A 54497-nucleotide genomic window follows, 5' to 3' on the forward strand; every position below is an offset into this window, starting at 1 on the left:
GGTTCTGGAAGGCCGGTGTCTGGTCCGGCGCATTGGCTTGGCCGGTTTCGGCGCTTGTGCCCGACTGGGCGAAGGCGGGGCCGGCAACCGCCAGGGCGAGCAGGCTGGATGTGGCAAGGGCGAGGTTCGATCGTCGCATGTCTGTCTCCTGTCGTCGCGTTGCGCGGGGGACCCGCGTCTTCGCGAGGTGGAGACTGCGGACGGCTCTCGCAACGCATTGCGCGGCCAGTTGAGACGTTTGTGATCTGAAGCCGGCCTTGGCCAGAAGCGGCAGCGACAAACAAAACGGCCGGCGGCGCGTAATCCGCGCCGCCGGCCCGTGTGCCGTTGAAGGCTTCGATCAGAGGATGAAGCGCGACAGGTCGGTATTGCCTGCGATGCCGTCCAGCGCCTTGTGGACGTAGGCCGCGTCCACCTTGTAGCTCTCGCCAGAGCGATCGGGCGCCTCGAAGGAGATGTCGTCGAGGATACGCTCCATCACCGTCTGCAGCCGGCGCGCCCCGATATTCTCGATCGAGCCGTTGAGGCTCACCGCCGTATCGGCGATGGCGTCGATCGCATCTTCGGTGATCTCCAGCCCGACATTCTCCGTCTGCATCAGCGCGACATACTGCTTGATGAGGCTCGCCTCGGTTTCCGTCAGGATGCGGCGGAAATCGTCCTTGGTGAGGGCCCTCAGCTCGACGCGGATCGGCAGGCGGCCCTGCAGCTCCGGCAGGAGGTCGGAGGGCTTGGAGACGTGGAAGGCGCCCGAGGCGATGAAGAGGATGTGGTCCGTCTTCACCGGCCCGTGCTTGGTGGCAACCGTGGTGCCTTCGACGAGCGGCAGGAGGTCACGTTGCACGCCCTCGCGGGAGACACCAGCGCCATGGCCGTCCTTGGTCGCGACCTTGTCGATCTCGTCGATGAAGACGATGCCGTTGTTCTCCACCGCCTTGATGGCTTCCTGCACCACCTGCTCGTTGTCGAGCAGCTTGTCGGATTCCTCCGAGATCAGGAGATCATAGCTCTCCCGCACGGTGGTACGCCGCTGCTTGGTGCGCTTGCCGAGCGCCTTGCCGAACATCTCGGAGATGTTGAGGACGCCGATATTGGCACCGGGCATGCCAGGAATCTCCATGCCTCCGGTCGGCCCGGAATTGTCGGCGACCTCGATGTCGATCTCTTTGTCGTCGAGCTCGCCGGCCCGCAGCTTCTTGCGGAAAGAGTCGCGCGTTGCCGGTGAGGCGGTCTTGCCGACGAGGGCCTCGAGCACGCGGTCCTCGGCGCCCTGATGGGCCTTGGCCTTCACCTCGTCGCGCTTCTTCTCGCGCACAAGGCCGATGCCGACCTCGACGAGGTCGCGCACGATCTGCTCGACGTCGCGGCCGACATAGCCGACTTCGGTGAACTTGGTGGCTTCCACCTTGATGAAGGGCGCGCCGGCGAGCTTGGCGAGGCGGCGGGAGATTTCCGTCTTGCCGACGCCGGTCGGTCCGATCATCAGGATGTTCTTGGGCATCACCTCTTCGCGCAAGGCTCCATCGAGCTGCTGGCGCCGCCAGCGGTTGCGCAATGCGATGGCGACCGCGCGCTTGGCGTCGGTCTGGCCGATGATGTGGCGATCGAGCTCGGAGACGATCTCGCGCGGGGAAAAATCAGTCATGGGGATGGGTCTCGTATGGACGCCGGCCCGAAGCGCCGGCAGTGTTTCCGTGCCAGGCGGCAAAGCACCTGGCTCCTAGATGGTAGCTGGCGTTGCGCCCTGCCAGTCCCGCGTCCAGCACGGCGATGAGCCGCCGCCTCAACCGGCGCTGCGATGCCGGATGACGCCGCGGCACGTTAGTGGCTTAGTGCATCCCACATCGTCGAATAGTGGCAAGAAGTCGTCTTTGATACGGCGGCGATTGGACTATCATCGACGCGAAATTGATTCGCTTGCGGACAGCGGCGATCGGCATGCGTCGGTGGCGTATGCATGAGAACGATGAGCACCATGCAGGATTCCCCCTATTCAGCACGGTCGCAGCGCATGGGTCTGGACGATAGCAGCGTCAGCCTGTGCAACGTTGTGTCAGGCGGCCGGCATGACATCGCATCGGCATTCGGCTGAGTAATGGGGGACATCGGGCAAAACGCGACCTCCATCCTCGCTGGCTGCTGTGGGCCCTGGACGGAAGCCGCCATCATCGACGCGCTGGAGCGTATCGCCGCCGTTTACGGCTTCCGCTGGTTCGCTCTCCACACCATGCCGTCCACCGACGAGGGCGGCTCAGGGCTGAAGGTCATCGCCTGCAATTGGCCGGCCGGCTTTGAGAAGGCCTATGAGCGTACGGGGCTGGCGCGCTTCACCCCGCTGATCCGCGCCTTGCGGGCCGATCCGATGCCGCTGCCATGGGACGTCGACACCTTCTATGGCGGCGACGAGGACGATCCAAGCCCCGGCGCGCGGCTGCTGCTCGAGCACGGCTTTCGCGCCGGCGTGTTCCTGCCGGTGCACGGGCTGACCGCCTTCAATGGGTGCCTGTCCTTTGCCGGAGAGGAGGAGGTGCTCACGCCTGCGGCCATCAATGAGCTGCATCTGGCCGCCTTCGCCGTCTTCGGCATGCTGGCCATGGCGCGTTTTGAGGAGAACCGGCGCAACAACCCCCTGTCCCTGCGCGAGCGCGACTGCCTGAAGCTCGCCATGCTCGGAAAGACCTCGTCCGAGATCGGCACGATCCTGTCGCTCTCCGAGGCGACCGTGTCGCAGTATCTGTCGGCGGCGACGCGCAAGGTCAACGCCTCCAACCGGACCCATGCCGTCGCGCTCGCCGCCCAGCTCGGCTATCTCTCCTGAGCTGGTCAGCCAAGAGCGGAAGGCACGCATGATGAACGTCCTGCCGCGCGGCGTGCGCCACCTGCCCGGCTTCCTCGATCGCACGGCGCAAGGCGCGCTTCTGGAGGAGGTGCGGGCGGTCGTCGCGGCCGCGCCGCTCTACCGGCCGGAGATGCCGCGCACCGGCAAGCCGCTTTCCGTGCGCATGACCAATTGCGGCGCGCTCGGCTGGGTCACCGACAAGGGCGGCTATCGCTACCAGCCGCACCATCCCGTCACCGGCGCGCCGTGGCCGGCGATACCCGCCTCGCTCCTGCAGATCTGGAACGAGGTCTCAGCCTATCCGCACCCGCCTGAAGCCTGCCTCGTCAACTTCTACGAAGAGACGGCGAAGATGGGCCTCCACCAGGACAAGGACGAATCGGATTTCGATGCGCCGGTGGTGTCGATCTCACTTGGCGACGACTGCCTGTTCCGGGTCGGCGAGACGGTGCGCAGCGGTCGTACCACCTCGATCCGACTCCAATCCGGCGATGTCGTGGTGCTCGGCGGTGAAGGGCGGCTCGCCTATCACGGCGTCGACCGGATCTATCCCGCGACCTCGGCGCTCCTGAAGAATGGCGGACGCATCAACCTGACGCTGCGGCGGGTCACCAAGCCGGCCTGACAGGGGCGCGTCTCGCCGGTGGCTCAGGTCACGACAGGCCGGGCCTTGCTGCGTCAGGCGCCGTCGACGACGGGATCCGGACTGCCGTCGGATACGGTGTAGGTGCCGAGCTCGCAGAGGTTGACGCCGCGGTCGACCGTCTCGTCGCCATCGGCATAGACGGTGCGGATGTCGTACTCGCAGACCGCGCGCCCGTCGGCGATCGTCACCTGGCCGCCCTCGCCGGGCTGCAGACCGCCGGTGACCAGATTCTCCTCCCAGTCCTCCACCGAGACAGGCGAGACGTAGAACTCCGTCACCGCGACCGAGGAATGGTTTTCGAGCGTGAAAGTCAGGTCCTCGGCCAGCGCGGGGGCGGACGGGATCATCAGGCCTGCGGCGATGAGAACGGGGCGAATCATGGCGGCAGCCTTCCACGGCAGGAGAAGCCTATGGGTACGCCCGGCGCCGTTTCGGCCACAAGCCAGGCAGGCGCAATCGCCGGTGGATGGCGGGAGAAGACGGTGGACGACGCCGGTGAAGCGAGGCCGCCGAGTGATGCGCTTAGAGCTTGCGCAGCGCCACTTGCTCGATCCGGTGGTTGGGGCCCTTGCGCAGGATCAGGTCGGCCCGCGGGCGGGTCGGCAGGATGTTCTCCGACAGGTTCAGGCCGTTGATGTTGCGCCAGAGACCGTCGGCGATGCCGAGCGCCTCGTCCTCGCTGATCTCGGCATAACGATGGAAGAACGACTTCTGGTCGCGGAACGCCGTCTGGCGCAGCCGCATGAAGCGGTCGACATACCAGCGCCGGATGTCCGCCTCGGCCGCGTCGATATAGATCGAATGGTCGAAGAAGTCCGACACGAAGGGCACCATCTTGCCGTCGCGCGGCAGGTCGCGCACCTGCAGGACGTTCAGCCCCTCGAAGATCAGGATGTCCGGCCGGTCGACGGTGATCCGCTCGCCCGGCACGACGTCGTAGACGAGGTGGGAATAGACCGGCGCCTCGACGCGCGGCGCTCCGGCCTTGATGTCGGACAGGAAGCGCAGGATGGCGGCGACGTCGTAGCTTTCCGGAAAGCCCTTGCGCCCCATCAGCCCTTCGGCCTGCAGCACGGCGTTGGGGTAGAGGAATCCGTCGGTCGTCACCAGCGCGACCTTCGGCGATGTCGACCAGCGGCCGAGCAGCTCCTTCAGGATGCGGGCCGTGGTCGACTTGCCGACCGCGACCGAGCCGGCGATGCCGATGATGAAGGGTGTCTTGGCCGGCTCGGACCCCGACAGGAAAGCCTGGCGCTGCCGGAACAGGAGCTGCGAGGATTCCACATGGGCGTAGAGGAGGCGCGAGATCGGCACGTAGATGCGGGCGACCTCGTCGAGATCGAGCGGATCGCCGAGCGAGCGCAGCCGCCGGACCTCCTCCTCCGTCAACGTCAGCGGCTCGTTGGCGCGGAAGCGTCCCCACTCCTCGGCGCTGAAGAAGCGGTAGGGCGAAAGCGTCGACGGCAGCATCTGGTCCATCAATCCGCAGCCCCTGGCCGGCTGGCCTTCTCCTCAAGGCCCGTCTGCGCCGTGCGCCGGCCGAGCTCGGCCATGACGCGGCTGAGCGGTATGTTCCGGAGCTTCAGCACGATCAGGAGGTGGTAGAGGAGGTCTGCCGCCTCGCCGGCGAGCTTGTCGTCCTCCTCCGCAAGCGCTGCCACGACCAGTTCCACCGCCTCCTCGCCGAGCTTGCGCGCACTGCGCGGCAGCCCGTCCCGGACCAAAGAGGCGGTATAGGACTTCGGATCCTGCGACGTCGCCCTGGCGGCGATGATCGTTTCGAGGTCGGCGAGGGTGAAGTCGGTCATGGACGATCCTTGGCTGAGCGTGTGCAGCAGCGCCACGGGCGCGCCGGCGCCTCAGGCGTCGCGGCGCATCGGGATGCCGGCGGCGGCCATGTGATCCTTGGCCTCGGCGATCGTATGGGTGCCGAAGTGGAAGATCGAGGCGGCGAGCACGGCCGTGGCGTGACCGTCGCGGATGCCGGCCACGAGGTGATCGAGATTGCCGACGCCGCCCGAGGCGATCACCGGCACGCTGACAGCGTCGGCCACCGCGCGGGTCAACTCAATGTCGAAGCCGGCCTTGGTGCCGTCGCGATCCATCGAAGTCAGGAGGATCTCGCCGGCGCCGAGCGACGTGACACGGCGGGCGAAATCGACGGCATCGATGCCGGTGGGGGTGCGGCCGCCATGGGTGAAGATCTCGAAGCGCGCCGGCTCACCGGGTGCTGAGACGCGCTTGGCGTCGATCGCGACGACGATGCACTGGTCCCCGAACTTCTCCGCCGCTTCCGCGACGAACTCAGGCCGCTTCACCGCGGCGGTGTTGATGGACACCTTGTCGGCGCCGGCCAGCAGCAGACGGCGGATATCGGCGACCGTGCGCACGCCGCCGCCGACCGTCACCGGCATGAAGCACTGCTCGGCGGTGCGGGCGACGACGTCGAAGATGGTGTCGCGCTCGTCCGACGAGGCGGTGATGTCGAGAAAGCAGAGCTCGTCGGCGCCGGCGGCGTCGTAGGCTCGCGCGGCCTCGACGGGATCGCCGGCATCCACGAGCCCCTCGAAATTGACGCCTTTGACGACGCGGCCGTCCTTGACGTCGAGGCAGGGGATGATGCGGGCTTTCAGGGTCACCAGGCACCTCCGTGATGCCGCGCAGCCGCGGACATGGCGCGCGCAGCCATCATGCGCGGCGTTCCGTATCGTTCCGCGTTGCCATGGCTGCATTTGTCGCGGCGTCTTATGCGCGGGTCAGCGGGGACTCTGCAAGAGGCGGCGGGATGCAGCGGCATCCGCGGTGCCGGCGCCAAGCTCAAGCGGCTTCGTGCCGGCGCGGCCCTCAGCCCGCCAGGACCCGCAGCGCTTCGGCCGGATCGATGCGGCCGTCATAAAGGGCACGGCCGGAGATCGCACCTTCCAGGTGCCGCGCATCAGCCTCGGTCAGGCGCCGCACGTCATCCATCGAGGCAAGGCCGCCGGAGGCGATCACCGGGATCGATACGGCATCGGCGAGCGCGATCGTCGCCTCCCAGTTGATGCCGGCGAGAACGCCGTCGCGATCGATGTCGGTATAGATGATCGCGGCAACGCCGGCATCCTCGAAGCGGCGGGCAAGATCCACCGCACTCAGCTCGGAGGTCTCGGCCCAGCCCTCCACCGCGACCTTGCCGCCCTTGGCGTCGATGCCGACGGCGATGCGGCCGGGAAAGCGCCGCGCCGCGTCGCGTACCAGATCGGGATCGCGCACCGCGACCGTGCCGAGGATGACGCGGGCAAGGCCGGCGGACAACCAGCGCTCGATGTCGGCCATCGTGCGGATGCCGCCGCCGAGCTGCACCTTCATGCGCGTGCCGACGGCGGCGAGGATGGCGTCGACCGCCGCGGCATTCACCGCGGCGCCGGCAAAGGCGCCGTTGAGATCGACGACATGGAGGTGGCTGAAGCCGGCCTCGGCAAATTGGCGCGCCTGCGCGGCCGGGTCCTCGTTATAGACGGTCGCCTCCTCCATCAGGCCGAGCTTCAGCCGGACGCAGGCGCCGTCCTTGAGGTCGATGGCGGGGAAGAGAATGGGCATCGCAGCTCACGTGGGTGATGGAAGAGGCTGGCGGCCAGCGGCCTTCAGGGCTGCCAGCGCAGGAAGTTGGCGACGAGGGCGAGGCCGAGCGTCTGGCTCTTTTCCGGGTGGAACTGCGTACCCGCCTTGTTGTCTCGCGCCACGATCGCCGTGATCGGCCCGCCATAGTCCGCCGTCGCCAGAACGTCGGCCGGGTCTTCGGCGGCGAGGTGGTAGGAATGGACGAAATAGGCGTGGAGGCCGCGCTCGCCTGTCGGAATGCCGGCGAGGAGGGGATGCTCGCGCCGCGCCTCGATCGTGTTCCAGCCGATCTGCGGGATCTTCAGCTCGGGATCGTCGGGCGTCATCAGCGTGACGTCGCCGGGAATCCAGCCGAGGCCGGGCGTGACGGTCTTTTCGAGGCCTCGGCTCGCCATCAGCTGCATGCCGACGCAGATGCCGAGGAACGGCTTGCCGCGTCCGTCGACCGCCTCGTAGAGCGCCTCCGTCATGCCTTCGACGGCGTCGAGGCCGCGACGACAGTCAGCAAAAGCGCCGACGCCCGGCAGCACCACGCGATCGGCATTCAGCACGACCTCCGGATCGTCGGTCAGGATGATGCGCGTGTCGGAGCCGGCTTCCGTCGCCGCACGCTCGAACGCCTTGGTGGCCGAGCGCAGGTTGCCGGAGCCGTAGTCGATGATGGCGACGGTCTGCATGTCAGCGTCCGAAGTCGAGAAGGGTGGCCGGCGGCTGGCGCCGCAGCAGCGGGGCATTGGCAGGCGATGCCGGCGTGAACGATGGCTGCCCCTGGATCGCGAGAGCTGCATCGGCGGACGGTGCCGCCGGGGCGGAGTTGGCGGCGAAGTAGACGAGTTCCGCCTCGGCGCCATCGGCGGCTTCGAAGGCGGCCGTCTCGCGATAGCCGCGCCGCTGGAGCGCCGCGATCCGCAGGGCCGGTCCTTCCAGCGCGACGAGGAGCCCGAGCAGAGCAACGAGGCCGAAGCCAAGAAGCGGCGCGCCGAGCTGGTTGCCGGTGAGGATGAAGGCGATCGTCAGCGCCAGCGCGACGACGCCCTCAAGCCAGAGTGCGTAGCGCCACAGCCAGATAGCGGGCAGCAGCACGGCCCAGCCGGATAACCGATCGCGCACGAAGACGGCGCGCTCGCTCGGCGCCTCCACATCCGCCGGCTCCAGCACGACGAAGCGCGTCACGGCCGGCGCCTCAAGGAAGGGCCAAGCGCGGGGCTCACGCCAGCGTGCCCTTGGTCGACGGCACCAGATTGGCCTGCCGCGGATCGATGGCAACCGCATCGCCCAGCACCCGCGCCACCGCCTTGAAGCAGGTCTCGGCGATGTGGTGGGCGTTGCCGCCATAGAGGTTCTTGATGTGGAGCGTGATGCCGGCATTGATCGCGAGCGCCTGGAAGAACTCGCGCACCAGCTCGGTGTCGAAGGTGCCGATCTTGTCGCGCGAGAATTTTGCATCGAACACGAGGAACGGCCGTCCCGAGACGTCCACCGCGGCGCGCGTCAGGCATTCGTCCATGGCAAGGTCGAGCGAGGCATAGCGGCGGATGCCGCGTCGCTCGCCGAGCGCTTGCCGGATCGCCTGGCCGAGCGCGATGCCGGTGTCCTCCACCGTGTGGTGGTCATCGATATGGAGATCGCCATTCGCCTCGACGGTGATGTCGATCAGCGAGTGGCGGGCGAGCTGCTCCAGCATGTGGTCGAAGAAGCCGACGCCGGTCCTGACGTTGGCGCGCCCCGTTCCGTCGAGATCCACCCGCACGCGGATCTTCGTCTCGCTGGTGCCGCGCTCGACGCTGGCATCACGCCGCCCCGCCGTTTCGCCCATCAAACCGTCTCCTTGCCGATGTTTCGGGCTCTTAGCACATCCGTGCGGTCGATAAAGCGTGACAGAGCTGTTGGGTCAGGTGTCGGCGCACGTCCTGCGCCGTTGGCATGGTGCGAGCCAAGCCCCACATGTGGGCCGATCGGCCGCGGCCGCTGCTTGGATGAAGGGCGGCGCGGACCGGATGAGAAGGACAGAAGATGAGCATGGAAAAGCACGATCCGGCGCAGATGTACTCCACCACCATCGTTACGGTGCGCAAGGGCGGCAAGGTGGTGATCGCCGGCGACGGCCAGGTTTCCCTCGGCAACACCGTGATGAAGGGCAATGCCCGGAAAGTTCGCCGCATCGGCAAGAACGGCCAGGTGATCGCTGGCTTTGCCGGCGCAACGGCCGACGCCTTCACGCTCCTGGAGCGGCTGGAGGCCAAGCTCGAGCAATATCCCGACCAGCTGATGCGCGCCTGCGTCGAACTCGCCAAGGACTGGCGCACTGACCGCTATCTCCGGCGCCTGGAGGCGATGATGATCGTCGCCGATCCCAAGGTGACGCTGACGCTGACCGGCAATGGCGACGTTCTGGAGCCCGAGGAAGGCATCATGGCGATCGGCTCGGGCGGCAACTATGCGCTCGCCGCCGCGCGGGCGCTGGCCGACACCGACTTCGGCGCCGAGGAGATTGCCCGCCGGGCCATGAAGATCGCCGGCGACATCTGCATCTACACCAACGGTAACGTGGTGATGGAGACGCTCGACGCCGCCTGAGGGTGAGGCGGGCAACGCGGGCATGGTGCACCATGCAGTCTGACGATGATGGGCGGCACGCCTCGCATCGTCAGCCCTGCGTCCGTTCGGCGAGATGCGCCTCTACCGCCAGCGCGTCACCGAGCGCGGCGCCCGCCGCCGTGTTGTCGAGGATGATCCATACGGGCGTGCCGGCCGCAGCGTGGCGGCGCGCCTTCTCGGCGAGACGATCCAGCACCTCCGGCTCATAGGCCGAATAGTAGATGCGCGGCGATCCGTGCAGGCGAAGGTAGACGAGGCCGGGCCAGCCGCCCGGTCCTGCCGCGTCCGGTACCGGTGCAGGGTCGGCTGCAACGCGAGCGACCCTAAACACGGTGAGGAGTTCATCGACGGCGGGCGTAAACCAGCTGCCGTGGCGTGGCTCCAGCGCCACCAGGCCGTCATGGCGCTCTCGCAGAATGCGCAGGAAGGCGCCCGCAGCCGCAGCATCGAAGGCAAGGCTCGGCGGCAGCTGCAGGAGCAGGACCCCGAGCTTGTCGCCAAGGCCGGCGGCCTCGCCGAGGCAGCGCTCCAGCGGCTCTGCAACATCGATCAGCCGCGCCTCGTGCGAGATCGCCTTCGGCAGCTTCACGGCAAAGCGAAAATCATCCGGCACCGAATCGGCCCAGCGCTGATAGGTCGTGCGCCGGTGCGGCCGGTAGAAGGAGGTGTTGATCTCCGCGGTAGCCATATGGCGGGCGTAGCGCTCGAGATGGCTGCCGGCGCCGGGAAAGCGCTCCGCATAGGGAGCCGGGATCGACCAGCCAGCGGTGCCGACGCGGATCAGCCGCATGTCGGCCTCGATGGGGATGACATCGCCGGGCATCCGTCGGGCGAGAGGCGGCTTAGAAAGCGGTCCGAATACATTTCGTCACAAATTCATATGCAACGGTCTGGCTGCCTTACCGCTTTCGATGCCACCAGAACAGCAGCAGGAAATCTCATGACCAAGTTCATGTCCATCGCGCTCGCCGCGGCTCTCCTTGTTCCCTCCATTGCGAGCGCCGAGACCGTGACGCGCATCGTTCGCCACCACAACAGTGCCGGCATCACGCATGTTCGCGATATCAAAGTGAAGCCGAAGGTGGTGAAGCAGCATTGCGAGACGCGGCGGATCAAGGTGCGCAGGCATGGCCGTGTCGTCATCAAGACCGAGCGCGTCTGCAAGCCGGTGTCCCGGCATCATCACCGCTGAGTCGTGGCCGCGTCGCGCCGCATGATCAGCTAAAGCTGCCGAAAACAAAAAGGGGCCGGCGCGAGCCGACCCCTCTGAAGAGAAATGGTGGAGCCAATCGGAATCGAACCGACGACCTCTTGAATGCCATTCAAGCGCTCTCCCAACTGAGCTATGGCCCCACGTGGCCGGCTGAACCGGCCTGCGGTGCGGGCCGTTTGGGGCGGCCTGCTTCGCGGTTGGGCGGGTCTTAATGAAGCCCGCCGGCAAGATCAAGCGAATTTCCGCCGGCGCTGGAGCGAAGCTGTCGCGCCGGTCCATGACAGTGCGGTGAAAGGCCCTTAAGCCTCGTCGTCCTCGTCGCGGCCACCGCCAATGATGTCGGTCATGTCGTCGTCTTCCTCATCCTCTTCCAGGAAGACGTCGTCATCGGCCGCTTCGTCGTCGCCGTCATCGTCGATGTCGCTGATGTCGTCGCCGCCGGCTTCTTCATCGGCCTCGACCTCGGACAGCGAAACCGTGTTCGGCGTCGCCTCAACCTCGACGGTCTCGGTCTCGGCCTCCTCGTCATCGTCGGGAGCCGCGGAACGGCTGGCCGAGACGCCTTCGAAGAAGGAGATCGGATACGACTTGCCGGTATAGGGCGAGACGATCGGGTCCTTGTTCAGGTCGTAGAACTTGCGGCCCGTTTCTGGGTCGACGCGTTTGGTGCCGAGTTCGGTCTTTGCCATGGTTGCCTCGTCTGGATCGGCGGGACGGCGCCTGCCGAAGGCGGCCCCTTGCGCATGCTCGTGTGCCCGAAATGCCGCCGGCGGGGCCGGAACGCGCGGCTGAACGCGCCGCAGGGCCGTGCCGGGAAAAACGGTGGTCCCTTACGGCCTCGTTTACGCCTTGTCAAAGCAGGCTCGGCGGCAGAATCAGTGCGGGTGCACGTGACCGCCGCCGCCTTGCGTGATAACGCGGCGGCACGAGCGGGAACGGCTGCCGGCGAAGACGAACGGCGGCGGGGATGCGGCTCGCGGCCCAGTGCCGCGGCTGTTGGAAGAGGTGATCGGTATGGCTCACGAGGCGACGGCATCGCGGCCGTTGAAGGCGGTCGGCGGCGGCGCGCTCCGCGGCACGGCCAAGGTGCCCGGCGACAAGTCCATTTCGCACCGGGCCTTCCTGTTTGGCGGCATCGCTGCCGGCACGACGCGCGTCACCGGCCTCCTCGAAGGCGAGGACGTGCTGGCCACCGGCCGAGCGATGCAGGCGATGGGTGCCCGTATCCGCCGCGACGGCGCGGCCTGGATCGTTGACGGCGTCGGCAATGGCTGCCTGCTGGAGCCGGAGCAGCCGCTCGATTTCGGCAATGCCGGCACCGGCGCGCGGCTGACCATGGGCCTCGTCGGTCCGTATGATTTCGGCACGACCTTCATCGGCGATGCCTCGTTGTCACGCCGGCCGATGAACCGCGTGCTGGATCCCTTGCGCGAAATGGGCGTCCAGGTCGTCGGCCGCTCCGGCGGCCGCCTGCCGCTGTCGCTGCATGGCCCGAAGGTGGCCGCGCCGATCGAGTACCGCGTGCCGATGGCCTCTGCGCAGGTCAAGTCGGCGGTGCTGCTGGCCGGCCTCAACGCGCCGGGCGTCACCACCGTCCTCGAGCCGGTGATGACGCGCGACCATACGGAAAAGATGTTGGCCGGCTTCGGAGCCGCCATCGAAGTGGTGACGGAATCCGGCGGCGTGCGGCGGATCAGCCTGGAAGGGCAGGGGCGGCTCACCGGCGTCGCCGACTTCCGCGTGCCGGGCGATCCGTCTTCCGCCGCCTTCCCGATCGTTGCGGCAATCATCGTGCCGGGCTCCGACGTCACCGTCGAGAACGTCCTGATGAACCCGACCCGCACCGGCCTCGTCGAGACGCTGATCGAGATGGGCGCCTCCATCGAGATCCTGAACCGCCGCTCGGCCGGCGGCGAGGATGTCGCCGATCTCCGGGTGCGCCACTCGGTACTCTCCGGCGTCACGGTGCCGCCCGAGCGCGCGCCGGCGATGATCGACGAATATCCGGTGCTGGCGATCGCGGCTGCTTTCGCAGAGGGTGAAACGCGTATGCTTGGCCTCGACGAGCTGCGGGTGAAGGAGTCCGACCGTCTCGCTGCCGTCGCGGCGGGTCTCGCCGCCAACGGCATCGCCCATGAGGAGGGCCATGACTGGCTCACCGTCACCGGCAATCCCGATGGGCGCGGCGTCAGCGGCCGGCCCTATGGCGGCGGCACCGTCGCGACCCATCTCGACCACCGCATCGCCATGAGCTTCCTCGTTCTCGGCCTTGCCAGCGGCGAGCCGGTGACGGTCGATGACGCCCGGATGATCGCGACGAGCTTCCCGGAATTCGAGCCGCTGATGAGCGGGCTCGGCGGGCGCTTCGAGGCGGCGGCCATGGGCGGGCCTGCCGCGTGAAAGCGCTGACGATCGCGATCGACGGACCGGCCGCGGCCGGCAAGGGCACGCTCGCCAAGAAGGTCTCGGCCCATTACGGCCTGCCCTATCTCGACACCGGCCTGCTCTATCGGGCGATCGGCCGGCGCGCCTTCGACAAGGGCGTCGACCTCGATGATCCGCAGGCGGCCGGGGAGATCGCAAGGACGCTGAAGCCGACGCATCTCGACGACGGATCGCTGCGCGGACGCGAGGCCGGCGAACTCGCCTCGCGGGTTGCCGTGCATCCGAGCGTGCGCGCGGCGCTGACCGACTTCCAGCGTGCCTTCGCGGCGGGGCCGGAGGGCGCCGTTCTCGATGGGCGCGACATCGGCACGGTGATCCTGCCCGATGCGCAAGTGAAGATCTTCGTCACGGCCAGCCCCGAGGTGCGGGCCCGCCGGCGCACCGACGAACTCTCGGCAAAGGGCCGGGCCGTCGATTACGAGCGCATCCTCGCCGAGGTGCGCGAACGCGATGCCCGCGACGCCGGCCGCAGCACGGCACCGCTCAAGCCGGCACCGGACGCGCACTTGCTGGACACCAGCGAATTGGATATAGAGGCCGCGTTCCGGGCCGCCTGCGAGTGGATCGATCGGCATCGCCTGGACGGAGCTTGAGGGCAGCCTTCACGGAAGGCCTGCCCTTTTCGTCTGTGCGGAAGCGGGCGCCGATCGTGCCTCAATCCCGTGCCTGACCGCTTCGCGCATTGAATGAACTCTGCTTACCGGCCGGTCCGCCGCGCCGAACGCCGTCCGTTTCCGCCCTTGGCGAAGGACGGCGGGTCCATCTGGAGCCTTCGTGCGACCGCTGGACCGGACTGCCGGCAAGCACCCGCAACGCTGACCCAAGGCGCGCCGCCTTCCCAATGTGGAGGGCCTTCAAGGAGAAAGAATGTCTAACGCAAGCCCGTCCCGCGATGATTTCGCGTCGATGCTCGAAGCCTCGTTCCATGACAACGATGTCGCCGAAGGCGCCGTGGTCAAGGGAACCGTCGTCGCGATCGAGAAGGACATGGCCGTCATCGATGCCGGCCTGAAGGTCGAGGGCCGTGTCGCCCTCAAGGAATTCGGCGGCCGCACCGGCGGCGAGCTCAAGGTCGGCGACATCGTCGAGGTCTATGTCGAGCGCATCGAGAATGCCCTCGGCGAGGCCGTCCTGTCGCGCGACAAGGCTCGCCGTGAGGAGAGCTGGGTCCGCCTCGAGGTCAAGTTCAACGCCGGCGAGAAGGTCGAAGGCCAGATCTTCAACCAGGTCAAGGGCGGCTTCACCGTCGACCTCGACGGCGCCGTGGCCTTCCTGCCGCGCTCCCAGGTCGACATCCGTCCGATCCGCGACGTGACGCCGCTGATGAACACGCCGCAGCCGTTCCAGATCCTCAAGATGGACAAGCGCCGCGGCAACATCGTCGTGTCGCGCCGCACCGTGCTCGAGGAGAGCCGTGCCGAGCAGCGCTCCGAGATCGTCCAGAACCTCGAAGAGGGTCAGGTCGTCGAGGGCGTCGTCAAGAACATCACCGACTACGGCGCGTTCGTCGACCTCGGCGGTATCGACGGCCTGCTGCACGTCACCGACATGGCCTGGCGCCGCGTCAACCATCCGACCGAGATCCTGCAGATCGGCCAGACGGTTCGCGTCCAGATCATCCGCATCAACCAGGAAACCCACCGCATCTCGCTCGGCATGAAGCAGCTCGAGGCGGATCCTTGGGAAGGCATCGGCGTCAAGTACCCGATGGGCGTGAAGGTCTCCGGCCGCGTCACCAACATCACCGACTACGGCGCGTTCGTCGAGCTGGAGCCGGGCATCGAAGGCCTGATCCACGTTTCCGAGATGAGCTGGACCAAGAAGAACGTCCATCCGGGCAAGATCCTGTCGACCTCCCAGGAGGTCGAGGTGGTCGTGCTCGAGGTCGATCCGGTCAAGCGCCGCATCTCGCTGGGCCTCAAGCAGACCCTGCAGAACCCGTGGGAAGCCTTCCGCGATCACTTCCCCGTCGGCGCGATCGTCGAGGGCGAGGTCAAGAACAAGACCGAGTTCGGTCTGTTCATCGGTCTCGACGGCGACGTGGACGGCATGGTGCACCTGTCCGACCTCGACTGGAACCGTCCGGGCGAGCAGGTCATCGAGGAGTTCAACAAGGGCGACATGGTCAAGGCGCAGGTTCTCGACGTCGACGTCGAGAAGGAGCGCATCTCGCTCGGCATCAAGCAGGTCGGCGGCGATCCGTTCGTCGATGCGGCTGAAGCCGGTGAGATCCGCCGCGGCGCCATCGTCACCTGCGAGGTCACCGACGTGAAGGACGGCGGTCTCGAGGTGAAGATCGTCGACAGCGACCTGACCTCGTTCATCCGCCGCGCCGATCTCGCCCGCGATCGCGACGAGCAGCGCCCCGAGCGCTTCTCGGTCGGCCAGAAGGTCGATGCACGCGTCACGCAGTTCGACAAGAAGGCCCGCCGCATCGGCGTGTCGATCAAGGCGCTGCAGATCGCGGAAGAGAAGGAAGCGGTCGCCCAGTACGGCTCGTCCGACTCGGGCGCCTCGCTCGGCGACATCCTCGGCGCCGCCCTCAAGGGCCGCGACTCCGAGTAAGAGGCCGGCCGGGCAACCGGCCCCTCAACGCCATAAGAAAGGGCCCGCGGGAGCGATCCCGCGGGCCTTTTGCTGTCGGCATCATGCCGCCTATCGCCGCTCCATAACCTCGGCCATGCGGCAGTCAGAGAGCGATGGACTTGCCGCTGCGACAAGGCGGATCAGCCGCTGACATATGACAGCTCTAAGCCGCTCAGCCGCCGACGTCCGACGGCTTGGAAACGGCCGCTGCGGCCGCGGCGACATCGACGCCCGGATCGGCGGCGCCTGGCTTCTTGCCCGGCTTCTTGCGCGCCATCTCCATGTTCTGCGCCTCCATCGGCGTCACCTGCGTATCGGGTTTCTTCGGAACCTCGCCCATGGCGTCCTCCTGCCGTGCCCTGCCGGAAAGACGCGAGGCGCCCGCGACGGGTTCCGCGATCCACGGTCGAGCTGCCGGCACGCGTCAGACGCGACGCCGCAGCGATGCGTTAACGCCGTGTTGACCATGGCGCGCAATTTGCGCCGTTCCGCCCTGCAACCGCGGTTCTACCGGCCCGTTTCCCGCCGAAGCTTAACCGAGGCTTGAGCCACCCCCGTCAGGATCGCGCTCAAGGCACAACCGGACGGCATGCGCGTGGACACCGCCTCGACCTTCAAGGACGATCTCGACTTCGGCGAGGTACTCGACCAAGTGGCGCGTGCCGCCCGCGACGAGGAACCCGTCATCAATCTCGCCGTGCGGCGCCCATCCGGCGTCTGGCGTATCGTCGGGGCGGCTGCAGGCCTCTTTGCGGTCCGGCGCGAAGCCGCCGATCGGGCCTATTTCGCCGATCGCGAGGTGCCGCCGATCGACGCCGATCCGGTGCCGCTGGACGAAGTGGTCCCGCCGGCAGGCGAGAGTGAGCCGGCCGAGCCTCCGCTTGCGGCTGCGGCCGAGATCGACCCCTCCCGCTTCAGCACCAATGCCGAGGACGTGGCGCGCGAACTGGGCCTGAAGCCGGAGCTGAAGCTGCGCGACCTTCGCCGCATCCGCCGCACCTTTGCGGCGGACAATCACCCGGACCGCGTGCCGGCCGAGTGGCGCGAGGCCGCCAACCGCCGCATGACCATCGCCAATATGATGATCGACGAGGCAATTGGCAGGAAATAGCCGGCCCGCCCCCGCCTGCCGTCGCCGGTCGGGCGGAGCACTCCGAACGCGCTACCCCCCTCAGCTTGGCATCGGCATAGCGCTCAGTCCGGCCAGGCGAGCAATGCGGCGCTGTTTTTGCGCGGCACCATCATGGCATTGGCTGGTCTCGTCGGCGCTTCCAGGAGCGCGACGAGCGCCTCGGCCACCGTGTGTTCCTCGCCGGGATGCAGATTGCACGGATCAAGGAAGAAATGGCCGCGCTCCACCTCGTGGTTGCGCACCATGATCGGCGGCGAGGCGCTCGCGAGCGCCGCCGCCAGGCCGGCGGCGGTGTAGCCGCTGTCCGGACCGACATCGACCTGCAGCCGGTCGAGCGGGTTGTTCGTCGGGTCCGGGATCACATAGGCATCGATGCCCGGTCGTCCGGCGAGAGCGGCCCGCCACACCTCGAGCGCCGCCTCCTCGCGACGGCGGATGCCAGCATGGTCGCGCTTTTCCCAGGCCTCCAGCGCGGCCATCGCGCCGGCGACCGTCTCCTTGCCGACCTTCATCGCCCGCGCCAGCCCGCGGTTCTGCAGATAGGCCGCGCGGACCAGATCCTTGCGGCCCGCGACGATACCGCTGGTGGGTCCCCCCAAGAACTTGTGGCCGCTGTAGATGACGACATCCGCGCCGCGCGCGAGAAAGCCGGTGAGGTCGTATTCCGACGCCGCGTCGACGATCACCGGCACGCCCTTCTCGTGGCAGATGGCCGCAAACTCCTCCAGCGACAGCATGCCGTACTGCACCGAATGATGGGTGACGACATAGAGGCCGGCCGCAGTGCGGTCCCGGATCGCCTCACGCACATGATAGTCCTGCGTGATGCTGACGGTGCCGGCGGGCACCACGGTGGCGCCGGCAAGCCGCGCCGACTGATCGACCGGCGCGCCGTAGTTCACGATGTGGCCGAGCTGGACGATCACCTCGTTCTTCAACCCCTCGATATCGTCCGGCAGACGCTCGATGGCGAGGAGGTTCGTGCCCGTCATCGTGCCGGCGACAGCCATGGAGATGCCGGCCGCGCAGCAGGCGGTGATGAAACCGGCCTCGCCGCCGGTCAGCCGTGCGACGACCGTGTTGGCCTTGCGCTGCAGGTCGTCCATCTCAACCCACTGGCTGGCGATCTCGCTCATTGCCTCGATCGCTTCAGGGACGATGATCGAGGCGCCGAGCGCCGTCATTGTGCCAGAGACGTTGATGATCGGCCTGAGGCCGAGGCGCTGGCGGATCGGTTCGTTCGGGCGGTAGGTCATAGTGGCGGTCCTGGTTCGATGAGGACGGTCGAGCGGGCTCTACGCCGCGATCTCGATCACGGCCTCGATTTCGACGCTGATATTGCCGGGCAGCGAGCCGACGCCGATCGCCGAGCGCGCATGTGCGCCGATCGGGCCGAACACCTCCATGAAAAGGTCCGAGCAGCCGTTGATGACCCGCGGGTGGTCGCCGAAGTCCGGTACGGCATTGACGAAGCCGAGCAGCTTGACGATCCGGGTGACGCGGGAGAGATCGCCGAGCGCGGCATGCATCACGCCGAGGAGGTTCAGCCCGGTCAGACGGGCATGGCCATAGGCCGCCTCGATCGAGACCTCGCCGCCGACCTTGCCGGTTTGGAGAACGCCGCGTGCATCGAGCGGCCCCTGGCCGGAGAGGAACAGCAGCTGCCGGCTTTCCACGAAGGTGACGAAGTTGGCGATCGGGCTCGGGGGCGCCGGAAGGTCGAGCCCGAGGGCGGCGAGCTTGGCGTAGGGCGACGGCGCTGCCGCCGTCTCGGGGGTCGAGGCTTGCAACGGATTTCAGCTTTCAGAAGTGCGAGGCGCGGAAGCGGGCCAGGAAGGCGCCGAGCCGCTGGTTGTGCGAGGCGGCGGCAAGCACCTCGGACGGCGGACCGGCGGCAGCGACCTTGCCATCGGCCATGAAGACGATGCGGTGGCTGGCATCCCGGGCAAAGGCGATCTCGTGCGTCACCATCAGCATGGTCATGCCTTCGGCGGCCAGACTCCTCACCACCTCCAGCACCTCGCCGACGAGCTCGGGATCGAGCGCCGAGGTGATCTCGTCGAGAAGCAGGATCTTCGGCTCCATGGCGACGGCGCGGGCGATGCCGACGCGCTGCTGCTGGCCGCCGGAGAGTTCGCCCGGCAGGCTGTCGGCCTTGTGGCCGAGACCGACGCGCGACAGCCAGTGCTCGGCCGCGGCGCGCGCCTCCGCCTTGCTCTTGCCGCGCACCTTGCGCAGGCCCAGCATGACGTTCTCGGCGGCGGTGAGGTGCGGGAAGAGGTTGAAGCTCTGGAACACCATGCCGGTGTCGGCCCGGATGCCCGCAAGCTCGCGCTCGCCGCGGCGAACGCGGCCTCCGGCGTCCTTGTAGCCGACCTCCCGCCCGTCGATCCGGATGGAGCCGCTGTCGTAGGTCTCTAGGAAGTTGACGCAGCGCAAGAGCGTGGTCTTGCCGCTGCCCGAGGGGCCGATCACGGTGACGACCTCGCCTTTGGCGACGCCGAGATCGACCGAGCGCAGCACCTCCACCTTGCCGAAGGATTTGGTCAGGCCCTCGATGGCGAGAAGCGGAGCATGTGTCGCCGCGCCGCCCTGTGTGGACTGGATCATCGGCTCACTCCCGGATGAAGGCATAGCGTCGCTCCAGCCGCCGGCTGAGCGAGGACAGCGCGTAGTTCACGAGAAAATAGATGACGGCGCCGAGGAGGTAGAGCGGCAGCGCGTCGTAAGTCCGGCCGATCACCTGGTTGATCGCGTGCATCAGGTCGGTGACGCCGAGCAGCGAGACCAGCGCGCTGCCCTTCACCGCGTCAGTGACGCCGTTGACGAAGGGCGGCAGAAAGCGCCGCGTCGCCTGTGGGAAGATGACGTAGCGAAGCCGCGCCGCGAAGGTGAGGCCGATGGCCTTTGCCGCCTCCGCCTGCCCGGCGGGGATCGAGGCGATGGCGCCGCGCACATATTCTACGACTTGCGCCACCTTGAAGAGGGTGAGCGCCAGGACGGCCGCGGCAAAGGCGTCGAGCTGCAGCCCGATTGCCGGCAGGCCGTAATACACGAAGAAGATGAGGACGAGGATCGGGATGCCGCGGATCGTGTCGCTGAAGATGCGCACGGCAAGGCGCAGCGGCAGCGGCCCATAGACGAGGCCGACGCCCAGCGCGACGCCGACGACGAGCGAGATGACGACGACCAAGCCCGACACGGCAAGGGTGATCAGGAAGCCGTGCCAGAGGAAGGGCAGCGCGTAGAGGATCTGGCCGATCATCTCAGCGCACCCTGAACCGGCGCTCGACCAGCCGCAGGGCGAAGAGCAGCCCGTAGCCGGTGACGAGATACATGGCGGTGACGACGAGATAGACCTCGACGATGCGGAACGTGTTGAAGTTGATCCACTGCGCGCCGTAGGTCAGCTCCGGCACGGCGATGACCGAGGCGACGGACGTGTCCTTGAACAGCGAGATGAAGGTGTTGGAGAGCGCCGGCAGGGTGATGCGGATCATCGTCGGCAGCCGGACGTGGAAAAAGCGCTGCCATGGCGTCAGGCCGATGGCCTTGCCGGCGTCAAGCTGGCCGCGCGGCACAGCCTCCAGCCCGGAGCGGAACACCTCGACGAGATAGGCGCCGCTATAGATGGACAGCGTCGCGACGAAGGAGGTCGGCGCGTCATAGGCAAGATTGAGCGCCTTCGGCAGGCCATAGAAGACGAGATAGACGAGCAGGATCAGCGGCACGTTGCGGATGAATTCCACATAGGCGCCGATGACGGCTCGCGCGACGCGGCCGGCCGAGACGTACCAGGTGGCCAGCACCAGCCCGATCACGATGCCGATGGCGATCGACAGCACGGCCAGCTCGAGGCTGAGGATGAGGCCGCCCCACAGCTTGTCGAAATGCCGCCAGATCAGGTTGAAGTTGAGATGGTAGCCCATGCGCCCCCGAGATGAGCCCTAAAGCCGTGCGATCGGCCGGCGCTGCCTGCGCCGGCCGCTGGATGAGCGGGTCGGACCCGCCGTCAGATGGTCGGGAAGCCCGGCACGCGCGCCGGCGCCTCGAGGCCGAAGAAGTCCTTGAAGGCCTTGTCGTAGAGGGCGGTCTCGTGGCCGAACATGCCGACCGTGAAGGCGGTGTTGACGAAGCTCAGCCAGTCGAGATCGCCCTGCCGGAGCGCTGCGCCGTAGAGCATGGTGTTCCACTGCTTGCCGGCGTCGAAGTAGCGGTCGGGGTTGCGGGCGACGAGCCAGCGCACGGTGGACAGGTCGACCGCGGCGGCATCGACGCGCTGCGACTCCAGCGCCTGCAGGACGTTGGCCTGGGTGTCGATCTGCATCACCTGCGCCTCCGGCAGGACGGCGTGGACGGAGTTCTCCGCATCGACGTTCTGGAGGATCGAGATGCGGGCCTCCGCGCCCTTGGCCTTCATCTGGTCGAAGGTCTTCACCTCGGCATCCGGCCGCGACAGGAGGGCGACGCCCTCGACATAGTAGGGCCGGGAGAAATTGATGAGCTGGGCGCGCTGCGAGCTCATGGTCATGAACTGGATGGAGACGTCGACCTTGCCGGTGGTGACGTTCGGGATGCGCTGTGCCGGATCCTGCAGCACGAACTCAACCTTGCTCTCGTCGTCGAACAGCGCCTTGGCGAGGATGCGGCCCATGGTGATGTCCATGCCGACGAGCTCGCCCGCCTCGTTCTCGAAGTGCCAGGGCGCATTGGTGCTGCCCGTGCCGACGAGAATGGAGCCTCGGTCAAGGACGGTGCGAAGGAGACTGTCGGAGGAGGCCTGCGCCGCCGCCTGACGCACGGAGGTCGTCGAGGCCGCCGCAGCAAGGCCCGCCGTCGCGAGGCCGGCCGCACCGAACTTGAGGAATTCCCGTCGCTTCGAGACGTCGTTCATGCCAACCTCCATGCGCCTGAGCAAGCAAGGTCGTTCCGCTCGATGGCGCGATCGAGCCGGCTTGCCGAATGGTGTTGTCTCTTGTAATGGACAAGTGTCCGTTGTTAGGGACAAGCTTACCACTGGGAAAATCCGATGCAAGAGCCTTTGGTGCTGCAGCAGCAGGCAGGGAGCGCCGATCGTGCCCCCGTGCCGGCGGCGTCGAGCCGCGAGCGCAGTCTCGACCGGGTGGTGCAGATGCTGGATTTCCTCCATGCGCACGGCTCGCCCATCGCTGTCGCCGAGCTGTCGCGGCAACTCGGCGCGCCGCGGTCGACGACCTACAACCTGGTGCGCTCGCTGACAGAGGCGGGGCTGCTGGAGGAGACGGACGGCCGCGTCTTCTTCGGTAAGAAGCTCTACCTCTACGGCATGGATTACAGCCGGGAGAACGCTCTGGTTCGGCGCGGGCGCGAGGCGGTGGACCGGCTGTCGCGCGAGACCGGCGAGACCGCCGAGCTCTGCACGCTGCAGAACGGGCGCTATACGATCATCTACATGTGTCCGGGCACACGGCCCTTCCGCATCAGCTCGGCGGTCGGCCTGCAGATTCCGCTGCCCTGGACAGCATCCGGGCGGCTGCTGCTGGCGGGCTCGGACCGCGCGGCGGTGGAGGCGCTGGTGCCGGAGGCCGACCGCTTCCTGCCGGACGGCCGGCGCGTCGAGCTCGACGATTTCATCGCCTCGATCGAGGAGGCCGACCGGCTCGGCTACTGCATCACCTCAGGTCTGGTCGACGCCGTCACCATGTGCCTGGCGGCACCTGTCTATGACGAGAAAAGCCGGGTGGAGGCGACGCTCTGCTTCGTGGTGCCGATCGATACGTCGAAGACGCGCACCGACGAGCTGCTGTCGCGGCTGCTTGCAGAAGCCCGCCAGGTCTCGCTCGGCAGCCGCGAGGCGCAAGGCAGGCGAGGCAGCTGAGAAAGGTCGGTCGGGGTTGCGGGGTCGCCTCAGTCGGTGAACTCGATCCAGGCGACGTCGGCCGGATCCTGCGGCGTCGTCTGCGCCGCGATCGCCTCCAGCGCGAAGTTGGCTTCCACACTTCGCGCCGGTCCCGGCACGGCAACGGCGGAGATCCAGACCGAGGGCGCGGGGTCGCCTGCGGGGCGCCCTGCCAGCGGCTGCCCGTCGACAAGCGCAGTGTCGTCGACGCCGAAATAGCCAAGCGGCCGCATAATTCCGACTGTCTCGCCGGCGAGCACCGCGCCATTCACCGTAGCGGCCGCCGCCGGGAAGAGGCGGAGGTCGACAACCCGCGATGAGCGGGGGAAGGGCGAGCGATAGATCCGCGTGAGCGGGTAGCCGGCGGCGGTGACCACGAATTCGTAGGTCTGCCCCGGCAGCGCGGTGAACGGACCCCATTCGCCGTTCGGGCCGGCCTTCTCGTCCAGCACCGGCTTGCCGATGCGCTCGCCTGTCAGCGGATCGACGGCATGGATGGTCAGCTGCGCACCGGGGAGCCCGAGATTGGTCGGCGCGCCGTTCTCCCATCCGGTGATGGCGCCGCTGAGCACGGGCTGGTCTTCCGGCAGCAGCGCGACCTTGCCGGGCGGCGTGCCGGTCACAGCCTTGTAGATGGCGATGAAGGCTTCGAGCGAGGTTGCGGTCTCGCGGCCATCGGCGCCGGGCAAGACCACCGTCTCCGCACCCTTCAGCTCCTGCCCGTCGAAGGAAAGGCCGGTCGCCGCCCCGGGGCGGCCGGCGAAACGCCCGTCCGGCTGCGCATAGAGATCGGCAGCGTCGGAGCGGATCACCGTCACGGGGATGCCGGCTGGAACTTCCGGCGGTGCGTTCAGCGCGGTGAGGAAGGCGCCGGCACCGTTGTATTCCGAGCCGAGCCTGTCCGCGGGATCGACGAAGAGGCCTTTGTGGGTGCAGCCGGCCAGCACCATGCGCGCGACCTTCGCAGCGCCGCCGCCGTTGCGCACGTAGTTGCGCGCCGTCTGGCAGCCGCGGCCGCTCGCCACGATCACCGCCTTGGCGCCCGGCGCACTGACTGCCAGCGCATCGTCGACCGCGGTCCGCACCGCATCGGCGGCCTCGGCGGTCGAGGAGCGGTTTACCTCCTCGACCGCATCGTCCGTGCGGGCAACGGGGTGCGGGATGGCGACGGAGAACAGCCGGTCACTGGGATAGCCGTTCACCTCGAAGCGCCAGATCTGCGTCATCCAGAAGCCGCGCCCGTCGCCATCACCCGGCACGAAGACGATCGGTGCGGTCGTGTCGCTCGCCGCGGCTACCGGCTGCGTCGGCGCCGCATGGGCGCCGATGCTGAAGGTGAGCCCAAGGGCGCTCGCCAGCCCGATCAGGCAGATCCCGGCCCGCTTCTTCATCGCCTCACATCCGCTTTCCGAAAGCCTCGGGTCTGCAGCGCTGTCGTTGCCTGTGACGCTCAGACCGAGTGGGAGAAGATGTCCTCTTCGCCCCAGCCGAGAAGGTCGAGCCGCACGCGGGTCGGCAGATAGGCAAAGGACGCCTTGGCGAGATCCATGCGGTCCTCGCGATCGAGCCGCTTGTAGAGAACGCCCATGATGTCGTGCAGGTAGAGGACGTCGGAGGCGGCATATTCGAGCTGCGCCGGGGTCAGCGTCTCCGCCGCCCAGTCGGAGGACTGCTGCTGCTTGGAGAGATCGACGCCGATCAGCTCGCGGGCGAGGTCCTTCAGCCCGTGGCGGTCGGTATAGGTGCGGGTCAGCCGCGAGGCGATCTTGGTGCAGAAGATGCCGTCCGTCATGACGCCGAAGGCATGGTAGAGCGCCGCGACGTCGAAGCGGGCATAGTGGAAGATCTTCGTCTTCGAGGCGTCGCGCAGGAGGGCTGCGATATTGGGCGCCTCCCGCTGGCCCTTGGATATCTGGACGATGTCGGCGGTGCCGTCGCCGGGCGAGAGCTGCACCACGCAGAGCCGGTCGCGCCGCGTGTCGAGGCCGAGCGTTTCGGTATCGATGGCAACCGGTCCGGTGTAGCGGGCAAGATCGGGCAGGTCGCCCTTGTGGACACGGATCGTCATCTCGGCAGGCCCTCTGTCTCCAGTCTCGGCGCAGTGCCGAGGCTTGCCCGGGAAAGAGCCTGATCAGCCCGTGGGGTCAAGGCCCAAGGTTTGGAGCGATTGCGGCCAAATGGCTCCGCCCTGTCATGTGGATGCGCAGCCCGATCAGGCGGTCTCCAGGTCGGTGCGGGCAAAGCCGCCGCCCTTGTGCAGCAGCGGCTGGCGATAATAACGCGCGCAGGCATAGGCGAAGCAGTCGGTCATGCTGAGATCGGCCGGATGCCCCTGGCCCTTGCCGAAGCGCCGGAAGGCCTCCAGCGCCAGCGGTGTGATCTGGGCGGGCAGCGACATCACCTTGACGCCGGCAAGCTCCAGGAACTCGTCCATCGCAGCCTCCGCCTCGCCCATCGGCAGCTTCAGCACCAGCGACACGGCGGCGGCAGCATGGCAGACCGCGAGCGGCGAGGTCAGCCGCGTCTTGGTGCGCTGCAGGCGGGATGCGAGGTTGCGCGCCTCGTCCTCGCTCGTCATCATGGCGATCAGCGCCGAGGCGTCGAGGAACATCAGCGCGGCCGGGTGGAACTGCCGGCTTCCGCCCGGGCCTGGGCCTTCTTGCGGAGGTCGCGGCAGAAGGCTGCGACGAGATCCGGCAGCAGCGGCTTTTCGCGTTCGCGGTCGAGCTCGGCCTGAAGCGCGGCGTGCACAGCTTCGGTGAGACCGGTCTTGCGCTTGGCGGCGAGTTCACGCGCCAGTGCGTCGGTCTCGGGGTTCTTGATATGGAAGGCCAAGGCATGCTCCAGCCGCAGCGGGCCGCTGAGGCTAGCCCGGATCGATCTGCAGTGTAGCCGGTAAAGCGCCGTCGTTCTAGACAGCTAGATCGCTATGGATAGACCGGGTGTACACCACTGGAACTCTGCTTCTAGACGGAGTGGACGTCGACGCTCCAACTCAGACTGGGCTGCTCTTAAAGCTCTGAAGACGATGGTGTCTTTCCCAGAGGTGACGAGCGCCTCTTGAGAGGTATGAGCTTTTTGCAAGGCTTCAGCGGCGCCTCCGGAGCTTTTGAAGCGCAGCCGCACACCGGCACAACCCGCACGACTGCCTTCGACCCGCCGCGCAAAAAGCAGAACGGCCGGCGGAGTGCGCCAGCCGTCTATCCTCACCTGAGGAAGAGTCTAGACCGTTAAGGCTCAGTCGTAGACTTCGATGACGTTGTGCGTCTTGGCGTCGACGATGACGCGCTGACCGTTGACCACGGCATAGGCATAACCGTCATTGTCGGGGATGACCTGATAGGTCACCGTGTCCGGCAGCACCTTGCCGACCACGACCGGGCCTTCCAGCGTGACGGACGGGACTTCCTGCTTGGTCACATAGGTGCGGACTTCTGCCGGAACCTCGACCACCGTGGTCGTGGTGGGGGCGGTTTCCTGGATCACCGTGGTGGTGGTGGTCTGCGCCAGGGCGGCGGGCGTGGCGAGGCCGATGGCGGCCACGGCGAGCAACAGACTGCGCATTGCGAACTCCTGTGTTGGTTGGCCGATCAACGCGAGGAGTAGCGATTTCGTTGCACCGCCACAGAATGCGAGTTTACAGGTACCGAGACTCATCCTGCAGTCCAACTGCGCCGGAGCCGTGGACCCCGGACCGTATTGACAACCATTGAGGCTAAGGCCGGGCAGTTCAGTCTCGGATGCTGAGAGGCTGGCCTATTACCGGTTTAAGCACTCTATCGAGATAGATCTCCTCGGAATGCCGCAGGCTAACCGGATGAACCTCGCCCAAGTAGCTCAATGAATGCTCTTCGGCTGTCTTGATCCAGACCGTGAGCAACCGGCCCCTCAGGTTCTTCCTTATCGTCTCCATGTCCTTGATTTCATTCGGACGGATCGGTCGGCGAACACTGTCAAGATCGAGCCACGACAGAGGAGTGCTCCATCGTTCGGCGAAGGTCCGTCCAGTCTGCCCGACGCGCAGGACGGCGCCCACGTCGTCCGCCATGACGTAGACGATCTTGGCCTGCTTTTCCGCAGCGTCTGTCAATTCGATCGCACGGAGTCCGCCCGGAACGATCTGCGCAACAGCTCCGAGAATGAAGCTATCCGGTAGGAGTACGGGACGATAGCGAACGTAATCCTGATGCTGGATCATCGGTTGCCTGGATTGTAGACTGGACGCAGGGTTGCCGTTAATTGCGGCAACCGATCCAGTCTGCTGACGTTGCCATGGACGCTGAGCAGCTCTCCACCTGCCGCAGGCCTTACATACGCCCAAGACGACGTAGGGCTCTCTGTCTATGACACTCGGATGTATCAGCGGGGCAGCCTTCACGGCACGACACCGCGTCGCTGCAGGCCAGCACTCATTATCGCGATGTCGCTGGAGTTTTGGCTTCCTGAACTAAAGGTCCAGGGAATTGGTGCCAGGAAAGGCGTCTCATCTATTTGGTAAGTGGTTGTTAATGTGGAGTTTCTTCTGAGAATAATTTGCAAAGTACCAACGGATATACCAACAAGTGAGTACGCTAGGAACGCTTCCCCCGCATCGCTCGCAAATACGTGGGCAGTTTCGATGGCCAGTCGCTCATAAGAACGAGAGCGCATTCTACAGTCTCTCGCCGTTTGTCATCGCCATCGCCAGAGTGCCGGCCGGCGTGAAAGTATCTCAGGGCGATGTGATCGGAGACGCGACGCTGCGGGCCAAGTAGATGGACGGCATCGTCGAGCACGTCGACACTACCGGCGGAGCTGGTCATCATAGTGTGACGGAACTCTAAGGCATCGGTGTAGTATGGTTACGCCACACCGAGCGAGGAAGCGTGTATTGAAAAACTAGTCGTTTCGTCATCTGTAGATGAGCGGGGTCCTCGACCCACTGGATCGTTGCAGGAAGTGATGGGTCGTAGTGTTCCACGATCGCCAGCACGAAATCATTTCTCACCGCCAGTGCCTGTTGGTATTCCAGATCGGTCAGCGTAGCGGTGCAGATGCCCACCGAACTTTTGACTTCGACCATCTTAACCTGACCGGCCTTGATAATCTTGAAGTCATATCCGACTTTCTTGCCGCTAACGTCGACTACCAACCACCCTGCCGTTTCCAAGGTTGTCCTCACAGCCTGCTGTGCGTTCCACCATCCGCTTGTCGCTGGCGGTGGTGGTGATGTGGTCAACCCGATCGAGCTATGGTGCGGTAAGGCCTTCGCCTTTTTTCCGGCAACCGTTTTCGGAGTTGGTGCCGGAGGGACACCAGGCAACGTCACTGCAGGAACCGCTACCGCGGGACCGGTTGATAGACGCGTCCACGTCACCCCTGCCGCGACCAGCGCCAGAGCCTGATGTGCAGCTGACCCTGGGTCATCGTCGAAATAGGCAGCAGCTTCCGCCGGAGTGAAACCGAAATCCGTCAGGAAATCGGGGACGTCCACATGATTTCGCCCAGCCGCCAGAATGCCGTCATAGTAGATCGCGATGATCAGGGGGGCTATCGGCAGCTTCACGCCGCTGGCTGGCCTGATTATTCCGGAATAGAAGGTCACGTCCTGGGGATCGTGGACCGTGTATTCGCCGGTGACTGGATCCTTCCGGAACATCTTGGGATTATCCTCACCACGATATACCGGCGGCTTCCCCTTGAATTGGCACCATGAATTCGCCAGTGTCTTGGTGCCCACCGGGCGCAGATGCGGACACTCCTTTCGTGAAGCGGCGACGAAACCCCGTGTCTGCATTTCTTGCACCGAAGCGTAGCAGACGAACCCCTTCTGTAGATTGAGATTGTTGCGCCAGATATTCGAGGGGACGGTCAGGATGCCGCCGGTGGTACCGGTGGGAACCTTGTGGTCATCATCGAAGATGATCGCGATCTTATCAGGCGTGCTCCGATTCGGCTTGCTGTATAGATCATCGAGCAGCTGCTGCAGCTGCCTGGAGTCGATACCGATAGCCGAGCCGACCATCGGAATCTGATTTCCATAGTGCTTGCAGGCGAGGAATATCTGCGCGGCGCGTCCGCGGAAGCCACTGCCGCCTGCAGCTTCGAGAATCTCAAGCGCCTTGTCGTAAACTGCTTTGGAATTGATCGGGATCATGCCGCCAACTTCGTGCTGGAACCGCGTGCCTTAGCGAGATAGCTGACTGGCGTTATCTCCCCACGCATCAGCGCCTGGTATGACGATGCAGGTCTTTTCGCATATTCTAGATCAGATCCGTCCTGGCCCGCGGTCAAACGAGGCAGATCCCCAATGGCCTCGTCGACGGTAACGACCGGCTCCGCATCGAGAAGCCCTCCGGCCGAGAGCGAACACCATTCGAGAGGCTTCCGTGGCGGCGCCATGCCTCCCCGTCGAACACCGACGATCACCACCCTAACGCGTCTTTGGGGAACGCCGAACTCGGCGGCGTTCATCTTCCAAACCTGGGCGTCGTATCCAGCCTTCTCGAATCCGGCGAGAATGCGCTGAAGGAATGCACCGCCCGACATGCTGAGCAGCCCAAGGACGTTCTCAAATACGAAAACGTCGGGCTTCATGCGATCCAGGAGGATGGAATAGCGTGCATGAAGATGATTACGCGCATCATCTTCTGACCGCTTCTTGCCGCCAGTCGAGAACCCCTGACAGGGAGGACCGCCAACGAGAGCGAGAGGCCTGACGCGGTCCCGGCCTTCCGTCGCCGCCACCAGATGCTCGATCACCAGGTCGTCATTCATGTCGCCGACGATCGCAAGCGGGGCTACGTTCTGGTTGAATGCGTGCACCGCGAACTTGTCAAAATCCGTAGCCGCGAGGGTCTTCCACCCCTGCCACTTGAAGCCGAGGGACAGGCCACCGCAACCGGCAAACACGTCTACCATGTCGCCGGCCGTGCCGAGCGTCTCGGCAACCTGCATAGCCAGCAGCGGCGGGACTGCGTTGCCGATCTGCTGGCAGACGGCACGCTGCGATCCATTGAAGACAAAGCTGTCGGGGAAGGATTGCAATCGTGCCGCTTCGCGGTGCGATATGGTTCTATCCTGGGATGCATCCGGATGCATGAAGCACCCGTTGCCGGGTCGGGTGTAGTAGGTTCCGATCGTGTAGCTCGGAGCATCGGGACGCAGGCGACCGTAATAGGTCGATCGCGATCCCTTGCCCGCCGCATAGCTCTCCCTGATCTGCGCCAGGCGAGCAGAAGGCACGCTAACGGGAATGTCCTGCCAATTGCCGCCAGGCGGCACGGAGCGGGCGAATTGAAGGTCGAGCTCACTCAGCGTGGCGCTTTGATGATTGGAGATCATGGGCCTTACTCGGTCCAGGCCGCGACGCTGGTCAATGCCTCGCGCTCCCATTCTTCTAGTTTGGGGAAGTCGTCCAGCAGACGCGCCATATCATCGCGATCCAGCCCATATGCCTTGGCCACGGAGATTTCGAGGCGACGTTCGGCGGGCACGCCACCACCATGCATTGCACCACGTGCCAGCGACGACAGGCTCTTGATCAGACTCGCGTCAAGGGTGGGTATGCGAGCCTGTCGCACCACTCCTAGCGACATGTGCCCGGTCCTGAGCCGCTCACGGACCTGCGCTTCGACGACAAACGACGACAGCAGCGCATGAAGCGCCAGGGTGCGGTCAGGATCACCATCCCGGTAGCACGCCACGTGCAGGGAATTGCCCGCCACCCATCCCGCTGGAATGACGGTTCCGATCATACGGCGCTTCGACGTGGCACGGGCGACGTCGCGCCAGACGGCACGCGGCCTGGCAGCAGAATGGAAGCCACCGCACAGTGCAGGCCGAACGGACATCGTCGGCTCGTCGACGATGCCGTGTCGCGCGATCATACGGCCCTTGATGAACGGGTGACTGGAACCAGCGACCAGCTTTTCAGAAATGCGGGTTTCGTCGAGTTCACGACCGAGCCAGAGGTCCGTTGCCCCTTCGCCTTCGAGCGACTGAAGCGTCGACATCCCAACGAACAGGTCGGCTAGCTCGTGGACGCCTGCAGGACGGCCCGTCGGAATCGTCCAGCCGCGAGCCTCCATGGCCGGCGCCTTGAGCATGATCGTTTGTTCACCCGCTGGAAGACGATTGGCATCGAAGCAACGGATGCGTCCGCTCGCCGAAACGCGACCGCCAACCCGCATCGTCAGCGCGACGACCGATTGGTCCACCCGATCGAACAGACGAGCCTCGGACGGATACGCTGCGGCGTCGACGAGCGTACCAGAACTGAATGCCTTGCGACGCATGGGGACGGAGGACTGGTCGCCCATGATGGTGGCTGGAAGGATCACACCGACAACGCCCCCCTTCCGCGCGATGGACATGCACAAGTCCCAGCCACATCGGGCGAGATTCGTGCCCCAACCGCCCCAGGCTCCATCCGCACGTGCGTCGGGGAAGCGATTGTCGAGCACCCGGGAGGCAGCACGCAGATCCGTTTTATATCGCTCCGCGTCCTTGAGCGTGAGGTGCTTGATCTCGCGACTATCGGGCTTCAGCAACTCCCATGGGGGATTCGTGATGACGAAGTCGAATCGCGGCGACAGGTCGCTTGCGAACGTATCGCCCACGATCACGACCGTCTCCACGTCCATGCCCAGACGAAGTGCAGCAGCGCGTACATGATCGCCGGCGGTCTTTGCAGCAGCCGCTTCACGATCACGCAGCTCTATAACCCAGGGCAGCTTCGCAAGCTTAGAGTTCCGCGCGGCCACCGACAGCAGGGCCATCACCAGACGACCATCGCCACAGAATGGATCGGTTGCAACGACCTTGGTCAGCCCGGTCGTCTTCAGCGCGGAAACCATCTGCTCCGCGATGTCATCTGCCAACTGGGCAGGCGTGTAAAAGCGTCCGGCAACCCTCTCTGTGAGGGTCTTGCCATTGTAGGCGTGCTCGCCGGCAGTGTGGCTCGCAAGATCAAGCATGGGCGCTGGCCGTCCGCAGCGCTTGCGCGCCCACGAAAAAATGGATCATCGACATCACCGTCCCTCTTTCGGCTGCGATTTTCTCGGGCTTGATGTAGCCGCCGAACCAGCCTCCATTGATCTCGACCTCCCCTTCCAGCGTAATATCGTCAATGCAGTGCTTCAGGCCGTCACCGAATTTCTGCTGGAGCAGGAAGGCCGTCCTATAGTGAATTCCGATGTCCTTCATCAGCGTGCTGGTTGCGTTGCCCTTCGACCTAAGGATGGAGGTGCGCAGCGCCTTGAGCAGGGTCGGCAACGGCAGCTTGGTATGGTGGAAGCCCGATCCGCTGGTGAGGGGGCGAAGCGGCACGGAAAGTCGGTGATTATAGACGAATTCCTTACCCCTAAATTCAGTTCGGTCACGCCGCCCCCGATCGCCCGTCATTGCTGCTTCGCAGCTAATAGAATCAGCCGCCGATTCGGCAGGCAATGGCGGATTGCGATTTCCCCTTCAATCGCGTCAGGCCCCGTTGCCTTGAAGCATCGCCAGAAGTCTTGCCCTCAGATCGGGCTCGAGCACGTCACCTCTGCCGTCCGGCGCCCTCTCCCCGGCGCCCTTCCGAAGCTCTTCCATGATCTCTTCCTGCCGCTCACGGGCCACGGAGCCGTAGCTTGTGAATGTCGTCATGACGTCGTCGTGTCCGAGATTCTGGGACCACGCCTTGAACGCCTCCGCGTCTCCCTTGCACTTCGTCATGCCGAAGCGCGCCAGCGTTTTCCGCAGGCTATGAGGGTTGAAATAGGGTAGGCTAGCGGTTTCAAAACTCTCGCGAAAAACCCGACGTATCGGATCGGCATTCGACCAATTCGCTCTTTCGAGGCCGGTGGGTGCGAATTGCCCCTCCTCCAGCCCGACCTTCGTCTTGGGAAACAGCGGATCGTCGGGACCGAATAATAGCTGCTCTTCGAGGTAGGCTTTCCAGTCCCGAACGATGGCTTCGATATCGTCGCCGATCGGAAAGAACCAGGTGGGAAACGACTTCCGGTTTTTAGTGCGAACCGTCCGTGCATCCTGATCGAGAAGCCGCCGCTCCATGTCGACGTGCTTTAGGGACAGCGACGCCACCGCGTCGTCTCTCGCTCCCGTCAGGAAGATGAAGGCAATCAGCGCCCGATCGCGCTTTTCGATTGCCGATTCGGCCGGCATCGATGCGATTACGCGGCGCACCTGTTCCATGCTCGGCGCACGTTGTTCGCGGGTCGCCGTCGCGATCCGAGCGTCGTTCGCGGACGGGTTGAAATAGTCGGCATCCGAATAGCTGATCTTCGATTTGTAACCCTGTTGCCCTGCCAACCAATGGATAAAGCGACCAACCGCTTTGAGCCGCGCATAGCTCGTCGCCTTAGCGAGCGGCCGGCCGGTCTTCGGGTTCAAATCCTCTTCGAGCTGCCGCTTGAATTTGCGCGCCTGTTCGATATTGAACCTTGCAAAGTCCCGCCAGCCGGTCGACGCCTCGAAGCTGGCGATCGCTGCCAAAGCCTGATCGACACTCTTCGGAGCCATACGGTGCGCATCCTCTAGATAGATGGCGTAAGCGCGCTTGATCCGCTCATTTTTGGGATGGTGTTTTCGCACGGGTTCACCTCATCGTTTCCAAGTGATCATTTGGACAGGGGGAACGGCTCTCGCCTATGCGTTCGTCCCCCTGCACGATTGAAACCGTCACCAGTGCGCGAAGCTCGGGCATGCGGGCGAGCGAAAGCCGCTTGTGCATTACGGTCGCACACCGCCCGCAGAGCGCGCGCATCATCCCGCCGGTGGTTGTAAGTGGTCGAACTTCGACATCTGCGAAGGCGGGGTCACGCGGTGCGTGGCAGGAGAAGCAGAAGGCTTGATGGAGCTGGCAGGGCTGGCTTTTCTTCTTTCGTCCATCAAGGAAGGCGATCAACTCGCTGCCCATGATCAGCGCCGGCCGCTGATCGGTGAGAGCCGGCAAGCCGTTCTTCACCCATCGCCGAACAGTTCCTTTCGAGGCTTTCAGCGCACGCGCCGCCTCGTCGACGGTGTAGCTGCGATGCTTCTTGATCGCCCTGCCGTTGGGGCGCCGGGACACGCTTAAAGAGCTCCCGTCTCGATCAGCGCTCGGATGTCTTCGACGCGCCAGACCGTAATCCGGCTGCCGAGCTTTGTCGGCTTCGGGAAGCGTCCGTCGCGCACGCCTGCCCACCATGTCGACTTGGACACGGGGATCGGCCCGGCCGGCGCGAGAATGGATCGAAGGCGGAGGAAACCGGTCGCCGGCAGATTTGCGGGATGCGTCATGGTGTAGCCTCGTCGTGGAAGGGACGAGGCAGGCTTAGGAAGGACGTTAGAGACAGTGGGCGAATTCGGTTAAGGCGTTCCCGAAATCGGTTACGGCAGGCTCTAATCGGCTCCAGGAGACGGCAGGAGTTCGGCCGCTTCATGCAGATATTTGCGGATGGTGTCGTCTGTCAGGGACAGCCCCTGCGTTTGCAGGTCGGTCGCAATCTGGGCCGCGATTGGCGAACGCGCGGCGCGTGGATCATAGCCATAGCCTCCAACCGCCATGCCGATGACCAGCTTCAACAGGCTGTCCCGTTCACGCGTCGCCAATTCAGGTTTCGCCGAACTTGCCTGATCGTTGCTTGGTGCATCGGCAACACTGCCATGGCTCCCCATAGCGCGAAGCGAGGCAAAGTAGGCACGTAGAACTGCGGTCTGCGGATCAAAGGTTTGCTCGATCTTCGCAAGTTCGCCCGAAGCTGCGCTGTCTCCGCGCAGCTCCGCAAGCCTCTGTAGCTTCCGATTGAAAAGATCGATGATATCTTTGTCGAAATCTAAATCTTCATGCTGGAACCAAGCAATATATGCGATTGGCGGAGCACGTTCCGGAAGCTGATTGGCTGATCGGGCACGGTTGATAAGCTCATATCGGTCGGCAAAATTGCCGGCGAATTCCGATGCGTGTTGGAAAGGCATTATGTTTTGAATGCCGATTTTCTTTGGATCGAGTCCAAACGACAGGAGAAGGGCCTCCTCCCATGTCCAGTAAGTCGCTCTTACCCAGAAATCAGGATTTGATCTACATTCCTTTTGGTTATAGGGGCGCTGCCTCTCGATAGCCTTAGCTAGAGTTTGCTGCCGTTCAGGCTCCCCTCGTACCGCTTCATCGATCAGCTTCGCAATCTGGTCGCCGTCCGTCTGCTCTAGTTCCGACCGCCAGCGCTCCGCTTCGGATTCCTGCAGCTGAAATTCATGCCGGAGTTCGCCAGGCACGGTGAGACCATTGAAGGGTGCAAACTCGGCAAGTAAGGGAAAGCGACAGTAGATCAGATATTGTATAGGATTACTGCGCCACAGAGGATCTTTATAGGGTATCTGAGCCACATCAACGATTCCGGCGCCCAGTTTGATCTCCGCGCGTCACGGAAGCGATCTTGGCGGACCACCACTCGCTCATACGAACCCGCTCGTCCCAATACGCCGAACGATGGTATGCGCGGCGCACCTCGTCGGCACCAACATGGCCCAGCTCGGCTTCAATAGCGTCCGAATGCCAGAGGCCGCTTTCGTTGAGGAGGGATGACGCCGACGCGCGGAATCCGTGCGAGGTCATCTCATCCTTTCCGAAGCCCATACGGCGAAGGGCTCCGTTCAACGTGTTCTCGCTCATCGGACGCAAGGTCGTATGGATCGCTGGGAAGACGAGCCGACCGGAGCCGGAGCGCTTGCGGACGTCTTCGAGGACAGCAACTACCGCACCGGGTAAAGGCTTGCGATGCTCGCGCCGCATCTTCGTCTTTGCGGCCGGGATGATCCAGACTCGCTTGGCTAAATCGAACTCGCTCCATTCGGCTTGCCGCAGTTCGCCAGGACGCGGATAGAGAAGAGCGAGAAGCTGAAGCGCCGCCTTCGTATCACTCGAACCTTCGTAAGTCGCGATGGCACGCAAGAGACCGCCGAAGTTCTGCCAGTCGATGAAGGCGGCACGATGTGTAACGGTTGGCGCCGTCAGTGCGCCGCGCAACCCGTAAGTCGGATCGTTCTCGGCGCGCGCCGTCGCGATCGCGAAGCGGAATACTTGACCGATGAAGGCGCGAAGGCGGCGCGCGGTCTCAAAGTTGCCCTGGGCCTCTACACGTCGAAGCGGAACGAGAATTTCCGCCGCACTGATCTCCTTGATAGGCCTGCCGCCAATATCCGACAGGACTTGTCCAAGAAGCCAGCGCTTCTTCGTCAACGTCGCTTCGGCTTTGCCCTCGCGCTCGGCTTTGGATAGCAGCTCGCGGGCAACTGCCTCGAAGGTCGTTGCGCGAGATGCCGTCGCCGCGATGCGGTCGAGCTTCGATTTCTCGGATGGATCGACGTTTCGCTTCAGAAGCGTCTTTGCGTCGTCTCTTCGAGCCCGTGCGTCAGACAGCGAGACAATGGGATAGGCACCGAAGGCAAGAAGCTTCTGTTTTCCGTCGAAGCGATAGGCCAAGCGCCAGAGCTTAGATCCATTAGGCGATACCAACAGATGAAGCCCGCCCCCGTCGCTATGCTTCCTAGGGCGATCGGATGGCTTCAAAGCCCTAATTTGCAGGTCGGAGAGCGGCATCGCGGCATCCGCTTGTTGGTATCGGATCGCCTCAGAAGTGCGATCTGCGACTGATACCAACGAAGCTACCAACAAACTTTTCGGATACCAACACCCCTTGTCGGACTAAGTCCGACAAAGAAGCTCGGCTTCTTAGGGGTTTGGGCTGCTATCGAGACCGCTTCGGATCGTCTCGGATAGTGAATTGGTGCCCAGGAAAGGACTCGAACCTTCACGCCTCGCGGCACACGGACCTGAACCGTGCGCGTCTACCAATTCCGCCACCTGGGCACGGCGGGGACCATTAGAGTCTCGCCCGCGGGCTGTCAACGCGACTTTTCGGGAATGATCGCGCCGCCAGCTCGCGCCAGCCGCCGACGGGCAGCTGGCCGAGGTCGGCGCCCTCCGGGAGCGCCCGCAACGCGCGACGTGGTCCAGCGCCGCCCTGGCGCAGGTCGCGGTTTCCCCAGCGCAGAATGGCAGCCAGGGCGGCCTTCGCTGCGATGCAGCGCCTTCACTCCCTTAGCGTTTGGCGGTAAGAGCGAAGCTGAACGGGGCCGGCGCGGCGATCCGGATCGGCGCGGGGCGCGCCGAGCGCAAACGGCTCCAACGGCACGAAGTTTGAAGGCGCGGCTCGGGCCGCGAAAACTGCCATGACGGTCGATACCAAGAAGACGGTGACGGTGTTCGGCGGCGCGGGCTTCCTCGGCCGCTATGTCGTGCGGGCGCTCGCCCGGCGCGGCTATCGCATCCGGGTCGCCTGCCGGCGGCCGGATCTCGCCTATCACCTGCAGCCGAACGGCAATATGGGCCAGATCATGCCGGTGCAGGCGAATCTGCGCTATCGCTGGTCGGTCGACCGCGCGGTGCAGGACGCCGATCATGTGATCAACCTCGTCGGCATCCTCGCCGAGGGCGGTCGCCAGAGCTTCGACGCGGTGCATGCGGAAGGGGCGAGGGCCGTGGCGGAAGCCGCCCGCGCCGTCGGAGCGCCGCTGACGCATCTCTCGGCGATCGGCGCAGATGCGAACTCGCAGTCCGGCTATGCCCGCACCAAGGCGGACGGTGAAGCCGCCGTGTTCGAGACGCTGCCGGGCGCCTTCGTGCTGCGCCCGTCCGTGCTGTTCGGTCCGGAGGACCAGTTCTTCAACCGCTTCGCCGGCATGGCGCGGACATCGCCGGTGCTGCCGCTGGTCGGTGGCGGCACGACGCGGTTCCAGCCGGTGCATGTCGGCGACGTCGCCGAAGCGGTGGCCGGCACGGTGGACGGCGTGGTGGCAGGCGGGCGCATCTACGAGCTCGGCGGCCCGGAGATCCTGACCTTCCGCGAGATGATGGAGACGATGCTGCGGGTGATCGACCGCAAGCGCCGCTTCGTCTCCTTGCCGTTCGGTGTTGCCGGCACGCTGTCCAAGATCCTGCAATATCTTCCCGGGGCGCCGCTGACGCCGGACCAGGTGGTGCAGCTGCAGAACGACAATGTCGTCTCCGAGGCTGCGCTGGCCGAGGGGCGGACCTTTGCCGCCTTCGGCATTGCGCCGCGCACGCTGGATGCGGTGCTGCCGACCTATCTCGTCCGCTTCCGTCCTCTCGGCCAGTTCACCAAGGGCGGTCCGCTCGCCGACGAGACTGTGGATCGCGAGATCGCCTGACATTGGCGGTTCCAGCCGCTGGTGTGGCCGGAACGTTGCGGCGCGGCTTGAAGAGCTCCGCCGGCCTGCCCCTTTGACGAGGCTCCGGCGCGGCTGGCTTCAGCCGATCGTCGACAGGAGCAGGAGGCCCAGGGCGCCGACGCCGATGCGCCACCAGGCGAAGGGCGTGAAGCCGTGGCGCGACACGAAGTCGAGCAGCGCCTTCACCACCAGGAGAGCGGCGATGAAGGCGACGGTGAAGCCGACCGCGATCAGCCAGATATCGCCCGTGCCGAGCGCCTCGTGCGACTTGATGAGGTCATAGGCGAAGGCACCCGCCATGGTCGGCATGGCGAGAAAGAAGGAGAACTCGGCCGCCGAGCGCTTGTCGGTTCCAAGCAGAAGCGCCCCGACGATGGTCGCCCCCGAGCGCGACGTGCCGGGAATCAGCGCCAGGCACTGGAAGACGCCGATCGCCCCGCACAGCCACAGCGGATAGTCCATCACGTCGCGGTAGCGCACGGTCAGCGGCAGCTTGTCGATGACGAGAAGGATCACACCGCCGACGATCAGCGCGGTGCAGATCAGCCGCGGCGAATCGAACAGTACCGTTTTGATGAGGTCATGCGCCAGCGCGCCGATGATCGCCGCCGGCAGGAAGGCAAGCAGGATGCCGGCGACGAAGCGGCGGCTGCGGGCGCTGGTCGGCAGCGTCACGGCGAGCTGCCAGAGCCGCGCGAAATAGGCCGACAGGACGGCCAGGATCGCCCCGAGCTGGATCAGCACCTCGAAGCTGTGCGCGGCCGACTTGAAGCCCAGAAAATGCCCGAGCAGCAGGATGTGCCCGGTCGATGAGACCGGCAGGAACTCCGTCAGCCCCTCCGTCAGTCCGAGAATGATCGCGTCGAAGGTCGCTTTGACGTCCATGATGCAGCCTGCCGCGGGCATGAAAAGAAGGGCGGAAGCGCCGCGGCTGGCGCTTTCGCCCTGTTGCATGATCACCATCATGCGCCGGAAGCATGACGGACGTTATGGGCCCGCTTGCGTGCCCCATGCTTGCATGCTGACGGATCAGGGCTTGCATGACCGCCTGCGCTTGCTATGTGGCCGACTCGCACCTTCTAGCAGGATGCATTTAGGCTCCGTTGACGCTTTGCTGACATTCTCATGATCAAACGCCTCTCTCCGGTTGTCCCGGTCAGGGCTCATGCTGTCCGCGGTACTCGTCTTCGGGTCGCATGCCATCGAAAGCATCGTTTGCCGCGTCCATGCTGAGACTTCACCATCACCCGATGTCCGCAGGCTCGCGCTTCGTGCGGCTCGTCCTCGGCGAATATGGTGAGCGGGCCGAGCTCGCGGAGGAGCGCCCCTGGCAGCGCCGCCGTGAATTCCTGGCGCTCAATCCGGCGGCGACCCTGCCAGTGATGATCGAGGACAATGGTCCGCCGATCGTCGGCGGCACGGTGATCGCCGAATATCTCGACGAAACGCGGGGCGCTTTCCAGCGCGACCGGCGCCTCCTGGCGGAAAAGCCGATCGAGCGCGCCGAGACGCGGCGCCTGACCGAATGGTTCCTCGGCAAGCTCGACAACGAGGTGACGCGCTATCTCGTCAAGGAGCGCGTCTTCAAGCTGGAGATGAAGGCGGACGAGGGTGGTGGCCCGCCGGATGCCTCGGCGATCCGCGCCGCCCGCGCCAATCTGAAGCATCACATGCGCTATATCGGCTGGCTCGCCGAAAGCCGCAACTGGCTCTCCGGCCCGCGCCTGACCTATGCCGACATGGCGGCGGCGGCGGCGGTCTCCATCCTCGACTATCTTGGCGAGGTGACCTGGGACCAGGAGCCGGGTGCCAAGGACTGGTACATGCGCGTCAAGTCGCGGCCGTCCTTCAGGCCGCTGCTCGCCGAACGCATTCGCGGCATTCCGCCGTCCGCCCATTACGCCGAGCTGGATTTCTGACTATCTCCCGCCCATGGCGGGATTATCGCAGGAGCTGAGGACCTTTCTGGCGGCGGACGCGCGCCGGCTGGGCTTCGACGCGATCGGCGTCGCCGATCCTGCCCGCGACGGCGCCGCCGCGCCGCGGCTGAAAGCCTTCGTCGAGGCGGGGCGCCACGGCACGATGGACTGGCTGCCCGAGACGCTCGAGCGCCGCGGCTCTGCCCGCTCGCTATGGCCTGAGGTGAAATCCATCATCGTCCTCGGCATGAATTACGGGCCGGGCGAGGATCCGCTCGCCAGTCACGGACGACCTGACCGCGGCACCATCTCGGTCTATGCGCGGCATCGCGACTACCACGAGGTGATCAAGGGGCGGCTGAAGGAGCTGGCGGCGCGCCTGATCGCCAGGGCAGGCGGCGGCCATGACGCCAAGGTTTTCGTCGATACGGCGCCGGTGATGGAAAAGCCGGTGGCCGAGCTCGCCGGCCTCGGCTGGCAGGGCAAGCACACCAACCTCGTGTCCCGCGAGTTCGGCTCCTGGCTCTTCCTCGGCTCGATCTTCACCACGATCGCGCTCGAACCGGACGAAGCGGGCACGGATATGTGCGGCTCCTGCCGGCGCTGCCAGGATGCCTGCCCGACGGCGGCCTTCCCGGCGCCCTACCAGCTCGATGCCCGCCGCTGCATCTCCTATCTCACCATCGAGACGAAGCGGCCCGTGCCGGCGGCCTTCCGCCCCGCCATGGGAAACCGCATCTATGGCTGCGACGACTGCCTGGCCGTCTGCCCCTGGAACAAGTTCGCCGTCGCGGCGCGCGAGGCCAAGCTCAAGGCCCGCGAGGACCTGAAAGCCCCACATCTGGCAAACCTGCTCACGCTCGACGATGCCGGCTTCCGCCAGCTCTTCGCGGGATCGCCGGTGAAGCGGGTCGGGCGCGACAAGTTCGTCTCCAACTGCCTGATCGCCGCCGGCAACAGCGGTGACGCGGCCTTGCTGCCGGCGGTGGCGGAGCGTCTCGGCGATCCCGCTCCGATCGTCAGGGCGATGGCGGTCTGGGCCCTGGCGCGGCTTTCCCGCGGTGATGCGCTGGAACGGCGCGGCGCGGCTCTCCATACTGAAACGGACGAGACGGTGAGGAGCGAGTGGGATGCGATCGACGGCTGATTTCGACGAGGGCTGGAAGGCGCATGATCCGGAGGCTGACCATGCGCTGAAGCGGCGGCTGCATGCCCAGCGCCACAAGGCGGAAGACGGGGCGGGCGAGGCTGGCAGCGATGCGACCTCGCCAACCCTGCTGGGACGCGGTTCGGCGAGCCGCCTCACGCAAGCTGTCGGCGCCGAGGTGACGGGCGCCGAGGCGACGGGCGCGGCGGCGCTGGGTGCGGGGGCGCTGGGCGCACTTGCGATCGGAGCGCTGGCCATCGGGGCCGTGGCCGTCGGGGCCTTCGCCATCGGCCGCCTCAGCATCGGCAGAGCGCGCGTCCGCGACGCCGCGATCGGGCGCCTGCGCATCGGCCAGCTGGAGATCGGCAACCTCGTCTATCCCGCGCAACGCGGCGGCGATCGCCGGTGAGCCGGTTGCAAGGCGAGGCGATGCGCCTCTTCGTCTTCGGCCATGGCTATTCCGCCGGCCGTTATGTCGAGACGCTGGGTGACGGTACGATGGTGACGGGCGTGACCTGCCGCTCGGCGGAAAGGGCGGCCAGCTTGCGCGCAGGAGGGCTGCCCGCCCTCCGCTTCGACGGCAGCCCCGGCGATGACGATGCCGCCATCGAGGCGGCGCTGCGGGAGACGACGCATCTCCTCGTCTCGATCGGTCCGAACGCTGACGGCGATCCGGTACTGAACCGCTGGCGCGAGACGCTGCTGCAGGCCACGCCCGCGCTCGCCTGGATCGGCTATCTCTCCACCGTCGGCGTCTATGGCGATCACGGCGGTGCCTGGGTCGACGAGCAAACGCCGCCGCGCCCGGTGTCGCGCCGCTCGGTGGAGCGTGTCGCCGCCGAGGCGGCCTGGCAGGAGCTGGCCGATGCGCGCGGCGTGCCGCTGGCAACCTTACGCCTCTCGGGCATCTATGGGCCGGGGCGCAATGCCGTCGTCAATCTGCGCGAAGGAACGGCCCGCCGGCTGGTTAAGCCGGGCCAGGTGTTCAACCGGATCCATGTCGACGACATCGCGGGCGCGCTGCGGCTGCTGGCTGGCGGACGGACTGGCGGCGTCTTCAACGTCACCGACGACGAGCCGGCGCCGCCGCAGGACGTTGTTGCCTATGCCGCCGACCTCATCGGCGTTGCACCGCCGCCCGAGATCGACTTTGCGAGTGCCGAGCTGACGCCGATGGCACGTTCTTTCTACGGCGAGAACAAAAGAGTTCGAAATATGAAGCTCAAGAGCCTCTGTTACGAATTTATTTTTCCGACGTTTCGTGAAGGCATCGCTGCTGTGAAGTCCGACGAACCAAGGAAGAAGGCGCCTTCCCAGTCGTGAAATGTTTCAGAATGTAACACTTCGTGATGGAACCAGCCCTTTTGTCGCCGAATGAGGCGGCGACTGAGCGCCCCGTAACCACGGGGGTCACGAGGGGGTGGCGCGCCGGACGGGGGTCCGGAGGCGTGCCAGCAAGGCTCGGCTCCTGTTGGGCAGCAACAGGACAAGGAACGGATCATTGTCGAAGACGACGATCCTGGCAGCCATCGCCATCAGCATGACCTCCCTCGTCAATCCCGCCACGATCAGCTCAGCCGGCGCCAAGACCACCTGCGGCGGCGCCTCCTGGTATTCGCTGCGTTCGCGCACGGCTTCCGGCGAGATGATGAACCCCGCCGCCATGACAGCGGCTCACAAGACCCTGAAGCTGGGGTCGAAGGTGAAGGTCACCAACCTGAAGAACGGCCGCTCCGTCGTCGTGCGCATCAATGATCGCGGACCCTTCATCAAGGGCCGGGTGATCGATCTTTCCAAGGGTGCCGCCCAGAAGCTCGGCTTCATCAAGTCCGGCCACACGCGCGTCCAGATCGAGAATGCCGACGGCTCCAGCACCGGCGAATGCGCCTGAGGCGATGAGCCAGGCCGTGCTCTCCGGCCAAGCTCGGGGAGCGGCCGGCCTGGAGCGCTGGAAGGCCTTCGCGGCCTTGATACGGCGGCGTGCCCGAAACGGGCAGCCGCCGATTTCATGTCGGGATGTCAGGGTTCGGCGCCGCAGCTTCTACCTGGGCCGGGCGCTCAGCGCTCGATGCGGTCGATGAACCAGCGGGTCAGCCGGGTGAAGATCTCGTCCTTCTCGGCAAAATCCTCGACGCCATGCTCGAGGTTGGGATTGTCGTTCACCTCGATCAGGAAGACACCGTCGTCGGTTTCCTTGAGATCGACGCCATAGAGGCCGTCGCCGATGCAGCGCGCGCCCTTGAGGCCGGCATCGAGGACATGCGGCGGCGCGTCATTGAGGGAGAAGGCGCGAAAGCCCCCCTCCACCGGGCGCTTCCCCGCTTCGTGATTGATGATCTGCCAGTGCTGCTTGGCCATCATGTACTGCACGGCAAACAGCGGCTGGCCGCCCAGCACGCCGATCCGCCAGTCGAATTTGGTCGGCATGAACTTCTGTGCGATCAGGAGGTCGGTGTCCTCTAGCCACGCCGTGGCCAAGGTCTCCAGCGTCGCGACGTCATCGACCTTCTTGACGCCACGCGAGAAGGAGCCGTCCGGAATCTTCAGAACCATGGGAAAGCCGAGCTCGTCGGCGGCTCTCGCAAAATCCTCCTTGCCGCCGATCATCACCGAGGGCGGCGTGGCAACGCCATTCGCCGCCATCAGCTCGTTCAGATAAACCTTGTTGGTGCAGCGGATCATCGAGATCGGATCATCGATCACCGGCATCCCCTCCTGCATCGCCCGGCGGGCGAAGCGGTAGGTATGGTTGGAGATCGAGGTGGTCTCACGAATGAACAGCGCGTCGAAATTGGCGAGCCGGGCCAGGTCCTTGCGGGTAATCGGCTCGACGTCGACGCCCATGCGGGCTGCGATGCGCGCCCAGTGCTTCAGCGTTTCCACCGACGACGGCGGCATCTCCTCCTTCGGATCGTAGAGCGTCGCGAAGGTGTATTTCGCCGGCGTCTTGGCCTTGGCGGCGCGCCATTCGCGCGCGGTGTAGCGCTCCATCGCGGCAAGCAGCTTTGCGTGCTCGGCCGCGTCCTGCTTGCCGATCTGGCAGAAGGCGATCTTGCGGATCTTGCGCCCGTCCTCCGGCTGCAGGTGAATCTCCAGCGCCGGCGCGCGGAACCAGTCGAAGACGAGGCGGGCGAAGCGCTCCAGCCGCGGCTCGTCGGCATAGCCGAAATAGACGCGGATGGGCGAGGTGAAGCTGCCGCGCCCCGGCTTGTCCCCGCCGCGCTCAGCCGTCCTGTCGCAGGCCTTCGCGAGCGCCGCGTCGAGTTCGGGCAGCGCGTGTTCGTAGAGCTTTTTCTCCGACAGGTCGATCATCGTCTCGACCGAGGGGATGATGCGGTGGCCGCGCGCCTCGGCGAGCAGCGAGGCGTAGTAGCCGCGGCTCTGATAGGCGTAGGAGCGCGACAGGTTGATGATCTTCGGGCGTTGGCCGCGGAACAGGCCAGGCCGGGCGAGATAATCCCGGCTGGTCATGATCTTGTGGGGCGTCTCGCCGTTTTCGAGGTCGGAGGCGCGGCCGACGAGGACGACCCATTGGGACATCGCGAGGTTCCGGAAGGTTAGCTGTCTGTTCGTTTGGCCAGAAACACGGCCGAACGGAGGCCGACCTTACCGAAGCGGGCGATCCGGTCGAAGGTCGCATAGGGGATGGGGAGGCTCGCGGCGTCGGCGATCGACTCGCCGCGCTCGTCCGCGACCCAGGGGTCATGGATGACGATGTGGCGCCCGTCATCGGCATGGGCGAGCACCCAGTGCGGCACCTTCTTGCCGAACATGTGGTAGCCGGAGATCAAGACGATCGCCGTCTTGCCCTCGGCAAGCGCGGCCCGCAGCTCGTCCAGCGTGAAGGGGCGGATCGCCACCGGTATGCCGTAGGCCTCCGCGCGGCGGCGGAAATCCTCCTGCGCCAGGCCCATCACCTTCTGCTTCTCGGCGCTCCGCACACCTTCCAGGAAGAGATCGCCCGGTGTCGAGACGTGGATCTCGGCGGCGAGCCCCGCCTCATGCGCCGCGACGGCGAGGCCATAGGGCTCGCAACCGCCGGGTCCCGACATCATGAAGATGGTGGTGGCCTCGCGCCACAGCCGGATCTCCATGACGGGATCGAGTACGAAGCCGGGCACGTCGCGCGCCAGGGCCATCATCAGGCAGCAGGAGCCGCAGGTGAAATCGGTGGTCTGCTCATAATAGGGAACGCCGCTCTCGACCGGCCGCGTGCCGCGCAGCGTCTTCTCGAAGCGGAGCGCCGGCATATGGTCGGCATAGTAGTCGAGATAGCGGCCGATCGGCCGATAGCCCTCCGAGCGGTAGAGGCCGATCGCCGCCGCATTGTCCTCGCGCACCTCGAGGCGCAACGCGATGCGATCGCGGTCGAAGGCGTCGGATTCGGCTGCCTTGAGGAGCCGACGCCCGATGCCGCGGCCGACGGCATCCGGCGCGACGGCGATCGAGTAGAGCCGGGCCAGTGCCGTGCCGGCGCGAAACAGCAATGCCGCATAGCCCTGGAGCGGCGCGCCGTCGCCGGCCGACGGGTCCTCGGCCACGATCAGCTCGGCGCTCTGCGACTGCAGAAGAGCGCGGAAGGAGCGCCGCGAGATGCGGTCGCTGGTGAAGGCGAGCGTTTCGAGCTCGACCAGCCGGTCGAGATCGGTAGCCTGAGCGACGCGCAGGCGCGTTGCGGCATGTCCCTGAGCGTCGGGAAAGGGAAGCGGAAGATCGAGCATGGCAGAGGGTCCCGCGAAACCCTTTGGGGGTTCGCACCCTCCATATAGGCCCTCGCGAATGGCGGCGGAATGGCGCGCCCTCCTATGCGACGTGGCACGACCGCCGGGTGCCGGCTCCTCCGACCTGCGACCATCACATGATCGCCGCATCGTGATCGTCGGGCCATCCCCTCGGGCGGCCTGTTCCGGCCGCTATACCTCTTCCGCGAAGCTCGCTAGGACTCGGAGCATCCATGCGCGCTGCGCATCATCGGAGGATGGAATGGCACATTATCTCGGGCTCGATCTCGGCACCTCGTCGCTGAAGGCGCTGCTGGTGGACGAGGCGCAGCGGCCGGTCGCCAGCGTCAGCGTACCGCTGAGCGTCGAGCGGCCGCATTTTGGCTGGTCGGAGCAGGACCCGCAGAGCTGGATCGCCGCCTGCGAGACGGCGCTGACGCAGCTGAAGGCCGAGCATGGCGCAGAGCTCGCCGACGTCGCCGGCATCGGCCTGTCCGGTCACATGCACGGCGCAACGCTGGTCGGCGCGGACGGGCAGGTGCTGCGGCCCTGCATCCTCTGGAACGACACGCGCAGCCATGCCGAGGCGCGCGAACTGGACGATGCTGAGGCACGCCAGATCACCGGCAACATCGTCTTCCCCGGCTTCACGGCGCCAAAGCTCGTCTGGGTCGCCCGCAACGAGCCGGAGATCTTCGCCAAGGTTCGCCTCGTTCTCCTGCCGAAGGACTATCTGCGCCTCTGGCTGACCGGCGAAGCGGTCTCGGAGATGTCGGATTCGGCCGGCACCTCCTGGCTCGACACCGGCGCCCGCGCTTGGTCGCCGCGCATGCTGGAGCGCACGGGCCTTTCGGTCGAGCAGATGCCTCGTCTCGTCGAGGGTACCGAGAACAGCGGCGGCCTCAGGGCCGAACTCGCGGACCAGTTCGGCCTGAAGGCCGGCATCGCGGTTGCCGGCGGCGGCGGCGACAATGCGGCCTCGGCCTGCGGCGTCGGCGTCGCGGCGCCCGGCACCGGCTTCCTCTCGCTCGGCACCTCCGGCGTTCTGTTCACCGCGGTGGCCGGCTATGCGCCGGCGCCGGAGACTGCGCTCCACACCTTCTGCCACGCCATTCCCGGCACCTGGCACCAGATGGGCGTGACGCTGTCGGCAGCCGGCTCCATCGAATGGCTGTCGGGGCTGCTGCATGCGACCCCGCACGACCTCACGGGCGCGCTCGGCGACGAGCTGGAAGGGCCGGGGAATGTGGTGTTCCTCCCCTATCTGTCCGGGGAGCGCACGCCGCACAACGACGCCGAAGTCCGCGGCGTGCTGGCAGGCCTTGAAGCTGGCAGCGGCCGCCGCGAAGTGGTGAAGGCGGTGATGGAGGGCGTTGCCTTCTCCATGCGCGACTGCCTCACCGCGGCAGGTCCCGATGCGCGCGTGTCCCGCCTTGTCGCGGTGGGAGCAGGCTCGCGCTCGCATTATTGGCTGAAGCTGATGGCAACCGTCCTCAACACCGAGATCGCCTTGCCGGCGGCCGGCGACTTCGGTGCGGCGCTCGGTGCGGCCCGGCTTGGCATCTGCGCAGCGACTGGGGCCGATCCCTTGAGCGTCATGAGCGAGCCGCCGATCGCCACGCGCTTCCTGCCGGAACAGGATCTGGCTGGCGCCTTCGACGATGCTTATGGCCGCTACCGCGCGCTCTACCCGGCGGTAAAGTCGGCGCTCTGACGCGCCAGCTTGGCCGCTGGCGGGCGCGGCGACCATGAAAAAACCGGGCGGTGCATCGGCACCGCCCGGTTCTCTTTTAGCTGATCTGCGATGCGCGTCAGCGCCGTCTCAAACGGCCGCGTGAGCGCCCGTCTCGCCGTCATGCTTCGCTGGGGCGGCAGGCGCCGCTCCGCCCCGCCGCTTGGTGCCGCGCGACAGCAGCATGTAGAACAGCGGGATGAAGAAGATCGCGACGAAGGTCGCGGCCAGCATGCCGCCGATGACGCCGGTGCCGATCGAGTGGCGGCTCGCCGAGCCGGCGCCGGTGGAGATCGCCAGCGGCACCACGCCGAGGATGAAGGCGAGCGACGTCATCACGATCGGGCGGAAGCGCAGCTTCGCCCCTTCCAGCGCCGCTTCGAAGGCGGTGAGACCCTCGTCGCGTTTGAGCACGGCGAACTCCACGATCAGGATGGCGTTCTTGGCCGCCAGTCCCACCAGGGTGACGAGGCCGATCTGGAAGTAGACGTCGTTGTCGAGCCCACGCAGCCAGATCGCCAGAAGCGCACCAAACGCGGCAAAGGGCACGGCGAGGATAACCGCGATCGGCAGTGTCCAGCGCTCATACTGGGCCGCCAGGATCAGGAACACCATCAGGATGCCGAAGCCGATGGCCGTCACGCCCGTGCCGCCGGTCTCGATCTCCTGATAGGCCGACCCCGTCCAGGCGATCTCGTATCCCTCGGGCAGCACCTCGGCGCCGACCTGCTGCATGGCGGCCAGCGCCTGGCCGGAGGAGTAGCCCGGCGCCGGACCGCCCGAGACCTTGGCCGCGTTGAAGGCGTTGAAGCGCTCGATGAGGTCGGGGCCGACGACGCGCTCCACATGGACGAGCGTGTCGAGCGGAATCATCGCGCCCGCCGCCGACTGGACATAGACGAAGCGCAGGTCCGCCGGCGACTGGCGGAAGTCCGCCTCCGACTGCAGCGACACCCGGTAGTTGCGGCCGAGCAGCGTGAAGTCGTTGACGTAGAGCGAGCCGAACGTCGACTGCATGGTGGTGAAGATCGACGAGATCGGCACGTTCAGCGCCTTGGCCTTCGCCCGGTCGACGTCGATGCGGTACTGCGGCACGTTCGCCGAGAAGCTGGTGCGCACGCCGGCGAGCTCCGGCCGCTTGGCCGCCGCCGCGACAACGGCCTCGGCGACCTCCAGAAGCGCAGCCGAGCCCTGGCCGGTTCGATCCTGGATAAACAGGTCGAAGCCGCCCGTCGTGGACAGGCCCTGGATCGGCGGCGGGTTGAAGGCGAGCACCATGCCGTCCTTCACGCCGGCATTCATACCGATGAAGGGCCCGACGAGATTGCGCGCGTCGAGGCTCGGATCGGTCCGCTCGTCCCAGTCCTTGAGCGAGACGAAGGCGACGCCGGCCGAGGACTTCTGGACGCCAGCCAGGAGGTCGAAGCCGGCAAAGGCGGTGACGTCCTGGACCGCCGGGTGCTGCGACAGGTTCTTCACGACCTGGTTCATGACGTCGGTCGTGCGCTGCAGCGAAGCCGCCGGCGGCAGGATCGCCACGGCGAAGTTGACGCCCTGGTCCTCGTCGGGGACGAGCGAACCCGGGATGGTCTGGAAGAAGTAGTAGGCCCCGCCGCCCATCGCGGCGAAGAGCACGAGCGCGACGAAGGCACGGCGCATGATGAAGGCGACGCCTGCCCCATAGGCGCGGGTCAGCCGGTCGAAGCCGGCGTTGAACCAGCGGAACGGCGCGATCGGCTTACCATGGCTCTGCTTCAGGATGACGCCGCACAGCGCCGGCGTCAGCGTCAGGGCGACAAGGCCGGAAATCGTCACCGAGACGGCGATGGTGATCGCGAACTGCTGGTACATGGTACCCGCGAGGCCGCCGAGGAAGGCGACCGGCACGAACACGGCGCAGAGCACCAGCACGATGGCGATCACCGGTCCGGTCACCTCGGTCATCGCCTTGGCGGTCGCGTCCTTGGGCGAAAGACCTTCGCTCGACATGATGCGCTCGACATTCTCGAGCACGACGATGGCGTCGTCGACGACGATGCCGATGGCAAGCACCAGGCCGAACAGGGTCAGGAGGTTGATGGAGAAGCCGAGCGCGAGGAGCACGCCGAATGTGCCGATGATCGAGACCGGCACCGCGAGCATCGGGATCAGCGTCGCGCGGAACGACTGGAGGAAGATGAACACCACCACGAACACCAGCACCATTGCCTCGATGAAGGTGTGGATGACCTCCTCGATCGAGGCCTGGATGAACTTCGTGGTGTCGAAGGGGATGGCGTAGCTGATGCCGTCCGGAAAGGACCTCTTCAGCTCCGACATGCGCGTGTTGACGGCTTCCAGCGTCGAGAGCGCGTTGGCGCCCGGCTGGAGATAGATGCCGATCGGCACGGCCGGCGTGCCGTTGTAGGAGCCGTTGAAGCCATAATCCTGGGCGCCGAGCTCGACGCGCGCGACGTCCTTCAGGAGCAGCGCGGAGCCGTTCGGGTCGGACCTCAGGATGATGTTCTCGAAGGCCGCAGCGTCCGGCAGGCGGCCCTCCGTCGTCACCGAATAGGTGAAGGCGAGGGCGTTGTCGTTCGGCGGCGCGCCAAACTGGCCGGCGGCGAACTGGGCGTTCTGTTCGCGGATGGCGGTGGCCACATCGGTCGGCGTCAGCTTGTACTGGGCGAGCTGGTCCGGCCGCAGCCAGATGCGCATCGAATAGTTGCGCGCGCCGAAAAGCTGCGCCTCGCCGATGCCCGGCAGGCGCTTCAGCTCGTCGAGCACGTAGAGCAGCGCATAGTTGGAGACGTAGGTGGCGTCGTAGCGCGGATCGGACGACGACATCGCGATCACCGCGAGAATCTGCGACGAGCGCTTGGCGACGGTGACGCCGAGGCGCTGCACCTCTTCCGGCAGCGAGGCGGTCGCCTGCTGCACGCGGTTGTTGACGTTGATGGTCGCCTGGTCGGGATCGGTGCCGCTGGCGAAGGTGACCGAGATCGACGCTGTCCCCGTCGAGGAGTTCGTCGACTGCATGTAGATCATGTCCTCGACGCCGTTGATCTGCTGCTCGATCGGCGCGGACACGGTCTGGGCGAGGGTTTCGGCGCTGGCGCCGGGATAGCTGGCAGTGACGACGACCTGGGGCGGAACGAGCTGCGGATACTGCTCGATCGGCAGTGCGCGCATCGCCATGATGCCGCCGATCACGATGATGATCGAGATGACGGCCGCGAAGACCGGCCGGTCGACGAAGAAGCGCGAATTCATCGGGCCGCCTCTGCGGCGTTCGCGCCGCGGCCGCCGGCCGCCGCGGCGTCGTCCGCCGGCGTCGGTGCGCCCGTGGACGGCGCTGCTTCGCTAGGCCCTGCGTCGGCCGAGCCCTTCTCGGCCGCGTTGGCCGGGGTAACGCCCGTCAGGGCGCCGCCTGTGCCAGGAGCGGCCTGCGCCGGCGCGGCCGGGTCGGCCGGCGCGCCGCTGGAGGCGGTGGCCGTTCCGTTGTCGATCGTCACGGGGGCGTTCGGGCGCGCCTTGATGACGCCGCGGGTGATGATGCGATCGCCGCCCTTCAGGCCGGATTCCACGATCAGCCGGTTCTGCATGTCGCGGCCGACCTTCACCGGCGCGACCTGGGCAAGGTTCTTCTCGTCCACCGTATAGACAAACTGACCCTGGGCGCTCTGCATCAGCGCTTCGGCCGGGATGACCACCGTGTTCGGCAGGGTGATGCCGTTGATGCGCACCCGCACGAACTGCCCCGGCAGCAGCCGCTGGTCCGGGTTGGGCAGCACCGCGCGCGACAGGATGGTGCCGGTATTGGCGTCGATCGAGCTGCTGGTGAAGTCGATGCGGCCCTTCTGGTTGTAGGTCGAGCCGTCGCCGAACAGCACCTCGACGGAGAGCTGGTCGAGCGCGTTGCCGCCGGTCTCCAGGAGCTGGCGGATCATCGTCGCTTCGGTGTCGGCGGCTGCGAAATTGACATAGATCGGATCGAGCTGAGTGATCTTGGTGAGAAGATCGCCATTGTTGAGAAGGCTACCCTCCGGCACCTGCTCCAGGCTGGTGACGCCGCTCGCGGGCGCCTGCACCGTCGCATAGGTCAGCGACAGGTTGGCGGTGTCGAGCCGCGCCTGCCCGGCCGCCACGGCGGCTTCGGCGAGCTCGGTCGCCGAGCGCGCGTCGTCAAGATTGGCCGTGCTGGTGGCGCCGCGCTTGGCAAGCTCGGCGGCGCGCTGCTGCTGGCGCTGCGCCTGCGACAGTTGCGCCTTGGCTTGCAGGAGCTGCGCCTCCGCCAGTGCCACTTCGGCCTGATACGGCTTCTGGTCAATGGTGAAGAGGACATCGCCCTGCTTCACCCGCGCGCCTTCGTCGAAGGAACGTTCGAGCAGAATGCCGCCGACCCGGGCGCGCACCTCCACCTCCCGCGAGGATTCCACCCGACCGGCATAATCGAGCGTGATTGGCACCGTCTGCGGCTTGATCTCTTCCACCGTGACCGCTGGCGGGGGCGGCGCCTGCATCTGCGCTGCCGCCGGTACCGCGAGAAATAGCGCGATTGCCGGCATCAGGAGCCGGACGGAAGCCGATGAATTCATGGGGGAAACTCAAATCCGAGCCGCAAAACGGCCTATTGCAATGCAACATACATACATTCATACACGAATGTAAGCAAGCAAGCGGGCGTTCGGGCAGGTCATATGAAGCGGAGCAAGGAGGAAGCGCTCGAGACGCGCGAGTCGATTCTCGACGCAGCCGAGGACGCCTTCTTCGAGAATGGCGTGTCCGCCACCAGCCTGTCGGACATCGCCCGCCGTGCCGGCGTAACGCGGGGTGCCATCTACTGGCACTTCGCCAACAAGCTCGATCTGTTCCGCGCCATGCACGAGCGGGCGCGCCTGCCGCAGGAAACTGTCTTGCTGGAAACGAGCGGGTCCGGCTGTCTGATCGAACATGTGCATGGCTGTGCACTGGACGCCCTGCGCTTCATCGCCGGCAATGAGCGGGCGCGGCGCATCTACTCGATCCTGCTGTTCCGCTGCGAGTATGTCGGCGAGATGGAGGAGGCGCTGCGGCGCCTGCGCGGCGCTGATGCCCAGATGCTGGCGCGCATCACCGAAGCCTTCGAGGATGCCCGCTCCCGCGGCCAGCTGGCGCCCGGCTGGACGGCGGAGAGTGCCGCCGACGCCTATGTCTGCTCCATGCACGGCCTGTTTTCCGAATGGCTGCGGCGCGAGGCGAGCTTCGATCTCGCGGCGCTCGGTGCGCAGGTGATGACCAGCCTCTTCCGGTCGATCATCAGCTGCCAGGGCGAGCATGCGCCCGGCACGGACAGAACCGGCCTGCCTGCCCCGCGCGAGACAGCGCCCGCATAGCGGTCCCAGCAACAGCTGATCAGCTGAGGCCCGGAAACCGGCTCGCAAGGATTTGCGTCCTAGAATTGCCTTGAGGAAGCGATTCGAGGGAACGCGGCACATGGGCAGGTTGATCGCAGGCGCGGGCTGGCTCGTCGCCGGAGCCATGGCCGTCGCATGGTGGCAGCCGCAGGTCGGACCGCTCCGCCTGCCGTTCAGCGGCCCGAGCGGCGCGGAGATCGCCAGCCACTTCCGTGCGATGCGCAAGGTGCCGCAACGCCCGTCGGCACCGGCCGTGTCGACCCAGACGACGGCCTCCATCGAGCGTCCGAAGCCGGCCATCCGCCTTGAGGCACCGGTGACGCGAACACCGCCCGCCGCCCCGCAACGGCGCCAGGCGACGCGCATGCCGAAGAAGCCGGGTGAACCGGCAGAGCCGCGGCGTCAGACCGCCGCCGCCGTTCCGATCCCCCGCCTGAAGCCTGCCGCGTCCCCACGTCCGGTCCAGCCGGCCGGCAAGGCCTTTGCCGAGGCATCGCCGGTGCCGCCGGGGGCGATCCCGATCCTCAATGCGGCGAAGGCTGTCGCCACGGCGCCCGCTGCCCCGCCGCTCAAGACCATTCCTGCCGGCTTCCGCTTCGCGCCGGTGCCGCCCGCACCGCTCTCGGCACCGGGCGCGGCAAGCCAGGCGAAGCGCTAGGCTCGGTCATCAGCCTCAACCGCAGGCACAGCCGTCCCGAGGCGGTTGCGCGCAGACATTGCCGCCGCGCCGCAGCGTCGGCGATCCGGGCGACCGCTCGTCGCCGCTACTTGGCGCGGCTGCGGGCCGGCGCCTTCTTCGCCTTCGCTTTCGGCTCAGCCGGCGCTGCGGCGACGTCCGCTTCGGCCTGCGCCATGCGCAGCGCCTTCAGCCGCGCCGTCTTGGCATGCATCGCGTCGTTCTCGGCCTTGATCAATCCCAGCGCCGATCCCTTCTCCGAACGGTTGGCGATGTTGCCGAACTGCCGGTCGGCCCGGTCACGGGCGGTATTGAGGTTGCTCATGGGATCATCCTGACTGACCGGCCGGACCATCGAGCCTGCGGATGCGCAGGAATGTCCGGCATTGCGGGCACGGCCCGCTCCTTTAACTGATGTAGGGCGGAAGGCCGCTTTGGCCACCGCTTGGGGCAGTAGACGCCGAGCCGGCGCCGGATGATTGGAGCGGGGCCCAGGGCCATAGAGCAGGGTCAGCTGCCCGCCGCCCGGAGGCTTGATCGGGATCAAGGCTGCGCCCGGCGGCCTGTTCCATGGCACCCTCGCGACATCCGCTTCGTCGGATCGTTGCAGCGACCCTATAAAGAGCTGCAGCACCGGCGGGGGGAGGGCACCCGAGCGACGGCTGAGATGCGAGCGGAGCGACCATGTCGATCAGAAATCTCGATGCCCTGTTCCACCCGGACGCCATTGCGCTGATCGGCGCCAGCGAACGGCCGGGCTCGGTCGGCGCGGTGCTG

59 protein-coding genes and 2 tRNA genes (2 of these 61 cut by a window edge) are annotated in these 54497 nt (G+C 66.0%); 19 read left to right on the top strand and 42 right to left on the bottom strand.

What is annotated here, in order from left to right; translation table 11 throughout:
* Together C0R46_RS09395 and hslU are read right to left on the bottom strand one after the other, a co-directional pair.
* A protein-coding gene (locus tag C0R46_RS09395) for a PQQ-dependent sugar dehydrogenase (protein ID WP_102959372.1) crosses the window boundary here: on the bottom strand, positions 1-139 show its 5' portion. The gene continues 1088 nt to the left of window position 1, outside the view; the window shows 139 of its 1227 coding nt (coding positions 1-139); the start codon lies at positions 137-139; its stop codon lies beyond the left edge, outside the window.
* Positions 140-340: 201 nt separating this feature from the next.
* Complete coding sequence (gene hslU / locus C0R46_RS09400; RefSeq protein WP_102959373.1) at positions 341-1645, bottom strand: ATP-dependent protease ATPase subunit HslU; 1305 nt, start codon at positions 1643-1645, stop codon at positions 341-343.
* 450 nt (positions 1646-2095) lie between these two features.
* Between hslU and C0R46_RS09405 the strand changes: the two genes are divergently transcribed.
* A complete protein-coding gene (locus tag C0R46_RS09405; protein ID WP_102959374.1) occupies positions 2096-2818 on the top strand; it encodes a LuxR family transcriptional regulator in 723 nt (240 codons plus the stop codon).
* Between the two features lie 31 nt (positions 2819-2849).
* Positions 2850-3464, top strand: a complete 615-nt coding sequence (locus C0R46_RS09410; protein ID WP_102959746.1) for an alpha-ketoglutarate-dependent dioxygenase AlkB — start codon at positions 2850-2852, stop codon at positions 3462-3464.
* A gap of 53 nt (positions 3465-3517) precedes the next feature.
* Here the strand turns inward: C0R46_RS09410 and C0R46_RS09415 are convergent, their stop codons facing one another.
* The 8 genes from C0R46_RS09415 to hisB all read right to left on the bottom strand — a co-directional run bounded on the left by C0R46_RS09415 (position 3518) and on the right by hisB (position 8901).
* Entirely contained in the window at positions 3518-3865 is a 348-nt protein-coding gene (locus tag C0R46_RS09415) for a hypothetical protein (RefSeq protein ID WP_102959375.1), read from the bottom strand.
* A gap of 142 nt (positions 3866-4007) precedes the next feature.
* Positions 4008-4964 carry a type I pantothenate kinase gene (gene coaA / locus C0R46_RS09420; RefSeq protein WP_102959376.1) on the bottom strand — a complete coding sequence of 319 codons (957 nt, stop codon included), beginning with the start codon at positions 4962-4964 and terminating at the stop codon, positions 4008-4010.
* Positions 4964-5293: a phosphoribosyl-ATP diphosphatase gene (locus C0R46_RS09425; RefSeq protein WP_102959377.1), complete on the bottom strand. Its 330-nt coding sequence runs from the start codon at positions 5291-5293 to the stop codon at positions 4964-4966. Before C0R46_RS09425 ends, coaA begins: the two co-directional genes overlap by 1 nt.
* 51 nt (positions 5294-5344) lie before the next feature.
* Positions 5345-6124 (bottom strand): imidazole glycerol phosphate synthase subunit HisF, encoded by a 780-nt coding sequence (hisF, locus tag C0R46_RS09430; protein ID WP_102959378.1) that lies wholly within the window; start codon positions 6122-6124, stop codon positions 5345-5347.
* A gap of 205 nt (positions 6125-6329) precedes the next feature.
* Positions 6330-7064, bottom strand: coding sequence for a 1-(5-phosphoribosyl)-5-[(5-phosphoribosylamino)methylideneamino]imidazole-4-carboxamide isomerase (hisA, locus tag C0R46_RS09435; RefSeq protein ID WP_102959379.1), 735 nt, complete (start codon positions 7062-7064; stop codon positions 6330-6332).
* A 44-nt stretch (positions 7065-7108) separates the two neighbouring features.
* On the bottom strand, positions 7109-7762 hold the full coding sequence (hisH, locus tag C0R46_RS09440) for an imidazole glycerol phosphate synthase subunit HisH (RefSeq protein WP_102959380.1): 654 nt from the start codon (positions 7760-7762) through the stop codon (positions 7109-7111).
* A gap of 1 nt (position 7763) precedes the next feature.
* Positions 7764-8258: a DUF2628 domain-containing protein gene (locus C0R46_RS09445; protein WP_157944608.1), complete on the bottom strand. Its 495-nt coding sequence runs from the start codon at positions 8256-8258 to the stop codon at positions 7764-7766.
* A 34-nt stretch (positions 8259-8292) separates the two neighbouring features.
* A complete protein-coding gene (gene hisB, locus C0R46_RS09450) occupies positions 8293-8901 on the bottom strand; it encodes an imidazoleglycerol-phosphate dehydratase HisB (RefSeq protein WP_102959382.1) in 609 nt (202 codons plus the stop codon).
* Positions 8902-9104: 203 nt separating this feature from the next.
* Here hisB and hslV point away from each other — a divergent pair, with 203 nt between their 5' ends.
* Positions 9105-9662, top strand: coding sequence for an ATP-dependent protease subunit HslV (gene hslV, locus C0R46_RS09455; RefSeq protein ID WP_102959747.1), 558 nt, complete (start codon positions 9105-9107; stop codon positions 9660-9662).
* Positions 9663-9732: 70 nt separating this feature from the next.
* On the opposite strand, the gene C0R46_RS09460 is transcribed toward hslV, so the two are convergent.
* Entirely contained in the window at positions 9733-10506 is a 774-nt protein-coding gene (locus C0R46_RS09460; RefSeq protein WP_245413504.1) for a DUF72 domain-containing protein, read from the bottom strand.
* Between the two features lie 117 nt (positions 10507-10623).
* Here C0R46_RS09460 and C0R46_RS09465 point away from each other — a divergent pair, with 117 nt between their 5' ends.
* Positions 10624-10875, top strand: coding sequence for a hypothetical protein (locus C0R46_RS09465; protein ID WP_102959383.1), 252 nt, complete (start codon positions 10624-10626; stop codon positions 10873-10875).
* 85 nt (positions 10876-10960) lie between these two features.
* On the opposite strand, the gene C0R46_RS09470 is transcribed toward C0R46_RS09465, so the two are convergent.
* Positions 10961-11036 (bottom strand) — tRNA-Ala (locus C0R46_RS09470).
* 159 nt (positions 11037-11195) lie between these two features.
* Positions 11196-11585 carry a TIGR02300 family protein gene (locus C0R46_RS09475; protein ID WP_102959384.1) on the bottom strand — a complete coding sequence of 130 codons (390 nt, stop codon included), beginning with the start codon at positions 11583-11585 and terminating at the stop codon, positions 11196-11198.
* 325 nt (positions 11586-11910) lie between these two features.
* Between C0R46_RS09475 and aroA the strand changes: the two genes are divergently transcribed.
* From aroA to rpsA, 3 genes are all read left to right on the top strand, one after another.
* The gene (aroA, locus tag C0R46_RS09480) at positions 11911-13296 is read left to right on the top strand and encodes a 3-phosphoshikimate 1-carboxyvinyltransferase (protein WP_102959749.1); all 1386 of its coding nucleotides are present in this window, start codon (positions 11911-11913) and stop codon (positions 13294-13296) included.
* Between the two features lie 5 nt (positions 13297-13301).
* A complete protein-coding gene (gene cmk, locus C0R46_RS09485; RefSeq protein ID WP_102959750.1) occupies positions 13302-13934 on the top strand; it encodes a (d)CMP kinase in 633 nt (210 codons plus the stop codon).
* 274 nt (positions 13935-14208) lie between these two features.
* Positions 14209-15906, top strand: coding sequence for a 30S ribosomal protein S1 (rpsA, locus tag C0R46_RS09490; RefSeq protein ID WP_102959385.1), 1698 nt, complete (start codon positions 14209-14211; stop codon positions 15904-15906).
* 193 nt (positions 15907-16099) lie between these two features.
* On the opposite strand, the gene C0R46_RS20775 is transcribed toward rpsA, so the two are convergent.
* The gene (locus C0R46_RS20775) at positions 16100-16267 is read right to left on the bottom strand and encodes a hypothetical protein (protein ID WP_157944609.1); all 168 of its coding nucleotides are present in this window, start codon (positions 16265-16267) and stop codon (positions 16100-16102) included.
* 249 nt (positions 16268-16516) lie between these two features.
* Between C0R46_RS20775 and C0R46_RS09495 the strand changes: the two genes are divergently transcribed.
* Entirely contained in the window at positions 16517-17038 is a 522-nt protein-coding gene (locus C0R46_RS09495) for a hypothetical protein (RefSeq protein ID WP_102959386.1), read from the top strand.
* Positions 17039-17121: 83 nt separating this feature from the next.
* Here C0R46_RS09495 and C0R46_RS09500 read toward each other — a convergent pair whose 3' ends face one another.
* The 6 genes from C0R46_RS09500 to C0R46_RS09525 all read right to left on the bottom strand — a co-directional run bounded on the left by C0R46_RS09500 (position 17122) and on the right by C0R46_RS09525 (position 21953).
* On the bottom strand, positions 17122-18315 hold the full coding sequence (locus C0R46_RS09500; RefSeq protein WP_102959387.1) for an aminotransferase class V-fold PLP-dependent enzyme: 1194 nt from the start codon (positions 18313-18315) through the stop codon (positions 17122-17124).
* Between the two features lie 39 nt (positions 18316-18354).
* The gene (locus tag C0R46_RS09505; protein WP_102959388.1) at positions 18355-18849 is read right to left on the bottom strand and encodes a RidA family protein; all 495 of its coding nucleotides are present in this window, start codon (positions 18847-18849) and stop codon (positions 18355-18357) included.
* 13 nt (positions 18850-18862) lie between these two features.
* Positions 18863-19669 carry an amino acid ABC transporter ATP-binding protein gene (locus C0R46_RS09510; protein WP_102959389.1) on the bottom strand — a complete coding sequence of 269 codons (807 nt, stop codon included), beginning with the start codon at positions 19667-19669 and terminating at the stop codon, positions 18863-18865.
* 4 nt (positions 19670-19673) lie between these two features.
* Positions 19674-20324: an amino acid ABC transporter permease gene (locus C0R46_RS09515; RefSeq protein ID WP_102959390.1), complete on the bottom strand. Its 651-nt coding sequence runs from the start codon at positions 20322-20324 to the stop codon at positions 19674-19676.
* A gap of 1 nt (position 20325) precedes the next feature.
* Positions 20326-20988 (bottom strand): amino acid ABC transporter permease, encoded by a 663-nt coding sequence (locus C0R46_RS09520; protein WP_102959391.1) that lies wholly within the window; start codon positions 20986-20988, stop codon positions 20326-20328.
* 83 nt (positions 20989-21071) lie between these two features.
* Positions 21072-21953 carry a transporter substrate-binding domain-containing protein gene (locus C0R46_RS09525; RefSeq protein ID WP_102959392.1) on the bottom strand — a complete coding sequence of 294 codons (882 nt, stop codon included), beginning with the start codon at positions 21951-21953 and terminating at the stop codon, positions 21072-21074.
* A gap of 135 nt (positions 21954-22088) precedes the next feature.
* Here C0R46_RS09525 and C0R46_RS09530 point away from each other — a divergent pair, with 135 nt between their 5' ends.
* The gene (locus tag C0R46_RS09530; protein WP_102959393.1) at positions 22089-22916 is read left to right on the top strand and encodes an IclR family transcriptional regulator; all 828 of its coding nucleotides are present in this window, start codon (positions 22089-22091) and stop codon (positions 22914-22916) included.
* A 29-nt stretch (positions 22917-22945) separates the two neighbouring features.
* Here the strand turns inward: C0R46_RS09530 and C0R46_RS09535 are convergent, their stop codons facing one another.
* From C0R46_RS09535 to C0R46_RS09610, 16 genes are all read right to left on the bottom strand, one after another.
* Complete coding sequence (locus C0R46_RS09535) at positions 22946-24328, bottom strand: twin-arginine translocation pathway signal (protein ID WP_102959394.1); 1383 nt, start codon at positions 24326-24328, stop codon at positions 22946-22948.
* A 59-nt stretch (positions 24329-24387) separates the two neighbouring features.
* On the bottom strand, positions 24388-25005 hold the full coding sequence (locus C0R46_RS09540) for a ribonuclease D (RefSeq protein ID WP_102959395.1): 618 nt from the start codon (positions 25003-25005) through the stop codon (positions 24388-24390).
* Positions 25006-25149: 144 nt separating this feature from the next.
* The gene (locus C0R46_RS09545; protein ID WP_102959396.1) at positions 25150-25548 is read right to left on the bottom strand and encodes a type II toxin-antitoxin system VapC family toxin; all 399 of its coding nucleotides are present in this window, start codon (positions 25546-25548) and stop codon (positions 25150-25152) included.
* A complete protein-coding gene (locus tag C0R46_RS09550) occupies positions 25548-25772 on the bottom strand; it encodes a type II toxin-antitoxin system VapB family antitoxin (RefSeq protein WP_102959397.1) in 225 nt (74 codons plus the stop codon). The genes C0R46_RS09545 and C0R46_RS09550 overlap by 1 nt, the downstream gene beginning before the upstream one ends.
* A gap of 402 nt (positions 25773-26174) precedes the next feature.
* Complete coding sequence (locus C0R46_RS09555; RefSeq protein ID WP_102959398.1) at positions 26175-26501, bottom strand: DUF1236 domain-containing protein; 327 nt, start codon at positions 26499-26501, stop codon at positions 26175-26177.
* Between the two features lie 166 nt (positions 26502-26667).
* A complete protein-coding gene (locus C0R46_RS09560; RefSeq protein ID WP_102959399.1) occupies positions 26668-27135 on the bottom strand; it encodes a hypothetical protein in 468 nt (155 codons plus the stop codon).
* 621 nt (positions 27136-27756) lie between these two features.
* Positions 27757-29073: a protein NO VEIN domain-containing protein gene (locus C0R46_RS09565; protein ID WP_102959400.1), complete on the bottom strand. Its 1317-nt coding sequence runs from the start codon at positions 29071-29073 to the stop codon at positions 27757-27759.
* Positions 29070-30260 (bottom strand): DNA cytosine methyltransferase, encoded by a 1191-nt coding sequence (locus C0R46_RS09570; RefSeq protein WP_245413505.1) that lies wholly within the window; start codon positions 30258-30260, stop codon positions 29070-29072. Before C0R46_RS09570 ends, C0R46_RS09565 begins: the two co-directional genes overlap by 4 nt.
* A gap of 5 nt (positions 30261-30265) precedes the next feature.
* Entirely contained in the window at positions 30266-31894 is a 1629-nt protein-coding gene (locus C0R46_RS09575) for an N-6 DNA methylase (protein ID WP_102959402.1), read from the bottom strand.
* Complete coding sequence (locus C0R46_RS09580; protein ID WP_157944610.1) at positions 31887-32321, bottom strand: hypothetical protein; 435 nt, start codon at positions 32319-32321, stop codon at positions 31887-31889. The genes C0R46_RS09575 and C0R46_RS09580 overlap by 8 nt, the downstream gene beginning before the upstream one ends.
* Before the next feature lie 75 nt (positions 32322-32396).
* Positions 32397-33440: a tyrosine-type recombinase/integrase gene (locus tag C0R46_RS09585; protein ID WP_245413506.1), complete on the bottom strand. Its 1044-nt coding sequence runs from the start codon at positions 33438-33440 to the stop codon at positions 32397-32399.
* 76 nt (positions 33441-33516) lie between these two features.
* Positions 33517-33990, bottom strand: a complete 474-nt coding sequence (locus C0R46_RS09590; protein ID WP_157944611.1) for a helix-turn-helix domain-containing protein — start codon at positions 33988-33990, stop codon at positions 33517-33519.
* A gap of 2 nt (positions 33991-33992) precedes the next feature.
* Positions 33993-34199, bottom strand: coding sequence for a helix-turn-helix transcriptional regulator (locus tag C0R46_RS09595; RefSeq protein WP_102959406.1), 207 nt, complete (start codon positions 34197-34199; stop codon positions 33993-33995).
* A gap of 102 nt (positions 34200-34301) precedes the next feature.
* Positions 34302-35285: a hypothetical protein gene (locus C0R46_RS20780; RefSeq protein ID WP_157944612.1), complete on the bottom strand. Its 984-nt coding sequence runs from the start codon at positions 35283-35285 to the stop codon at positions 34302-34304.
* A gap of 1 nt (position 35286) precedes the next feature.
* Positions 35287-36498 carry a tyrosine-type recombinase/integrase gene (locus tag C0R46_RS09605; RefSeq protein WP_102959408.1) on the bottom strand — a complete coding sequence of 404 codons (1212 nt, stop codon included), beginning with the start codon at positions 36496-36498 and terminating at the stop codon, positions 35287-35289.
* A gap of 185 nt (positions 36499-36683) precedes the next feature.
* Positions 36684-36768 (bottom strand) — tRNA-Leu (locus C0R46_RS09610).
* A gap of 362 nt (positions 36769-37130) precedes the next feature.
* On the opposite strand from C0R46_RS09610, the gene C0R46_RS09615 reads away from it, so the two are divergent.
* Complete coding sequence (locus C0R46_RS09615; protein ID WP_102959409.1) at positions 37131-38129, top strand: complex I NDUFA9 subunit family protein; 999 nt, start codon at positions 37131-37133, stop codon at positions 38127-38129.
* A 99-nt stretch (positions 38130-38228) separates the two neighbouring features.
* Here the strand turns inward: C0R46_RS09615 and C0R46_RS09620 are convergent, their stop codons facing one another.
* Complete coding sequence (locus tag C0R46_RS09620; RefSeq protein WP_102959751.1) at positions 38229-39035, bottom strand: undecaprenyl-diphosphate phosphatase; 807 nt, start codon at positions 39033-39035, stop codon at positions 38229-38231.
* 341 nt (positions 39036-39376) lie between these two features.
* Here C0R46_RS09620 and C0R46_RS09625 point away from each other — a divergent pair, with 341 nt between their 5' ends.
* The 5 genes from C0R46_RS09625 (at position 39377) to C0R46_RS09645 (ending at position 43107) form a co-directional block, all read left to right on the top strand.
* The gene (locus C0R46_RS09625) at positions 39377-40069 is read left to right on the top strand and encodes a glutathione S-transferase family protein (protein WP_102959410.1); all 693 of its coding nucleotides are present in this window, start codon (positions 39377-39379) and stop codon (positions 40067-40069) included.
* Positions 40070-40082: 13 nt separating this feature from the next.
* Entirely contained in the window at positions 40083-41216 is a 1134-nt protein-coding gene (gene queG, locus C0R46_RS09630; RefSeq protein WP_102959411.1) for a tRNA epoxyqueuosine(34) reductase QueG, read from the top strand.
* Entirely contained in the window at positions 41200-41625 is a 426-nt protein-coding gene (locus tag C0R46_RS21090) for a hypothetical protein (protein ID WP_245413507.1), read from the top strand. The genes queG and C0R46_RS21090 overlap by 17 nt, the downstream gene beginning before the upstream one ends.
* Before the next feature lie 20 nt (positions 41626-41645).
* Positions 41646-42539 (top strand): SDR family oxidoreductase, encoded by an 894-nt coding sequence (locus C0R46_RS09640; protein ID WP_102959412.1) that lies wholly within the window; start codon positions 41646-41648, stop codon positions 42537-42539.
* A gap of 217 nt (positions 42540-42756) precedes the next feature.
* Positions 42757-43107: a septal ring lytic transglycosylase RlpA family protein gene (locus tag C0R46_RS09645; RefSeq protein WP_425349879.1), complete on the top strand. Its 351-nt coding sequence runs from the start codon at positions 42757-42759 to the stop codon at positions 43105-43107.
* A gap of 167 nt (positions 43108-43274) precedes the next feature.
* Here the strand turns inward: C0R46_RS09645 and C0R46_RS09650 are convergent, their stop codons facing one another.
* Together C0R46_RS09650 and C0R46_RS09655 are read right to left on the bottom strand one after the other, a co-directional pair.
* Complete coding sequence (locus C0R46_RS09650) at positions 43275-44756, bottom strand: RimK family protein (protein ID WP_102959414.1); 1482 nt, start codon at positions 44754-44756, stop codon at positions 43275-43277.
* A gap of 17 nt (positions 44757-44773) precedes the next feature.
* Positions 44774-45937: a peptidase C39 family protein gene (locus tag C0R46_RS09655; RefSeq protein WP_102959415.1), complete on the bottom strand. Its 1164-nt coding sequence runs from the start codon at positions 45935-45937 to the stop codon at positions 44774-44776.
* A gap of 262 nt (positions 45938-46199) precedes the next feature.
* On the opposite strand from C0R46_RS09655, the gene xylB reads away from it, so the two are divergent.
* Positions 46200-47651, top strand: coding sequence for a xylulokinase (xylB, locus tag C0R46_RS09660; protein WP_102959416.1), 1452 nt, complete (start codon positions 46200-46202; stop codon positions 47649-47651).
* Positions 47652-47759: 108 nt separating this feature from the next.
* Here xylB and C0R46_RS09665 read toward each other — a convergent pair whose 3' ends face one another.
* On the bottom strand, positions 47760-50921 hold the full coding sequence (locus C0R46_RS09665; RefSeq protein ID WP_102959417.1) for an efflux RND transporter permease subunit: 3162 nt from the start codon (positions 50919-50921) through the stop codon (positions 47760-47762).
* Entirely contained in the window at positions 50918-52246 is a 1329-nt protein-coding gene (locus tag C0R46_RS09670) for an efflux RND transporter periplasmic adaptor subunit (protein WP_102959418.1), read from the bottom strand. Before C0R46_RS09670 ends, C0R46_RS09665 begins: the two co-directional genes overlap by 4 nt.
* Before the next feature lie 102 nt (positions 52247-52348).
* Here C0R46_RS09670 and C0R46_RS09675 point away from each other — a divergent pair, with 102 nt between their 5' ends.
* The gene (locus C0R46_RS09675; protein WP_102959419.1) at positions 52349-53023 is read left to right on the top strand and encodes a TetR family transcriptional regulator; all 675 of its coding nucleotides are present in this window, start codon (positions 52349-52351) and stop codon (positions 53021-53023) included.
* Positions 53024-53123: 100 nt separating this feature from the next.
* Positions 53124-53702, top strand: coding sequence for a hypothetical protein (locus tag C0R46_RS09680; protein WP_102959420.1), 579 nt, complete (start codon positions 53124-53126; stop codon positions 53700-53702).
* A 106-nt stretch (positions 53703-53808) separates the two neighbouring features.
* Here C0R46_RS09680 and C0R46_RS09685 read toward each other — a convergent pair whose 3' ends face one another.
* Positions 53809-54045: a hypothetical protein gene (locus tag C0R46_RS09685; protein ID WP_102959421.1), complete on the bottom strand. Its 237-nt coding sequence runs from the start codon at positions 54043-54045 to the stop codon at positions 53809-53811.
* Between the two features lie 359 nt (positions 54046-54404).
* Here C0R46_RS09685 and C0R46_RS09690 point away from each other — a divergent pair, with 359 nt between their 5' ends.
* Positions 54405-54497, top strand: the beginning of a protein-coding gene (locus tag C0R46_RS09690) for a bifunctional acetate--CoA ligase family protein/GNAT family N-acetyltransferase (RefSeq protein WP_102959422.1). 2565 nt of this gene lie beyond the right edge of the window; 93 of the gene's 2658 nt are visible here — the first part of the coding sequence; the start codon lies at positions 54405-54407; its stop codon lies off the right edge, out of view.

The sequence above is a fragment of the Mangrovicella endophytica genome (assembly GCF_002893625.1).
In the GTDB taxonomy this organism is placed as follows: domain Bacteria; phylum Pseudomonadota; class Alphaproteobacteria; order Rhizobiales; family Rhizobiaceae; genus Mangrovicella; species Mangrovicella endophytica.

What these genes read in the sequence shown, in the direction of transcription:
- C0R46_RS09680 (WP_102959420.1), top strand. Translation starts at nt 53,124, where the DNA reads ATGGGCAGGTTGATCGCAGGCGCGGGCTGGCTCGTCGCCGGAGCCATG.
- rpsA (WP_102959385.1), top strand. Translation starts at nt 14,209, where the DNA reads ATGTCTAACGCAAGCCCGTCCCGCGATGATTTCGCGTCGATGCTCGAA.
- C0R46_RS09525 (WP_102959392.1), bottom strand. Translation starts at nt 21,953, where the DNA reads ATGAACGACGTCTCGAAGCGACGGGAATTCCTCAAGTTCGGTGCGGCC.
- C0R46_RS09540 (WP_102959395.1), bottom strand. Translation starts at nt 25,005, where the DNA reads ATGACGATCCGTGTCCACAAGGGCGACCTGCCCGATCTTGCCCGCTAC.
- C0R46_RS09675 (WP_102959419.1), top strand. Translation starts at nt 52,349, where the DNA reads ATGAAGCGGAGCAAGGAGGAAGCGCTCGAGACGCGCGAGTCGATTCTC.
- C0R46_RS09575 (WP_102959402.1), bottom strand. Translation starts at nt 31,894, where the DNA reads ATGCTTGATCTTGCGAGCCACACTGCCGGCGAGCACGCCTACAATGGC.
- C0R46_RS09510 (WP_102959389.1), bottom strand. Translation starts at nt 19,669, where the DNA reads ATGATCCAGTCCACACAGGGCGGCGCGGCGACACATGCTCCGCTTCTC.
- C0R46_RS09415 (WP_102959375.1), bottom strand. Translation starts at nt 3,865, where the DNA reads ATGATTCGCCCCGTTCTCATCGCCGCAGGCCTGATGATCCCGTCCGCC.
- coaA (WP_102959376.1), bottom strand. Translation starts at nt 4,964, where the DNA reads ATGGACCAGATGCTGCCGTCGACGCTTTCGCCCTACCGCTTCTTCAGC.
- C0R46_RS09405 (WP_102959374.1), top strand. Translation starts at nt 2,096, where the DNA reads ATGGGGGACATCGGGCAAAACGCGACCTCCATCCTCGCTGGCTGCTGT.
- aroA (WP_102959749.1), top strand. Translation starts at nt 11,911, where the DNA reads ATGGCTCACGAGGCGACGGCATCGCGGCCGTTGAAGGCGGTCGGCGGC.
- C0R46_RS09625 (WP_102959410.1), top strand. Translation starts at nt 39,377, where the DNA reads ATGCTGAGACTTCACCATCACCCGATGTCCGCAGGCTCGCGCTTCGTG.
- C0R46_RS09605 (WP_102959408.1), bottom strand. Translation starts at nt 36,498, where the DNA reads ATGCCGCTCTCCGACCTGCAAATTAGGGCTTTGAAGCCATCCGATCGC.
- C0R46_RS09580 (WP_157944610.1), bottom strand. Translation starts at nt 32,321, where the DNA reads ATGACGGGCGATCGGGGGCGGCGTGACCGAACTGAATTTAGGGGTAAG.
- C0R46_RS09565 (WP_102959400.1), bottom strand. Translation starts at nt 29,073, where the DNA reads ATGATCCCGATCAATTCCAAAGCAGTTTACGACAAGGCGCTTGAGATT.
- C0R46_RS09465 (WP_102959383.1), top strand. Translation starts at nt 10,624, where the DNA reads ATGACCAAGTTCATGTCCATCGCGCTCGCCGCGGCTCTCCTTGTTCCC.
- C0R46_RS09410 (WP_102959746.1), top strand. Translation starts at nt 2,850, where the DNA reads ATGAACGTCCTGCCGCGCGGCGTGCGCCACCTGCCCGGCTTCCTCGAT.
- C0R46_RS09595 (WP_102959406.1), bottom strand. Translation starts at nt 34,199, where the DNA reads ATGACGCATCCCGCAAATCTGCCGGCGACCGGTTTCCTCCGCCTTCGA.
- C0R46_RS09650 (WP_102959414.1), bottom strand. Translation starts at nt 44,756, where the DNA reads ATGTCCCAATGGGTCGTCCTCGTCGGCCGCGCCTCCGACCTCGAAAAC.
- C0R46_RS09665 (WP_102959417.1), bottom strand. Translation starts at nt 50,921, where the DNA reads ATGAATTCGCGCTTCTTCGTCGACCGGCCGGTCTTCGCGGCCGTCATC.
- C0R46_RS09535 (WP_102959394.1), bottom strand. Translation starts at nt 24,328, where the DNA reads ATGAAGAAGCGGGCCGGGATCTGCCTGATCGGGCTGGCGAGCGCCCTT.
- C0R46_RS09530 (WP_102959393.1), top strand. Translation starts at nt 22,089, where the DNA reads ATGCAAGAGCCTTTGGTGCTGCAGCAGCAGGCAGGGAGCGCCGATCGT.
- C0R46_RS21090 (WP_245413507.1), top strand. Translation starts at nt 41,200, where the DNA reads ATGCGATCGACGGCTGATTTCGACGAGGGCTGGAAGGCGCATGATCCG.
- hisH (WP_102959380.1), bottom strand. Translation starts at nt 7,762, where the DNA reads ATGCAGACCGTCGCCATCATCGACTACGGCTCCGGCAACCTGCGCTCG.
- C0R46_RS09655 (WP_102959415.1), bottom strand. Translation starts at nt 45,937, where the DNA reads ATGCTCGATCTTCCGCTTCCCTTTCCCGACGCTCAGGGACATGCCGCA.
- C0R46_RS09670 (WP_102959418.1), bottom strand. Translation starts at nt 52,246, where the DNA reads ATGAATTCATCGGCTTCCGTCCGGCTCCTGATGCCGGCAATCGCGCTA.
- C0R46_RS09520 (WP_102959391.1), bottom strand. Translation starts at nt 20,988, where the DNA reads ATGGGCTACCATCTCAACTTCAACCTGATCTGGCGGCATTTCGACAAG.
- C0R46_RS09640 (WP_102959412.1), top strand. Translation starts at nt 41,646, where the DNA reads ATGCGCCTCTTCGTCTTCGGCCATGGCTATTCCGCCGGCCGTTATGTC.
- C0R46_RS20775 (WP_157944609.1), bottom strand. Translation starts at nt 16,267, where the DNA reads ATGGGCGAGGTTCCGAAGAAACCCGATACGCAGGTGACGCCGATGGAG.
- xylB (WP_102959416.1), top strand. Translation starts at nt 46,200, where the DNA reads ATGGCACATTATCTCGGGCTCGATCTCGGCACCTCGTCGCTGAAGGCG.
- C0R46_RS09620 (WP_102959751.1), bottom strand. Translation starts at nt 39,035, where the DNA reads ATGGACGTCAAAGCGACCTTCGACGCGATCATTCTCGGACTGACGGAG.
- hisB (WP_102959382.1), bottom strand. Translation starts at nt 8,901, where the DNA reads ATGGGCGAAACGGCGGGGCGGCGTGATGCCAGCGTCGAGCGCGGCACC.
- C0R46_RS09545 (WP_102959396.1), bottom strand. Translation starts at nt 25,548, where the DNA reads ATGTTCCTCGACGCCTCGGCGCTGATCGCCATGATGACGAGCGAGGAC.
- C0R46_RS09585 (WP_245413506.1), bottom strand. Translation starts at nt 33,440, where the DNA reads ATGGCTCCGAAGAGTGTCGATCAGGCTTTGGCAGCGATCGCCAGCTTC.
- C0R46_RS09615 (WP_102959409.1), top strand. Translation starts at nt 37,131, where the DNA reads ATGACGGTCGATACCAAGAAGACGGTGACGGTGTTCGGCGGCGCGGGC.
- C0R46_RS09560 (WP_102959399.1), bottom strand. Translation starts at nt 27,135, where the DNA reads ATGATCCAGCATCAGGATTACGTTCGCTATCGTCCCGTACTCCTACCG.
- hslV (WP_102959747.1), top strand. Translation starts at nt 9,105, where the DNA reads ATGGAAAAGCACGATCCGGCGCAGATGTACTCCACCACCATCGTTACG.
- hisA (WP_102959379.1), bottom strand. Translation starts at nt 7,064, where the DNA reads ATGCCCATTCTCTTCCCCGCCATCGACCTCAAGGACGGCGCCTGCGTC.
- C0R46_RS09515 (WP_102959390.1), bottom strand. Translation starts at nt 20,324, where the DNA reads ATGATCGGCCAGATCCTCTACGCGCTGCCCTTCCTCTGGCACGGCTTC.
- C0R46_RS09460 (WP_245413504.1), bottom strand. Translation starts at nt 10,506, where the DNA reads ATGCCCGGCGATGTCATCCCCATCGAGGCCGACATGCGGCTGATCCGC.
- C0R46_RS09570 (WP_245413505.1), bottom strand. Translation starts at nt 30,260, where the DNA reads ATGATCTCCAATCATCAAAGCGCCACGCTGAGTGAGCTCGACCTTCAA.
- C0R46_RS09495 (WP_102959386.1), top strand. Translation starts at nt 16,517, where the DNA reads ATGCGCGTGGACACCGCCTCGACCTTCAAGGACGATCTCGACTTCGGC.
- hslU (WP_102959373.1), bottom strand. Translation starts at nt 1,645, where the DNA reads ATGACTGATTTTTCCCCGCGCGAGATCGTCTCCGAGCTCGATCGCCAC.
- C0R46_RS09645 (WP_425349879.1), top strand. Translation starts at nt 42,757, where the DNA reads ATGACCTCCCTCGTCAATCCCGCCACGATCAGCTCAGCCGGCGCCAAG.
- C0R46_RS09425 (WP_102959377.1), bottom strand. Translation starts at nt 5,293, where the DNA reads ATGACCGACTTCACCCTCGCCGACCTCGAAACGATCATCGCCGCCAGG.
- C0R46_RS09475 (WP_102959384.1), bottom strand. Translation starts at nt 11,585, where the DNA reads ATGGCAAAGACCGAACTCGGCACCAAACGCGTCGACCCAGAAACGGGC.
- queG (WP_102959411.1), top strand. Translation starts at nt 40,083, where the DNA reads ATGGCGGGATTATCGCAGGAGCTGAGGACCTTTCTGGCGGCGGACGCG.
- C0R46_RS09685 (WP_102959421.1), bottom strand. Translation starts at nt 54,045, where the DNA reads ATGAGCAACCTCAATACCGCCCGTGACCGGGCCGACCGGCAGTTCGGC.
- C0R46_RS09555 (WP_102959398.1), bottom strand. Translation starts at nt 26,501, where the DNA reads ATGCGCAGTCTGTTGCTCGCCGTGGCCGCCATCGGCCTCGCCACGCCC.
- C0R46_RS09500 (WP_102959387.1), bottom strand. Translation starts at nt 18,315, where the DNA reads ATGACCTACCGCCCGAACGAACCGATCCGCCAGCGCCTCGGCCTCAGG.